Origin of the sequence: Tardiphaga sp. OK246, from assembly GCF_900188215.1 — a bacterium.
Classification (GTDB): Bacteria; Pseudomonadota; Alphaproteobacteria; order Rhizobiales; family Xanthobacteraceae; genus Tardiphaga; species Tardiphaga robiniae.
This window is the reverse complement of sequence record NZ_FZOX01000001.1, coordinates 1-57197: the sequence shown is the minus strand read 5'-3', so window position 1 is coordinate 57197 and position 57197 is coordinate 1. Positions and strand designations below refer to the sequence as shown.

The window sequence follows — 57197 nt, the reverse complement described above, 5'->3', positions numbered from 1 at the left end:
CCGTGCGAAGGTCCGGACTAGCGAAATTCGCGTACAGATTATTGCCGTCGATCAGAACGCCAGCACCGAGGCGCAACGTGATCTGAGATTAATTGATGCCCGAATATCTGAGTTGAACGAACGCAAGCTCGCCATTGAGGACCGACTATCACGTACCGAGATTCGTTCGCCGATCACAGGATACGTAAATGAGCTCTTCGTGTTCACCATTGGAGGGGTCATCACGCCTGCCGCGCGCATTGCCACCATCGTGCCTGAAGGTGTCGAGCTGAAGTTCGAGGTGAAGATCTCTCCTACCGATATTGATCAGGTCAGAGAAGGGCAGAGTGCCCGGGTGCGATTGACTTCGTTTAACCGTACAACCACGCCTGAACTTACAGCGCGCGTCGCTATGGTATCGCCGGCATCCGTGAAGGACCTGTCAAACGGGCAAGAGTATTACATGGCCTATCTTCAGCTCACGAATGACGCCATGTCGAAGATCAAGGATATGAGGCTCGTTCCCGGAATGCCTGCCGAGGTCTTCATCTCCACGAAAGAGCGAACAGCAGCGTCGTATTTGGTGAAGCCGTTTACTGACCAGATGAACCGGGCATTCCGAGAAAGGTAATTAGAAATTGGCGATCGCGGTCGCCCATGCGCGACCATTGTCAGCTCCTAAAGCGTGGCTTGATAAATGCCATCTGTCTGCGATGGTCCTGAGCAACGGTTATCTGTAATCTACCATTGAGTGGGGAAGCCAGGAAGCAATCGTATGAAGTCTCCGGTAGCCAAGAGATCCATTGTCATTGGCGGTCATAAGACGAGCGTCAGTTTGGAAGAAGCGTTTTGGAGCGGTATGAAGGAAATCGCCGGTGCGCGCAGTATCACGCTGTCGGATCTAGCAAGCGAGATCGATCGCAACAGGGATCAGGGAAACCTGTCGTCGGCTATTCGGCTTCAGGTTCTCGCGCATTATCGCGATCAGATGCCGCCATCTAATCTGCCCGGCAACTTCTGAATGAATTCGGACGGTACTCATGCGATTTACAGCGAAGAGTTCATGCGCCGGCTCTTCCGGAATGTCCTGCTCGCCGATCGATAGGCTTGCTGTTGGCGCAACTAAATCTCAAGATCCGAATTGTATGCGGTTATTGGGTGATGGGGTTGCGTTATGCGTACGGTCATTTTCGGTATCGCATTGCTGTTTGCCGGGCAGGCTTCGGCTCAACCTATCCTTGCCCGTGAGCCGCTCACCCTGAACCCCTTCGCCGTGGTCTACGTCCAGAGCGGCTCCTGTGGCTTCGGCAAGGTGATGAAGGTCGTTGGCTCCTTGAGGGGTGTGCAGCGGAAGCGAACCTGCGTTTCCGTGATCTCAGCCCATGCGGAATTCTAATAACCGCGTCCGGCGGATTGTACCGATTGCCGTGCTGGCTGCTGCCTTAACGCCGTCAACGGTCAAAGTTGCCCTCTGTGAGCCAAGAGGTGCCGGTGGTTCCAACTTTGAACTTCAGCTTCTTCTTAAGCCTCTGAGCAAGCTCCTTGCGAGACTTTGAATCGCTTGAAAGGCGTACAATGTGCATCCCGTCGATGTCGCTCAGCTTCCTGACCTCACCCACCTGCACGATGAGTGTTTTCTCGGGATGGGCCAGCGCCAAACCTGCCTCGAACAACACGTTGGGTCGTGATTGCGGTTCGACCTCGATAGCTCGACAATCGGGTTGAAAGGGCGGCTGTCCACGCGCAATCAGCCCAACCATCCTGTCGACGACTCCTGCGGCATCGCTGCATCGGCGCTCGACGGGCTGTTGATGGGATCCGGCGATGCCGTGATCGGGGTTAATCCGGCCACCGACACCGTGGACGACTATGTCCGCATCGTCGCGTTGCTGGACGAATTGCGTACGCGCCTGGCAATTCCGACACAGACCTGCTGCCTTGGCCACGTGACGACGGCAATGAAGGCAATGGCCGCGAAGGCGCCGGTGGATCTCGTGTTCCAATCGGTGGCCGGCTCGCAGAAGGCAAATGACGGCTTCGGCGTGAGTCTGTCACTGTTGCGCGAAGCCCATGAGGCGGTTCGCGCCCTCAAACGCGGTCCGGCGGACGCCAACCTGATGTATTTCGAGACGGGGCAGGGCGCGGCGCTGTCGGCCGACGCGCATTTCGGTGTCGATCAGCAAACGATGGAGGTACGTGCCTATGCGGTCGCGCGCGAGTTCGATCCACTGCTCGTCAACACGGTTGTCGGCTTCATCGGCCCGGAATATCTCTTCAATAGCAAGCAGATCATCCGCGCCGGGCTCGAGGATCATTTCTGCGGCAAGCTGCAGGGCCTGCCGATGGGCGTCGACGTCTGCTACACCAATCATGCGGATGCGGACCAGGAAGATATGGATGTGCTGCTCACACTGCTCTGCGCCGCAAATGTCAATTTCGTCATTACGGTGCCTGGTGCCGACGACGTGACGCTGAACTATCAATCGCTCGCGCATCACGACGCCGTTTACTGCCGGGAAACCTTGAATCGTCCGCCGGCGCCGGAGTTCGAGCGTGGCTCGTTGAGGTCGGCTTGACCGATGAGGCGGGTCGCCTGCTCGACGCGCCAACCCGGTTGACCGACTACATGGCGAACTCCAGGTTACTCGAGATCTGAAATGACGAAGGAGCCAGAACGTACATCCCCACTGCCACGCGATCTGCGGCAGATGACGGACGCACGGGTACTTCTCGGCAGATTCGGAGCGGGCATGCCGACGCGCGCGGCACAGTCGTTTCTGCTCGATCACGCGCGTGCACGGCAGGCCGTGTGGTCCAATGTCGATTGAGCTTCGGTCGAAGCCGACCTGAATGAGCTCGGGCTGGGTATCATCGAGGTCGCCAGCAAGGCGGGCGATCGTGCCACCTATCCGTCGCCCCGATCTCGGCCGAACTCTCTCCGCCGAGGTTGCAGAGCGGCTCGCAAGCATGACGTCGGGCTGCGATGTCGCGATCATCCTCGCCGACGGCCTTTCCGCCAGCGCGATCGACATCAACGCAGTGCCGCTGACGAGGGCGATCGTCGCACGGCTGTCGGCCCGGCAGCTTTCCATTGCGCCTATCGTTCTGGCATCGCAGGCGCGCGTCGCCATCGGAGATCCCATTGCGGCGATCATTGGCGCGAAGGTGTCAGTCATGGTCATAGGCGAACGTCCCGGCCTTTCGGGGGCCGACAGTCTCGGAATCTACCTGACCCGTGCGCCCAAAATCGGCATGCCGGATTCGAAGCGAAACTGCATCTCCAACGTCCGGGATGGCGGCCTTGCCATTGTGGATGCCGCCGATCTGGTCGTATCGTTGGTGGCCGACATGTTGAAAGTCGGTGTCAGCGGCGTCGGGCTGAAGGCGGCTCTTGACGCCCTGCCGTGTCTGGATGCGAACGCGCGGTAATGTCGGTCTGTTCCTTGAGAGCAATGTCCTGAGACTGAAATCAAGAGGATAAAAGCCGGTTGAATTTCTGAATTCAGCTCGACATGCCATGATCCGCGCCCGCATGGATAGCGTTGCTCCATCACGATGAGCGAAACGCTGAAACCCGATCGAATCCTGTCGTGGATTCGATCCTTCCTTCCCGGATCTATGCGATCCTTGCCTCGCGCATCAGTCGCTCCACGCGACGTTTTCAATTAAATTAGCTGTGCGAGTTCGCCCTGCGCATTCACGGTCACGTACCCGTTCGAGCTCGTTTGGACGAACGCACCGCATGGGACGTGCGACATGGCGACGAACGGTGCGCTGCCGTCCAACACGTCGCGTGTCGCGAGAGCATTTGATTAAAAGCTATGATGGCGATCTGCTTGATCGTACCAAACGTCCCGTAATTGCTAACGCAGATCGTGACGAAATACCTGGTTCAGCATCGGCGCGCCGTTACGCCCGACGATATATGTGGCGGAATATACTCCACCTAGCCAAGATTCGGTGGACCGCTTTTTTCCGATGAAGAGAATCGTCTGGGCCTGATTTTGCGTAACTGCAACTGGACCCTTCTCGGCGATGATCCTGCCGTCTGGATCGCGCAGCGTCAGTGACTGATCGTCGCCCGTCTTCAAGCCAATTGTCCGAACATAAACGACGAGGGCTTCAGATTTCGTAGTTGGCTTGCGCTGAGAGACAGCGTCAACCTCGATCATATCGTTCGTGACTGCTTCGGTGGCGAATCCGAAGTTCAAGACTGCACGCGGTGAATAGGCCAGACGAACCCGAGCATCATCCGTCCATTCACTTTCAGTATGATTGTCGCAAGCGCCAGGTATCGAGCTGATTCCAAAGGGATCGATGACCTTCCCTTCTCGCCGCACAATAAAGTGCAGATGCGGATACTCGGTTAGCCCTGACATGCCGACGGTACCGATAACCTGGCCAGCGCGGACTGTATCTCCGGGTTTTACCAAGATGCTGTCTTTGGCCATATGGCAGTATTGGGTTTCGCGATCGCCGGAATGTCTGACAACAACGCCATTGCCGCATTCATTTCCTTTGGCTGCATCGCGCCTGTCGCGTTTCACAGGGCTGTCCGCAAGGCCATCGCGAGTTCGCAGCACTGTGCCATCGGCGGCTACGACGACGTGAACCGGCTTCTGCCGTCCGCCATGTGACGTTAATCGAAAATCGACGCCGTTATGGCCGTCATAGGTCAATGTCCCGCACATGTAGTCCTTAGCCGAGGAACTATCGTCGATGTCTACATAATTCTGGATGAAGCACGTGCGACCAATGTCGCACGATAGCGGTATGATCAAATCTCCAGCAGCCGCCGCGTGCGATATTCCTACAGTGAGGGGTAGCACTAAAAATATCCCAATTTGTGGCCGATGCACCATCTGATCACGTCTGGATGCCGGGGGACCTACACGATCTCACGTGGATGAAGATGTGGTGATGTAGGGTGGCTCGGGCTGTCGCAACTTGAACGGTGAGAACGTTCGACTATGCAGGACGAACAATTCCGATTGGCGGTTGATTCCAACTTTCAGCATGACGCGCTTGATGTAAGTCCGTACGGTTTCTTCTGTGAAACCAAGTTCCAATCCAATGGCGCGTGGACAGCGCCCGCGGAGAATACAGCGAACAATCCGCGCCTCCACCCAACTCAAGCCAAACGCGAGAGCAATGCGCTGCGCACCGGTCTCCTCATTGAATTGAGGAACGTAGATGAAAGCAAGATTGGGGTCGGTATTTCCAGGGATGGAACCGATCACAGCAAACAAAAATCGCTGCTCCTCTTGCGAGATGAGTACGGTCGATCCGACGTTCTTTTGGTTTGGATCTGGAATGATAGCGGCTCGAACAGCGTCCCTGAGCTGGGTGGTGATGAGGGGGGTCGATCCCGAGAGTGTGCCACGATCGAGAATGATGACACCTTCGCCGGCAAGTCGCCGAAACCCGCTGTTCATGCTCCGAACGACCATATTTTCGTCAATGGTCAGGGCGGGCGACTCAATGTCATCCAGCCACATTTGATGAGACAGCAGAGTGGTCTTTGCCAGATCAGCGACCGCATCCCATAGGAGTTCGATCGCGCGCCTAGCGATAGCAAATTCTGCATCAGGAATCTGCATCTGCCGCCATCCCGCAATAAAGATGGCAGTATCCCCAGAGAGCGCACCTACGCGTCCAATGACCGAGTGGTACCCGTAGACCTTGCGCGTTTCGATCAGCGGGCGTGCAAACCCGTTTGGCGACGTAGACGACTGATATATGAAATTGCCGTCTCCGTTGAAAGTCTCCGAGATGGATCTCGCCAACGCTTCCGATGCGGGACTGGGCGCGGGTAATCCAACTGAAGTCTGATCAAGTAGCTCTCCTTCTGGAGACAAGAACGCAGCGTAGCAGCGTTTGCATTCGAGTAGTCGGGCTAAGGATCGCGCAAACCACAGGTTTTGCGGCGCACTGGAGTTGCGGCTGGGGCGGGGCAATGGATTCGCCGGAGTCGCTCGAAGCCTGAAGGCCAGTGAGCCGATGGTGTCAGAGCGGTTGTTTTCCTGTTGGTGTCCTTGCTGCATAAATGCCTCCCGAAGAATTTGTGTGTTTAATATTCCGCCAAGGCGTCAACTCTCCCGGAAGGCACGGTGGACGCGTAAGCGCAGCGGCTGAATTAAGTACTCCGCAAATGTTCTTATGCCTGTTTCAACAAAGACTTCGACCGGAAGGCCGGGCTTCAAAGTCGTGAGATGAGGTTCGACCTCCGGTGATCGCTGCAAATCAATTTCTGCCGTGTAGGATGTGACGCCGCTCTTCGTGTCAGTGAACGCATCCGCCGCGACAGCAATCACCTGGCCTTCCAGAATGGGTCGGCGGCGAACGTTGAGGGCAATGATGCGGATACGAGCGTTCTGCCCCGCCATGACTTCCTCGCGATCCTGCGGCCGCAGGGATGCCTCGATGACGAGGCGATCCTCGATGGGCACGATTTCCATGAGTGTCTCTCGAGGCGCTAACACAGTGTTCAATTCCCTGCTGTTGAGGCGAACAACCCGTCCCGACTCCGGTGCGCGTAAATCAGTCCGCGCCAGTTGTTCACGCAATGCGCCAATCCGATGTCTGAGATCGCCGATCGATTCTCGCGTTGCGTGACTCTGTTTTGCGATATCCTGACTTTGGTTGAGACCCAGCTGTTTTCCACGATCGACGAGTTCTGCGATTTTCCCGCGTGTTTCTGCTTGCTGGGTCAGATTGCGTGTGAGTTGGGCCTGCATGTCCGATTCCGCCCTCTTCAACGCAAGTACGCGTGGCTTTCGTGCGAGCCCTTTTTCCAATAGCGATGCTGTATCTCGTATTTCTTCCTGAAGAAACTGAAGTTGCTCTTGCAGGCTTGTCCTGCTGTTTTCGAGGCCACGGACCGTTTCCATGAGTTGTCGGGTCTGCTGATCGATCAATTGCCGCTCGCCGGTCAATGCACTTGATCGCGTCGCGAACTCCGTCTCCTGGGTCTGAATTGCCGTCTTTGCTTCGGGGCGAGGAGAATTCCGTAATTCGTCAGGAAATGAAATAGCAGCGGACTGCATTTGTTCAGCGAGTAACCGTGCATCCAACGAGAGATCAGCAAACAATTTTGTCTCTAATACGCCAAGGCTTCCCTCAATTTGAGTCGTATCGAGTTTTGCAACGACCTGACCGGCCTCGACTTGCTCATTCTCGCGGACATAGATGGTCTTCAATATCCCACCGTCGAAATGTTGCACCGCCTTCCGCTTGGATTGGACCTTTATGATACCGGGAGCGATGACGGCGCTGCGCAGCGGGACGAACGTAGCCCAAAGGCCGAATCCGCCGAATTGAATTGCTAAAAGGAAGGCTCCCCATTTTATGAGTCGTCGGGTATCGGACCTGGGTTTCTCCAGGATTTCGTGCCTGCTCGCTGGACCGAGTAAGAGTTCGTGGACTTGAGTTGTCACAATTCCTGCTCCTAGCCAGACAGCAGTTGCGGGCGGTCGGGCTGACGCGGACCCCGGCGTGAAGGGAGCCCCGCTGTGTTGCTCGGTAGAACTTCCGAAACGGGACCGAAGGCGACCTGCGTGCCGTCGCGGAGCAGCAATACGTGATCCGCAATCGTCAGGAGGCGTGGCCGGTGGGTCACGATCAGGAAGGTTGCGCCCTGTGATCGTGCGCTCAATATCGCAGTGCACAGCGCTGCCTCGCCATCGGGATCGAGATTTGCGTTGGGCTCGTCGAGCAGTATCAGTTTACGGTTGCCAAAGAAGGCGCGTGCCAGGCCGATGCGCTGTCGCTGGCCACCAGAGAGGCGATGACCGTCGCGACCGATCTGCGTTTGATACCCGGCCGGCAGTGCCAGAATCATCTGGTGCGCGCCAGCCAGAGTTGCCGCCTTGACGATATCTTCGTCGCGCGGACTCTCCTCAAATCCCGAGATCGCTTCAGCAACGGTACCGGCGAGCAATTCGACGTCCTGAGGAAGATAGCCGATGTAGCTTCCGAGCTGATCAGGGTGCCAGCTCTCCAGCAACGCGTTGTCGAGCCGAATTTCACCGACGCTGGGCTTCTCCAAGGCGGCCGCCATCCGCAAGAGAGTCGACTTTCCCGCGCCGGTCGGACCAACGATCACGACGATCTCGCTGGGCCTGCATCGGAAGGCAATACCTCTCAGGATCGAACGTCTCGCCTGCGGATTGGTGAAGCCGACACCATTAAGTTCCAGTAAGCCATTTGGGGCGGTGAGGTGGGTCCGATGAGGTTGTTTCAATACCCATGTCACCGCGGCGCTGACGCGCTTCCATGCCTCCTGCGCCGCGGTCACCCCGCGCCAGGCAGAGATAAGGCTCTCCATCGGTTGCAGGGTTCGGCTGACCATGATGGAGCTCGCGATCAGGCTGCCGGCCAGTACCTCGTTTTGCAGTACAAGCCAGGCACCACATCCGATAGATAGAATTTGCAGGGTAGATCTCACCATGCGTGCTGCCGATGCGATCGCGGCGACCCGTTCGCTGGCGCGAACGACAGGAGATAGTGCCTCATCATTGGCGCGCATGAAGGCGCGGATGGCGCCTCCGGTCCAGCCCATGGCCCTGATGAAGTTGCCGTGTCGTACGATGCCATCCATCAGCATCTGACAACGTGCAGCTGCTCCGCTCGCTTCATTGACCTCGGCCCGGGCAATACAGCTACTCACATATCCCATGATCGACAGTACGACCGCGCCAGTCAGCGCAATCGCGCCGTAGTAGGGATGGATGAGAAAGAGGATCAGTATGAAGACGGGAAGAAACGGGGCGTCGACCAACGTAATGACAGCGCCGCCCGAAAAGAAGTTCCGTAGCTCCCGAACTTTCACCAGGTCATGCGTCGAGCCTTCGCGGCGTCGCTCCGGATCGGCAATGGTTGCCTCCAGGATGAGCGGTGCGACGCGCTGTTCGAAGGTGACGGCGAACCGGCTGAGCAATCGAAATCGAATGACGTCGAAGAAGGCGCTGAAGATCAACGCCGCAATTCCGAGGGAGGTCAGGCCGATGAGAGTCTCGATGCTTCCGCTGCTGATGACCCGGTCGAAGACCTCGATGGAGTAGAAGGGTAACACAAGCAGAAGGATGTTGGCCGACACGCTGAAGACGACAACCCACACGAGCGTGGTTCGCCCGGGAACGGTGCTGACAACAGATTCTGCTCGGGCCGAGTGAGCCAGACGCATAGTGACTGCCTAACTGCGCAGAATGCGTAGGGCGGCAACGTGCCGCCCTACGTCGTCAATGATCAAACAACTTCGATGGCGGTGTAACCCGCTGCGTTGTTTATGTCTTCGATCGATGCATAGGGGGCTCCTCCCCCCGTAATGCCATCGAGGGTGATGGTTCCGAAGCCGAAATCCAGCGTGGTATTGGTACCATCGTCGTCGACGGTCACCGTTGTCGGGTCATAGCCAGGCGCCGCATCGATGCTGATGGTGTCACCGTCAGCGAAACTGAGATCGGTAACTTCGTCATCATCGAAGTCCGCGCCCGTACCATCGCCAGCGTTGATCGCGTCGGTTCCGGCGCCTCCTGTAAGCACGTCATCACCGATACCGCCGTTCATCGTGTCAGCGCCGTTACCGCCGCTCAGCTCATCATCGCCCGCTGCGCCGTTGAGCGTGTCATTTCCTGCACCGCCGGCCAGCGTATCGTCACCGTCGCCGCCTTCAAGCGCATCCGCTCCATTGCCGCCGGCAAGCGTATCGTCGCCTGCATCGCCGTTTAACGTATCGACGCCGGTGCCACCGGACAGTTCGTCTGCCCCGTCGCCACCATTAGCGACGTCATCGCCAGCGCCGCCTTCGATTGTGTCGTCACCGGCGTCACCTGCCAGCAGGTCGTTACCCGCACCACCATCCATGACGTCGTCGCCCGCTCCACCATTGAGTGTGTCGTTTCCGGCGTCGCCGTTCATGATATCGTTCCCGTCATCGCCATTGAGGGTGTCGATACCATCGCCTCCGTTCATGGTGTCGTTACCGGCACCGCCATTCAGTATGTCATCACCGAGGCCGCCATTCACCGTATCATCACCCAGGCCGCCACTGGCGGTATCATTGCCGTCGCCGCCTTCCAGCGTGTCATTGCCGAGCCCGCCGGTCAGGGTATCGTCGCCGGCATCGCCATTGATGGTATCATCGCCCACCCCGCCTGACAGAGCGTCAGCACCATCACCACCGTTCAATGTATCATCGCCAGCAGCGCCTGCGAGTGTATCATCACCTGCGCCCCCCGAGAGGACGTCATTTCCAGCACCGCCGTCGACGTTGTCATTTCCGTCGCCGCCATCGATCGTATCCGCCCCCGCGTTGCCGGAGAGATCATCATTCCCCGATCCTCCATTGATCGTGTCGTCCCCGGCGCCGCCACTAGCCGTATCATCTCCAGCGCCACCGTCGATCGTATCGATGCCAGCGCCGCCACTGATCTGGTCGTTTCCGTCTCCTCCGAGAATGGAGTCGTCTCCCGCGTTGCCGTTCAAGGTGTCGTTGTCGGCGCCACCATCGATCAAGTCGTTACCGGCTCCTCCGTTGATCGTGTCATCACCGCCGAGGCCCGAGAGAGTGTCATTACCCGGGAGCCCATTGATCGTATCCGCAACTGGGGTGCCGTCCAGAATGTCGTCACCTGGTGTACCATTGATCAGTGCCATGATTGCCACTCCATGATGATGTCGCGTTTCTAACGCGACTACGCTTTGCGCTGAACAGAGATGAATGATCCTTGCTACCCCCTCGACAACCGGAGATCGCTGACACCGAGCGTGTCGATCGAGCGAATTTTGCGCAATCCCCATGTGGGGACAAAATGCAGCGCGTGATATGGAAAGCTATAGCGTGAATATTCACTCGGGCTGTCATCTGAAGGACAGCCTTGCTGCCGTAATATTCAAGTTCGATAATAATGCTCTGAGGCCATGATTAAGCGCGCTGAGCGTGCAATCTGAAGATGAAGGGCAGAGCAGAACTCTAAATATACGGCATTCTTACGGATTGCTGTCCAGCAGTTCATCGCTCCGAGCGCGAATACTCGGACCGACGAGTACAGCGGATCGATCGAGAATCGTGCACGCTTCGCCATCGAGGTCGCCGGCGCTATCGCCGATCAGATTGGAGAGGACAAGACGGCGATCCGCCTCTCTCCCGGAATCAAGATGTGGGGCATCGACGAAGGCAAGGAAGGATCGGAGCTCTATCGCCATCTGGTCGCCGAACTTGACAAGCTTGGTCTCGCCTACTTGCACGTTATGCATCAGGGCGACGAATAGCTTCTAGCCGATCTGCGAAAGCTCTGGAGAAGCAGGCTGATCCTGAACAGGCCGGGACGCCCGCGCGATCGCATCGGTTCGGACCTCGCCGCGGACCTGGCGGATCTGGAGGCTTACGGTCAGGCGATCCTGGCAAATCCGGATTTCGTCGAACGCCTGAAACTGGACGCGCCGATGAATGAAGCGGACCGCAACACGTTCTTCGGTGGCGACGCCCGTGGCTACACGGACTATCCCGTTCTAGACGCCGCCGTCGCCTAAGGGCCGGCGGTCAGAACCTTCGTCGTTTCGGCACCGCCACCGCGGTGCCGAAGCGCGCTTCATCGGTGCTTCGAAATGCCAACCTTAAAGTGATGCGGAATCTCGCCGGCTTCATGGGCAGACGGCCGCTTATGGCGCAAAGCGGACGTTCTTTCTGTGGAAACTCTCGGGCCGACTGCTATCAGTGATCTGTGAGGACTGTGATGAACGCGGAGAAGGCCTTTCACATTCCAATCCGACCCAGCTTGCAGAGTAAGCCGCGAGTGTCCCCGCACTGATGCGTTGCTTGAGAAACCTTATCAGGAGTGATAGGGTGTTTCCTCGGGCCGTCGACAACCACCCGATGAGCCTTCGAGGCCAAGCGTTGTTTCTCTCCAGTTCGGAGTGGGAGCATGTCTTGCGCCAACGCGATCTCTGCATCGATAAATCATGCTAAACTCATAGCGACGTTGCTCCAACGCCCAGAGCGGCGTTGGCAATTTCTCTTTGGACTGTTGACGGCATTTTCTCGGTATTTCCCGCGACGGAGCTCGCCTCGAGAACTGCTCGACCTCAATGACCATCTGCTCGCTGACATCGGTCTGTCGAGGCAGGATGCCGGCAAAGATTCCCTCAGGTCCTCTCGCACGCGCCTAACAGTGTGGCACGTCCACCGATAACGGCATTCGTGATTTCGCGATACACCTGGACGTCTGGGAGTGTATCGCGAAAATCTCCAACGTAGCGTACCCGATGACGCCTGCGATCGCTGATCGGTTCGACGATTAAAACTGGCCGAGAAACCAGTACTTTCCTCGTATCGTTCTCACTCCCTTTTGAGACTGGTTATCGTTTTCGTGCCGTTCACGATCGCAAAGTGTGAAGAATTACAAGTTCAGCGCCGTCAGGAGAAATGGTCGACAAGGGGTGTTTTCGTCCAATCGATACTGCTTGATTGACGGCCCACCCGTCTTCGGTGGCCATGATGAGACCGTGAAGATGGCACACTTGGCAGCCCTGATGAGAACTAGGTGTCTGCGCGACTATTCCAGGATGTCCATTGGTCGTTCTCAGATGTGCTTCTTATAGATCGAATGCCGCCCATCGTGGCGACGCCAGACCTGCCATGAACCAAGCGGCCGGTAATCGAACGGCGAGGGATAGTGGCGAACCAAAAATGCCAGACGGCGGCCCACGCGGGGCGCTGGCGCAATCTCAGATGGCGATAGTGAACTTGTTTAACTGCTGCAATCATCTCGACCTCGCGAACTATACGAAGTCGCCGGGCGGAGTATGATCACCTGACAGCTTCGCCACGCTGGGTCCGGACTAAGGGCAATGTCCGGTGAGATGAAGCTATCCTTTAGGTCGAATCCTGCAACGAAAGTCGGTTGTTAAGCTTTAGGTTGGTGACGAGGTTAAATCTGGAACTCGCAATCGCCGTTTGTTCGGGCAAGAAAAAAGCCGCCCGAAGGCGGATCTCCATTCGATTGTATAGTTGATCAAGCCGCAAGCGTTGAGGTCTTCCGGCGGAGATAGGCAAGCGTGCCGATCCCTGCGAAGCTGAGGATCATCATTGCCGAGGTGGAAGGTTCTGGTACGGCAGCGGTGATTGTCAGGAATCCAGGAACGTTGGTCGTCCCACCGACTCCGACGTCAAGATCATTCAAGAGTAACGAAATGGTACCACCGCCAGCCAGTGTCGCTTCACCTGAGCTTGTCGGTTACAATGAAATCCGTGAATTGGGCGACGCGCCTTGCGAACGACGGCTTCTGGCGCAAAGCGGACGATACAGCATCTTGAGGCCAACGAGGTCGTGCGAGATCACCTGGAATTTATGATGCTGGCGAGTTATTTCGCGCTCCTTCTTCTCAGCCATCACGGCGTCTCAGGCACCACGATCGCCGTCACCGGCGGTAAGCCTCTCATCTGAGGCGGCGATTGAACGAGGGTCAATTCCGCGAAGAAGTATGACCGCGACTGAAAGAACAAGGTATCGGACGGGAAGGTCGTCGAGGGAACCGTGTTCGATCGCCGACGTTTCGTCTCCATCGAAATTGTGGGCGCACATGCTTAAAGGGCAAGATGGAAAGAAGGGTGGTCGTTCGCGCAGTTCGGACTCGCAGGCCGACGAGGGCTTCGTGCGGGTTCGAGGAGCCCGCGAGCATAATCTTAAAGACGTTTCGCTAGAGATCCCGCGTAACGCGCTCGTGGTGTTTACGGGCGTCTCTGGATCGGGAAAGTCGTCCCTGGCTTTCGGGACGCTGTACGCGGAAGCGCAGCGGCGGTATCTTGAGTCGGTCTCTCCGTACGCCCGCAGGCTCTTTCATCAGATGGCCGTGCCGGAGGTCGATTCGATCGAGGGACTGCCGCCTGCCGTAGCGCTGCAGCAGCAGCGTGGCTCGCCGACTACCAGGTCGTCGGTCGGCAGCGTAACGACGTTGTCCAACCTCCTGCGGATGCTCTACGCGCGAGCCGGGAACTATCCGCGAAATCAGGCGCTGCTGTCCGCGGAGGCATTTTCGCCGAACAGTCCGGAGGGCGCATGTCCTAATTGTCATGGCATCGGTCGCGTCCATGCGGTCGACGAGCGGTCGCTGGTTCCGGACGACACTTTGACGATCCGGGAACGTGCCGTCTCTGCATGGCCAAGTGCCTGGCAGGGGCAGAACCTCCGGGACATCTTGGTGACGCTCGGCTACGACGTGGACAGGCCCTGGCGTGAACTGCCGAAGAAGGATCGTGACTGGATCCTGTTCACTGATGAGCAGCCGACCGTCCCGGTTTACGCCGGATACACACCCGCCGAGACCAAACGTGCGCTGAAGCGGAAGGAGGAGCCAAGCTATCAAGGGACCTTTATCGGCGCGCGCAAATATGTACTGCAGACCTTCTCCACTACGCAGAGTGCGATGATGAAACGGCGGGTCGCCCAGTATCTGTCGAGCTCGGATTGCCCGGTATGCAAAGGCAAGCGACTGAAGCCCGAGCCTCTTTCTGTCACTTTCGCCGATATGGATATCGCGGAGATTGCGCGCTTGCCGCTTAAGCAACTGCACGCACTTCTAAGGGGGGATCTCAAGGGACGCGAAAAAGAGTTCGCGGGGCATCCCGAGAAGGCTCTGGTCGTGCAGCGGATCACCGAAGATATGGCCAACCGCCTGGAGGTGTTGTTGGATCTCGGCCTAGGCTATCTGACGCCCGAGCGCAGCACGCCGACGCTCTCGCCGGGAGAACTGCAGCGGCTTCGATTGGCGACGCAGGTGCGGTCCAATCTGTTTGGTGTGGTGTACGTCCTCGACGAGCCATCTGCCGGGCTGCATCCGGTGGACACCAAGGCATTGCTGCGCGCTCTGGACCGTTTGAAAAGCTCGGGCAATTCCTTGTTTGTCGTCGAGCATGAATTGGATGTCGTGCGGCATGGCGACTGGATCGTCGACGTCGGCCCCGAGGCCGGTGCTCAGGGTGGCAGGATCATGTACAGCGGCCCGTTGGCAGGTCTTGCGGACGTTCAGGAATCGAAAACGCGACCCTACCTCTTCGGTGGGGCCGAAAGAACACCGAAGGTTTCGCGGAAAGCTCGAGGATGGATCAACCTTCGTGGTGTCACGCGCAACAATCTGAATCGTGTGGACGCCGATATTCCGCTGGGCGTGTTCACTAGCGTTACCGGTATTTCTGGATCGGGAAAGTCCAGTCTCATCGGCCAATTCCTCGTCGAGGCCGTCGGCGACGAGTTGGGTCAACGCAAGGAAGCCACCGACGAAGACGACGGATTGGAGGCGCCGGTCGAAACATTGGGCGGTCAAATTACCGGGGGTCTCGACGCCATCAGGCGACTGGTCGTGGTGGATCAGAAGCCGATCGGCCGTACACCGCGGTCGAACCTCGCGACCTACATCGGTCTGCTCGACCATGTCCGGAAGCTCTTCGCCTCCACCAAGCAAGCTCGCGCCAGGCGCTACGATGCGGGTCGATTCTCTTTCAACGTCGCGAAAGGACGTTGCGAGACCTGTCAGGGGGAAGGCTTCGTCAGCGTCGAGCTGCTATTTCTGCCGAGCGTGTACGCACCTTGTCCGGCTTGCAAGGGCGCGCGCTACAATGCCAAGACATTGGAAATAAAAATCCGGGACAAATCCGTGGCGGACGTGCTTGCGATGACTGTCGATGAGGCGTTTGATTTCTTCGCCGATGACGATTCGCTTCGACGGTCACTGAGAGTCCTTCGTGAGGTGGGGCTCGGCTACATCCGGCTCGGCCAATCGGCCACGGAGCTCTCGGGAGGTGAGGCCCAGCGCGTCAAACTTGCAAGGGAGCTGCAGAGGACGCATCGAGGCGAGACGCTATACGTGCTCGACGAACCCACCACCGGCCTGCATCCGTCGGACGTGGCCAAGCTGATGACGCAGCTTCACGGTCTTGTCGAAGCCGGCAATACAGTCATTGTGGTGGAGCATGATATGACCGTCGCGGCCGCCAGCGACTGGATCATCGACATCGGGCCCGGCGCGGGCGACGAGGGGGGCCGGATAGTGACGGCTGGCACGCCTGCGCATGTCGCAAAGGAAGCGCGCAGCCGGACAGCGGAGTATCTTTCCGCCGCCCTTTGACAGTGCGTCATCGTCGATCCGCTGCATGCTCGGCAAGCCACCCATGGTATGGCACCTGGAGCTGATGACTGCGAATTCGGGCGAGGCGGTTTGCTGGACAAAGGGCGCTCCTCAGCTGATGGCCCATGCCATTGTAGAGGTTGACGGGCAACCACCGCCAAGCTGGATACGATGCTCGACGAGTCAGGCTTTGGGATCGCGGCGCCTCAGCGAATCTACGCTGAGCGAACTTGGCCCGGCTCCGAATTCTAGAGGAAAATTGCCGGGAGTTTTTCTTTATAGCAGGAACGTCCGAGACGGGCATGTCGCAAGTGTTAACGTTTTCTCAAGGCAGCTGCTTCCGAACGTCATTCAGGCGTCACTGAAGATGAGGAACGTCAATGTCGCTGCGCCTCAGTAGATAATCAAGACCGCCGATCCGGAACCAACGGTAGCCATAGCCCTCCAGCATAAGGTGGTGCTTGCCCTTATCGTCAGCACGGCTGTGGCTTTCGGACAGCAAGTTGATGAGATGCAGATCGCGTTCGTCGTTCAATCCAACCGCAAGACTAACCTCGCGGGGCTCCTCGTCGAAGTTGTGAACGAAAAGCACAGAATTGTTGCGCCAGTCGTAGCGGATTGCGAGCATAGACGGATCGCCCGTCGCAATGATCGTAAAGTCACCCCACCCGATTTCAGGTACTTCCTTGCGCATGCGTATCATACGCTCCGTCCAGTTCAGCATCGAATTCGGATCGCGTCGCTGCATTGCGACATTGACGTGATCGTAGCCGTAGGGCCCCTGGTCGATCACCGGGTTTCTCGGACGCTCGCTTTTTGTAAAGCCAGCGTGAGGCTCGGTTGACCATTGCATCGGTGTGCGCGCGCAATTGCGCTCCGGAAGTGTGAGATCGTCGCCCATCGCGATTTCGTCTCCATAGCGCAGCACTGGTGTGCCCGGCAGCGTGTACATTAGGCTGTAAGCGAGCTCGAGACGCCTGCGAACATCGCCCAGCATAGGTGCGAGACGACGACGGATGCCGCGGTCGTAAAGTTGCATCGACTTGTCTGGACCGAAGGCCTCGAACACGGTCCTGCGCTGTTTCTCGGAGAGACGGCCGAGGTCGAGTTCGTCGTGATTGCGCAGGAATAGTCCCCATTGTGCGGTGGCGGGGCGGGGCTTGGTAACTTTCATTGCTGCTGCAAGGGGACGCGTGTCGCCGGCAGCCAGCGCGTAAAAGAGATGCTGGTTGACGTGGAAGTTGAACATCATGTGCATCCGGTCGCCGTCGTTGCCGAAATACTCCATGTCGGTTTCGGGAAGCACATTGGCTTCCGCCAGCACGATTGCATCGCCCTTACGCCACTGCAGGAATTCACGGAACACGCGCAGCATATCGTACTGCTCGACCGGTTTGCTGACCTTAGGTCCTTTGGTGGCAATGATGAAGGGCACCGCGTCCATGCGAAAGCCAGATACCCCAAGCTGCAGCCAAAAGCCCATGATCTTGAGGATCTCGGCCTGGACGTGTGGATTGGACGTATTGAGATCGGGCTGGAAGTCGTAGAAGCGATGAAAGTACCACGACCTCGATGTCTTGTCGTAGGTCCAGGTCGTCTTCTGTACGCCTGGAAACACCATGCCCTTGTTCGCGTTGGCGGGTTTCTTGTCCGCCCAGACGTACCAGTCGCGATAGGGCGAGTCTTTCGAACCGCGTGAGTCCTTGAACCACGGGTGTTGATCGGACGTGTGATTCATGACGAGATCGATGATTACGCGGATGCCGCGCTGATGGCAGCCGTGCGTGAATTCGACGAAGTCGCCTAGCGTGCCGTAGTGCTTATCCACGCTGTAGTAATCCGAGATGTCGTAGCCGTCGTCCTTGCCAGGGGACGCCTGGAACGGCATCAGCCATATGGCGGTGATGCCCAGGCCATGCAGGTAGTCGAGGCGTCGGGTCAGCCCCCGGAAATCGCCGACTCCATCGCCGTCGGAGTCCATGAAGCTACCGATTGAAAGGCAGTAGAAGACGGCGTTCTTGTACCAAAGGTCGTCGATCATGGAGCACCTGTCAGGGATAAGGACGATCAACGTCTCTCCTACCCCAGATGTTCCACGACGGAATGGTGCGGTCGCTGCGGGCATGCGTTTGCGCAAAGAATCAGAGCTGCCGCGGTAATCATGCGGTGCGTTGACTGTTCTACTCTACTCGACCATATCGGGAACGATGGCGCCATGTGGGTGAGCAATATCGTTCATCGGAGGCGATCGGTGCTTCACGCAAGAGCCGTAACGTCAATCGATGAGCTTGCTGACACTCCCGAGGCATTTATTATCTCGATCATTTCATGGAGATGCTCGGCTTCGTCGGGAAGACCTATGTCTCGATACTGAAGAGCATCCATCGTTTCTCCCAATATTTTCGTCGCATTGTGCGAGACGCGCAGCGTTTTCTTGTGCGCATGATGAATCGACGCGGCGCGGTCTTCAATCGCGATCAGTTTAGATGGGCGGAGATTGGGGATACGCACGCCGTGGTTAAAGAAATGAAGGGTGTCTGTCGCCACTGCGTCGCTTATTGGATTGCTTTTCCCGCGCAAAATCATGATTGCTAGCAGGCTCGAGCGCAACGTCGGAACTCTCCTACGCGGCGCATATCGACGCCGAGTCCGGCGAGTCGTTCAAGGCAAGTATCTTGATTTGCTCGGACCTGTGGTCCCCAGGCGGCATACCAAGCTGATAGAAGCTGCTGCTCACGAGCTATCTGCTAACTTGCTATCAGATACGTCACCGCTCCAGCGTTCATCTTGTCAGAAAACAGCCGCCGCCGGTTTCAGATTCGCCCCTCAAGACGTCAATTTTCCTTCAAATTGTAACGTCCTCGCAGTTGTTTCTCGATGCGAGTGACATTTTTCGACAAATCGGGATAGTGCCGGCGTTCGGTGGCGTTCGTCAGCGCGGACCAATTGCCGCTGCCAATTGGAATAATCGCAATCCGTGCGTTGCGGAGGTGGGTGCCAGCAAGCTTCTCGTGAAAAAGCCAGATCAGTTCGTCGGCGGTAGCATTCTTTTTGGGCATGGAGGTCAGACGTCAGAGAGCAGTGATCTCATCTCCTGTAAGCGATCACTGAGGTGCGCGCAAATCGTATCGATGCCTAAGCTTTTCCTGCGTCGCTGCCAGAGCGCGCTGCACGGTCTCGGGATCGGCCGTGGCTTCAGTGAAGGCGTACAAGGCCCAGTTGGTGTCTGCCCGGCGGTCGCTCAACTGGACCTCCACGGCCTTAAGTTTTTCGCAACCGGCGTGACTTTGCATCTCTGCAAGTGCCTCGCAAAACAGCGTTTGTGGCGGATCGTTCCCGGCATCCGCCCGGAGATGTCCGCGGCGGGCGCCTTGTTTCTGAGCCACCATGATCGAGGGCCATTGTGACTGAACTCCTTATGAAGTCCGGCGTTGTGCCATTTCAAGGAGAAGTCATGTTTCGCATTTTTTACGTTAGCGCTGCCAATCAATCCTTTTCAACGCATGACCTCGGCCAGCTCCTGCAGAAGGCTAGGGATCAGAATGAGAGCGCCGTCGTTACGGGAATGCTGGTCTATTCGGACGGCGACTTTCTCCAGGTGCTTGAAGGCGAGCCAACAAATGTTGTCGGGATCTACGATCGCATCAGCATCGACCCGCGTCACAGAGACATCAGCGTCCTTCAGAGGGGCCTAGGATACGGGGACCGGTTATTCCCGAGTTGGTCTATGGGCTTCAAACGTGTTCCGGACGGAGAACTGATTGATGAAGCCGTAGGGGTGAACAGCCGTATCAAACTGCGCTATCTCGATGCAATGTCGGCTCTGGATTTCCTTCTGGCGTGCAGTCGAAGCCAAACATGAAAACAGGCTCAGTGCAGATGTCCGCACAATCGATTTCCGTGGAGCAAGATGGGCAGAGATACTTGGGCTCACGGAGTCTCCGTCCGCGCGGAATCCTTGCGCCGGGGATCGGCAGACTGCACGCGACGTAGCGATGCCGTCCGCAGGCATCGGCAACCGCCTTTCGGAGAGAGAGTAATGCCGCTCAAGGACCAGATCAAAAATTTCGGTAAGAAGCTCGTCGAGGATCGTCCGGACCCAGAAACGCTCTCCGGGTTGGTCCGGACCCGAAGGCCGGTCTCGATTATGTTCTCCGACGACGGCCTTGTGCCCAACAACCCACGCTTTCCGTTATTGCTTTATCGCGGCGCGGTGTGTGTCGCGTCCAAGAAATTCAAAGCTGCAACGATAATGGATGCAGTCTTTGCGGATAATGGATGGGGGCGGTCTTGGCGCGATACCGTCTACGATTTTGTGCATTACCACTCCCAGGTCCATGAGGTTTTGGGCGTGACGCAAGGCAGCGCCGTGCTCGAATTTGGCGGTCCTAAGGGGCGTGTAATAACGGTTGAGGCCGGTGACGCCGTGATCCTTCCTGCTGGCACCGGTCACCGCCTTATTAAAGCGAGTCGCGGCTTCCAAGTGGTAGGGGCATATCCCGAAGATGGAAAGTATGACGAATGCACGGACAGTCGGGATCGCCCAGTAGCAATGAAGCAGATTGCCAAGGTCCGCAGACCTGGCAAGGATCCTGTTTACGGAAGTCGTGGCCCGTTAGTAAAACTCTGGTCCGCCAAGAAGAAGCGGTTGGCGAAATGAATGGCGTCAGCATCCTCGGCCTCGTCGCTTCCGCACTCACCGCGAACGTCGTACTGGCCACAAGTGAAGAAGGCGAATAGCGAGGGACTCAACTTCAGATCTTTCGCTAAGAATGCTTATAGTTTTAATGGCTGGGCTCGTCTGTTGGATCGCGTATGGACTCGCGCAGTAGGAATGGATTGTCGCCGCTTCGAACGCAATCGGTGCATCGCTGTCTGCGACGACGCTCGCTTGCAAGTTACGTAACTTGCGCCATCGACAGTCCGCGTGGCCGAAATGAAAGACCTAGCCCGTCGCGTGAATAGGAGACGGTTCAGCAGCATCTGGCAGAATCGACTGGTTGCAGTCAACGTGATGGTTGCTAATCAAATCGAGCGCCCGATGCTTCCACATTTCAGCTTCAGCTAGAAATTTCCAACTTTCCTGAGGAAAGAACGAGGCGCGCTGTCGACACATGCTCTCCATTGCTCGCGCGTGTTGAAGCTCTTTCATGGCTTTCTCCCACTTCGAAACGGGCCCTTATTCTGGGCTCAACACCTCAGACGTAAAGAGCCTCAAAGAAATAAATCGGCCGAAATACCGCTCCGGTGGGGCGGGAAAAATAGCCCCATGCAGGAGCCTCGGCAGCTTTGAGTTGAGGGACATGGAGATCGCCGAGCCCGGCCGCCGGGGAAATGCCGACCGCGAAAAAATGACAATAACAAATTTCGTTCCAGCAAAGCCCGGCAACGAAACGGCCCGACGCTCAACCGAATCTATGAACGCCGGGCCAAGCCCTGGCGTGGCTTCTGGGGTCACGCCGGCCATCGACGTCTAGCATCACAACCAAAGGAAACTCAATGATCCGCCCGTTCTCGGCCTGCGTTTTGCTGTGCGTATTTTTCCGTTTCACCCGCATCAGCCCAGAATTGTCTCGACGGGTGGTCTCGATCAACGTCACCATGACCAAGGAGGCAATCTGCATCGCTAGCCAGTATGGCATTGGGGATGGTTACCACGGCCCCCGGGCGGTCTCCGGCGAACGGTTCAATACCTACGCCCTGACAGCGGCGCACCGCGCCAGGCGCTTCAGTAGCTATGTCACGGTGAGGAATAAGGCGAACAGCCGATCTGTGCAGTTCCGGATCACAGGCCGCGGCCCGTTCATCAAGGGGCTCTGCATCGACCAGTCTAGAGCTGCAGCCAATGCAATCGGCATGTGGGGCCGCGCGTCACCGTCCAGTAGCCACGACAGCCAGCTGAAGTCTTTGCGCAGCGTGTCACTGCAGGCTACCGCGCCAGTCCTCCATCGTTGGCGAGAAAGCTCCACGCCAACCGGCTGACAATCGGCATCATGGAAGGCAGCGGACGAAGATTCGAACGACCGCGCAAATGCCGCTCGATGCGATCTTGCCGCTGGACTTGACGGAGCGAGACTGCTTCTTATGCGGTCATGAGCACCATCAAATCAGTTTGTGTCTACTGCGGGTCATCACCCGGCAACGATCTTGCCTACGCGGAAGCCGGGGAGCGGCTGGGCGCGGCCATCGCTGCGGCGGGAATGAAGTTGATCTACGGCGGTGGCACTACCGGCATCATGGGCGCGGTCTCGCGCGGCGTGTTGGAGAATGGTGGCGAGGTGGGAGCGATCATCCCGAGCTTCCTCGTCGGTCGTGAGACCACCAAGGCTGCGTTGACTATGTTCACTGACGTGACGGTCACCGAAACGATGCACGAGCGCAAGCACCAGATGTTCGAGCGGTCAGACGCCTTCGTGGCACTCCCGGGCGGCATCGGCACCATTGAAGAGATCGTCGAGATCATGACGTGGAGCCAGCTTGGGCAGCACAGGAAGCCAATGGTCTTCGCCAACGTGAAGGGGTTCTGGAACCCGATGATCGCCATGCTCGACCACGTCGGCAACGCGGGGTTCATCCACACCGCGAGCCTCATGCGGCCTCTCATGGTTGATCGGGTCGATGACATCATCCCCACCATTGTCGGCGCAGCCGTCAAGGACGATGAAGGCAACCGCTCGGTGATCGCAAAGATGTAGCGGAGATCGCCTCCGCAGTGTCTCTCGTCCCCTGGTTGCGCCTCGCGTACCAGCTGTGCTTTAGCCAATAGCTTTCTGCCGACCTGACCGACGAAGATTGCCCACCCGTGAAGGGTACAACGGCAGCGCTATGTCGGCCGTGGATTTCCTGCTGGCAGGCAGCCGTAGCCAAACGTAGCAAGCCGCATTGGCGGCCCTCTCCAAGTCTATTCGACAGTGGCGGCAATACAAAAAAAGCGGCCCCGAAGGGACGCTAGCGTATCATTTTATATTTACCGACAAACGCGCCGGGTAGTCACAATACGACGACCGTAAGGCCCGCGCCGGACGATCCGCTCGGTGCGACAAACGTGGGGCCGCATGCGATGGCGATACTGCACTGCCTCGACATCGCTGACGGCTCCGACCTTAAGCCCGTGCGCCGCCGGCATCGCGATTGCTGGCGCGGTTACGGAGGCGAGGCCAAGCAGTAAGACGCTGGCGGCCGCGAGGATTAGCTTCTTCATATTTAGACTCCCGTCTGAAAGATTCAGTATCGGGACTGTTGGAAGTTTGGGATGAACCTTCGATGAATGATCGATGACGGATCTCGCCACAAATAGCATCGGCTCAGTTGTCCGGTGCACCGGTTCACCACCGCATACGTGGCGCAAAGATGCAGGGCACGCGGTCGGTCCGCATCGAGTGCGACCTCTCAGTTTATGAGGCCGGCATTTAGTTAGAGTTCCCCGCCTAGCTATCGGAACTCGGCGTCTGCAGCTCGGTTGGGAGTATAGGTCCGCATCCCCCAAGAGCGCGGTTATGCTGGCTTACCCAAGGGAGAGGCAAATGAAAGTGACACGCCAAGTTATGCTTATTTGTGCAGCCGCACTGGGTCTCGGCAACGTGGTGGCTTACGCTGGCCCGTGCAACACCGACAAAACGACAGAGATGCGCGACGCGGGTTCCGGCCCAACTGTAGGCAACAGCGGTTCGACTGTTGGTGCAAATTCGAAGACTGACCAGCACCCGCCGACGAGCGCCATGAACCAGCAGTCTGGGACTACTCCAGCCTCGGCTGAAGATGCGCAGAAGCAAATGCAGGGCAAGCCAACTGCGGCGCAACAGGCCGAGGGGGCGAAGGCTCAAGGTAACGACTGCTGACACTCACGGCAAACTACGCTTGAGCAAGGGATTCATCGCTTGGGCTGTCGAGCACGCTCTCGACGGCTGCGATCCGCTGCTTCTTGTTCTTGTCTGAGAATTTACGGTATTCCGCGAGATAGAGCATAGTCCACGGCATGATGGCTATGTCGCAAACGCTTATAACCATGCTCGGGGCATGGTTCGATCGCGCGCGCTTCCATCAGTAAATCTGCAGACGACGAGGCTGCTCTCTGCTTTCTTAGACCTGGTCACACCTTCTTAGCTCGCTTTGGGTTGGGAACGCGCTGCAGGCGTTGATCTAAATATCACGTCGCCAGTGACATGTCGCTCGGACGTATCCATGCTGTCGGCCACGAATAGATTGGTATCTCGCCAATTCCGCCCCATGGGATCTGCTGAGGTGGCTATGGCGCGAGCGTCACCCTCGGTCTAGAACCGAGGCTACGGTGTCGTGTTCCAAATCGCGTTTGTGTGCGCGCGTGATCCTGACCCGGTCTTGTTCATCTCTGTAAACTTGCGTGGCCGGGCTTTTCTATTTTTTAGGACGAGGGCGACGCTTTCCCCGCAACCTGAACGAAGGCCGTTCGTCAGGAGCGCCTCCATTTGAGTGCAATCCAGAGCGTTCCTCGACCCTCCGAGCTTGTTCTTGGTATTTCAGCCCCAGTGCATTTAGCCGATCGGACACTGATCGATATCCGCCGAATTTCGCAAACTCTTTGCACCTTCGAGATATCGCTCTCAGTCGGGCAGCCTTTGCGATCGCTTCTCGTTGGGGCTTCGTCGGAGCCATTGACGTCCTTGATCACTCGCGACTAACCGGTCCACCATTTAAGATAGCGGTTGCATTGAATTAACGACATGAAGTTGAGTATTGTTCCCTGAGACAAATTATCGCGCCCGGCGCCAGCGTTGGTGTCGGGCATTGTAGTTTGAAGCTACGTCACTGGTCTGCGCGTGGAGTTCATCATGTGAAGGCAGGTCCCTTGATCAGCTTGTGATGAACCCTTGGGCGCGCCGCCTCCACTAATGCAGGCGCGGTCATTCGTAACGGCGTCGGCGCTAAGCTTTCAACGGAACATGCTGCATGGCCCATCTTCGACATCAAACGGCAGGTGCGACCTTGCTGGCCGCAGCAATGATCGCGTTGGCGTATGCAACGGCGGCTTATGCTGCCGAGCAAAGCTGCGACGCATACTCGGCCTATCGGCGGCTACCGCAGCGCTTTGTTGAAATCGCTAGCGGCGAATTGAGCAGCGGGCGCGGCGACGGCCGAGCGATCGAGCTCTTCTATCTCTCTGACGGAGTCTGTATGTGTGCTAACACGCCCTCGCTGGATCGCCGTGCAGAGCCCACAAGGAAAAATCAGGTCTGGTCCTGTCGGGACGCGAAAGACGATGAGAGAGTGGTTCAGTAGGCCGATATTCCATCACCGATCCCTGGTGAGTTCTTGTCGGGCGCGCCACTTCGGATCCCTGTCGATCGAGTGATAGACAGGCGTTCCCTTTGGGAAGAGAGTGCCTGCAGCATACCGAGCCGGGCGAACTCGATCGGGCCGTCGTGCTCGGCAGCTTGGATCAAGACGTGCATCGCGTTTTGCCACGACGTGGCGTAGTGCGTCTGCTGCCATCAATCCGCCGCTGAAATGCCAGTTGGGTCGCCGCCAGCTGCGTACGAGCTTCAAGAGTTCGCCAACTGTAAAGAAGCATGAATTTCTTAGACAGTTCGCCGGCTGAGTTCGAATGGCAGCTTCTGGCGCAAAGCGGGCGTCGGGGTCATTCGCGATAGCGCCCAATATTCTTGTCGCCTGTGTGGACTGACTGGAGCGAGCTTATGCACGCTCAGATTAACAACCGTTCCAGCGGAATACTCAGCTTTAGCCTAAGACCATGTCTTCGCCAGTCGTGCTCGATCCGGCCTCCCAGTTCTCCGGTTACACTGCGGTCGGTGAGAGTGCTACCAAAGCCGCGTGCCTGCGGTTTCACATTAATTTCGGGACCGCCAGTTTCGTCCCAGTCCATACAGAAGTCGTCACCGATTGCGTCCCATGTGACACGGATCGAACCACCCGGCCGAGACAAAGCCCCATACTTGACCGCATTCGTCGCCGTCTCGTGCAACATTAAAGCAAGGCCTGTCACGGCCTTTGCTCCCACTGGCACATCGGGTCCGCTTAGGACGACGCGGTCAGGCGAGCCATCGTCATAGGGCTGCAACACTGTGCGCACCAGCGCGTCCACCGTTGTCTGCTCGCTCTCGTGCTCAGTACCCATGATACCTGGACGGACAAGATCCTTGGCCCGTAACAGCGCGTCCAATCGGCCACGAAGAGCTTGAGCCATCTCCTTTGGGCTTCCAGCACTCCGAGCACTCAGGCTAATCATTGCGTGGAAATTGGCGAAAATGTTCTTTACTCGGTGATCCGCTTCGCAAGCGAGCAGCCGTTGACGTTCTTGCGCATTCTTCTGATTGGTTACGTCAACCACTACGCCAACGAAGCGATCCGGCTCGCCATTCTCGCTATACAGGCACTCGCCGCGCACCTCGACCCAGCGGATGCTCCCGTCTTTTTGAACAAGCCGGTACTCCTGAGCATATTTTTCTTGAGTGAGGACAGTGTGGTTCACGGCATCGGCGATCCGCCGAACATCCTCGGGATGAATGCCAGCGAGATAATCCGACAACGGGGCGCCCTTATCTCCTTTGGCAGGATCGACCGAGAACATCTCAGCAAATCGCGCGTCGGAATAGAAGGTGTCGGACTGTACATGCCAACTGAACGTACCCACCATCCCAGAAGCGTTCAGAGCTTGACGTAGTCGCTCCTCCGTGATCGCCAAAGCTCGCTCGGCCAAAACCTGTTGGGTTGTTTCCACGACAACGGCGAGAACGCCTTCCGGACGACCATCCTCGCCCAACACTGGGCTGTAATCGAGGTTCATCCAGACCTGCTCGGGAACGCCAGAACGATGAAGGGTAAGTTCTTGGTTGCGGTACGAGAGCGTACCCCCACTCAAGCCCGTCTTCATGACGTTGTCGTTGAAGTCGGCCACCTCGGGCCAACCTTCGCGCACCTTTGACCCGAACAGGAGGGGATGGCGTCCTCCGGCAAAAATAGAATAGGCGTCATTGTAGATCATGATGCCATCCGGTCCCCAGAGAAGCACAATGGGAACCGGTGAGCGCAGCAGTACGCTAACCGTGGTCTTCAAACTTGCGGGCCACTCCGGAATAGGTCCCAAGCCGGTGTTCGACCAATCGAGAGCACGGATAAGAGCGCCATTTTCACCGCCGCCGAACGGGAAAGGTTCGTCAGGCACAGAGCCGCTCACTGCCATGTCCTCTTAATACTGCCGAGACCTTGTTCCAATTCGGCGGAACACAGCTATCCCTGGACCATTCTAGCCGCGTTCACAATAGTTGGGAAATGGCTAAAGCTAGTCTCATGGCTGCTTTGGGTCAAAAATTGACCTGGCCGGGCCGTCCGCTTCTGGGGCGAAGCCGAGCTCGATCGCTTAACAGTATGTGGAGTGGGGATTACATGCCCGCTATCGTCACGGCTTTCTACCCGCAGCAAAACTCTTTCGGTTAAATCACGCTGAACCGCCGGGGAACATGCATATCCTTGTGATTCGGAATATCGTTCCGCAGCGGTAGCTCCGCTAAGCTACTTACCGCTAAAGGGCTGTTCGCGATTGTGGCTCGTGGCTAAAATAGAAGCCTGCTACCGCAATATCTTGTTACCAGCGTGTGCCGTGAAACTTTTAAATGGGCGAGCCGAGGCCGATGAGCGAAACGACGACTTTCCGCGATCGCAAGAAGTCCGCAAACGTCAAGAAAAACGGGAAAGCGACGGTGTCTGTCGAAGACGCCGTGGCGCTCCGGTCGGGACAGCTTCTCAACGCCATTCTGGCCTTTCGAGACGGCGACTTTTCGGTTCGCCTGCCATCGAACTGGCCCGGCATGGATGGTCGGATCGCCGAGGCTTTTAATCATAGTGTCGCATATGAAGCGCGGATTTCCCGGGAAGTTGCGCGTCTGAGCGACACGGTAGGCAAGGAGGGCAGGCTCAAGCAACGCATGACACTGCCGGGCGCCACGGGAGGCTGGGCCGAAAAGGTCGACTCGATCAACACGCTGCTCGACGATCTGGTGCGCCCGACGACCGAGGTGGCGCGCACGATTGGCGCGGTGGCCAAGGGCGACCTCGGACAATCCATGGAACTGGAAGTCGACGGCAGGCCTCTCAAAGGTGAATTTCTGAGGTCGGCCAAGCTGGTCAATACGATGATCGAGCAGCTCTCGGTCTTTACGTCCGAAGTCACCCGCGTCGCGCGTGAAGTCGGCACCGAAGGCAAGCTTGGCGGCCAGGCCCAGGTGAGGGGCGTCTCCGGTGTCTGGAGGGAATTGACCGAGTCGGTGAACCAGATGGCCGGCAATCTGACGGCGCAGGTCCGCAACATCGCCGACGTGACCATCGCCGTCGCCAATGGCGATCTATCGAAGAAGATCACGGTCGACGTCCGCGGCGAGATACTGCAGCTCAAGGAGGCCATCAACACGATGGTCGACCAGCTGCGCTCCTTCGCCTCCGAAGTGACGCGCATGGCGCGCGACGTCGGCACCGACGGAAGCTTGGGCGGTCAGGCTGTCGTCCCCGGCGTGGCCGGCACGTGGAAGGACCTGACCGATTCCGTCAACGCGATGGCGACCAACCTCACGGAACAGGTCCGCAATATCGCGACCGTGACGACGGCGGTGGCGCGCGGCGACCTCTCGCGCAAGATCACCGTCGATGCCAAGGGTGAAATCCTGGAGCTGAAGAACACCATCAATACGATGGTGGACCAGCTCAACGGCTTTGCGGCCGAGGTAACGCGCGTGGCGCGCGAAGTCGGCACCGAAGGCAAGCTCGGCGGTCAGGCCGCTGTGCCCGGCGTCGCCGGCACGTGGAAGGATCTCACCGACAACGTGAACTTCATGGCCTCGAACCTGACGGGGCAGGTCCGCAATATTGCCGAGGTCACGACCGCGGTGGCGCGGGGCGATCTGTCCAAGAAGATTACGGCCGATGTGCGTGGCGAGATCCTCGAGGTGAAGGACACCATCAATACGATGGTGGATCAGCTCAACGGTTTCGCCTCCGAAGTGACGCGCGTGGCGCGCGAAGTCGGCACCGAAGGCAAGCTCGGCGGCCAAGCGGCAGTGCCTGGCGTCGCCGGCACCTGGAAGGATCTCACCGACAACGTCAACTCGATGGCGTCGAACTTGACCGATCAGGTCCGCAACATTGCAGACGTCGCCACGGCGGTGGCCAATGGCGACCTCTCGCGCAAGATCACGGTCGACGTGAAGGGCGAAATCCTCGCGCTAAAGAACACCATGAATACCATGGTGGATCAGCTCAACGGCTTCGCGGCCGAGGTAACGCGCGTGGCGCGCGAAGTCGGCACCGAAGGCAAGCTCGGCGGTCAGGCGGCGGTGCCCGGCGTCGCCGGCACCTGGAAGGATCTCACCGACAACGTGAACTTCATGGCGTCGAACCTCACGGGGCAGGTTCGCAACATCGCCGAGGTCACGACCGCGGTGGCGCGGGGCGATCTGTCCAAGAAGATTACGGCCGATGTGCGTGGCGAGATCCTCGAGGTGAAGGACACCATCAATACGATGGTGGATCAGCTCAACGGTTTCGCCTCCGAAGTGACGCGCGTGGCGCGCGAAGTCGGCACCGAAGGCAAGCTCGGCGGCCAGGCTCAGGTGCCGGGCGTCGCCGGTACCTGGAAGGATCTCACCGACAACGTCAACTCGATGGCCAACAACCTGACCGGTCAGGTGCGTAACATCGCGGAAGTCACCATCGCGGTCGCCAATGGCGATCTGTCCAAGAAGATCACGGCCGACGTGCGCGGCGAAATCCTCGAGGTGAAGCAGACCATCAACACCATGGTCGATCAGTTGCGCTCCTTCGCCGCGGAAGTCAGCCGCGTGGCGCGCGAGGTCGGCACCGACGGCAAGCTCGGCGGCCAGGCCCATGTGCCTGGCGTCGCCGGCACCTGGAAGGATCTCACCGACAACGTCAACTCGATGGCCAATAACCTGACCGGTCAGGTCCGTAACATCGCGGACGTCGCGACAGCGATCGCGCGCGGCGATCTCAGCCGCAAGATCACCGTGGACGTGAAGGGCGAAATCCTCGAGCTGAAGGAGACCATGAACACCATGGTCGATCAGCTCTCGGCCTTTGCCTCGGAAGTGACGCGCGTCGCGCGCGAAGTGGGCACCGAAGGCAAGCTCGGCGGTCAGGCGGCGGTGCCGGGCGTCGCCGGCACCTGGAAGGATCTTACCGACAACGTCAACTACATGGCCTCGAACTTGACCGACCAGGTCCGCAACATCGCCGAGGTTACCATCGCGGTGGCCAGCGGTGACCTGTCGAAAAAGATCACCGTCGACGTGCGCGGCGAAATTCTCCAGCTCAAGGAGACCATCAACACGATGGTCGAGCAGCTGCGTTCCTTTGCGTCGGAAGTGACGCGCGTGGCGCGCGAGGTCGGCACCGAGGGGCGGCTCGGCGGACAGGCCGCGGTGCCCGGCGTCGCCGGCACCTGGAAGGACCTGACGGATACGGTCAACGGGTTGGCGAACAACCTGACCACCCAGGTGCGCAACATCGCGGAAGTGACCACGGCGGTGGCCCGCGGCGACCTGAACCGTAAGATCACCGTGGACGTGCAGGGCGAAATCCTGGAGCTGAAGAACACCATCAATACCATGGTCGATCAGCTCAACTCCTTCGCCGGCGAAGTGACGCGCGTGGCGCGCGAAGTCGGCACCGAGGGTCGACTGGGCGGTCAGGCGGCGGTGCCCGGTGTCGCGGGCACGTGGAAGGATCTCACCGACAACGTCAACTTCATGGCGTCGAATCTGACCGATCAGGTCCGCGGCATCGTTAAGGTCGTGACCGCCGTGGCGAACGGCAATCTCACCCAGCGCCTGAACGTTCAGGCGAAGGGCGAAGTGGCAGCGCTGGGCGAGACCATCAATAACATGACGGATACGCTCGCGATCTTCGCCGATCAGGTGACTAACGTGGCGCGCGAAGTCGGCGTCGACGGGCGGCTCGGCGGCCAGGCCAACGTTCCCGGCGCCGCCGGCACATGGAAAGACCTCACCAGCAACGTGAACCTGCTGGCGGCGAATCTCACGACACAGGTGCGCGCGATCGCCGAAGTCGCGACGGCCGTGACCAAGGGTGACCTGACGCGGACGATCCAGGTCGACGCGCGCGGTGAAGTCTCGGAGTTGAAGGACAACCTCAACACGATGATCTCGAACCTGCGCGACACCACCGAGAGCAACAGGGAGCAGGACTGGCTCAAGACCAATCTCGCGAAATTCGGCAACATCCTGCAGGGCCAACGCGAACTGAGCACGGTGGGCAAGATTCTTCTGAGCGAATTGGGGCCGCTCATCCAAGCCTATCAGGGTACGATCTACCATCTGGACAGCGCCGATGAAGACACCAGGCTGACGCTTCTTTCCAGCTACGCGCATCGCGGCGACGGGCTGCCGGAAACCATCGCTTTGGGCGAGGGTCTTGCAGGCCAATGTGCCGTCGAGAAGAAGAGCATCGTGCTCAGCGATGTGGCGCCCGAATTCATCGGGATCTCGTCCAGTCTGGGCAAGGCGACGCGGGTGAGCATTGTCGTTCTCCCCGTTCTCTTTGAGGGGCAGACGAGGGCCGTGATCGAATTGGCGAAGCTGCAGCCCTTCAGCGCCGTCAATCTCGCCTTCCTGGAACAACTGACGCTCAATCTCGGCGCCGTCTTCAACACCATCGAAGCCACGATGCGCACCGAAGGACTGCTGACGCAATCGCAACAGCTCACGGCCGAACTGCAGTCGCGGCAGGCGGAACTGCAGCAGACCAATGAAGAACTCGGCACCAAGGCGAAGCTGCTTGCCGATCAGAATGCCGAGGTGGAGCGCAAGAATACGGAAGTCGAGCAGGCACGACACGCGCTCGAGGAAAAGGCAATCGAACTCGCGCTGACCTCGAAATACAAGTCCGAGTTCCTCGCCAATATGTCCCACGAGCTGCGGACGCCGCTCAATTCGATTCTCATTCTCAGTCAGCAACTGGCCGAGAATGTGCCCGGCAACCTGTCCGATCGGCAGATCGAGTTCTCCCGCAACATCAATTCGTCCGGCTCCGATCTCCTCAACCTCATCAACGATATTCTCGATCTGTCGAAGATCGAGTCTGGCACCGTGACGGTGGAGGTCGAGGAAATTCCGTTCGGCCGACTGCGCGAAAATGTCGAGCGCAACTTCCGCCACGTCGCGGAGGCCAAGAGCCTGCCGTTTGCCGTGGAATTTGCGTCCAATTTGCCGCGCTTCATGGAGAGCGACGACAAGCGGCTGCAGCAGATCCTCAAGAACCTGCTGTCGAATGCCGTCAAGTTCACCGCGCATGGTCACGTTCAGATGAGCGTTTTGCTTGCGGAGCAGGGCTGGACTGCCGATCATCCGGTCCTCAGCAAGGCGGATCAGGTCGTCGCTTTTGCGGTCGAGGACACCGGCATCGGCATTTCGCCCGACAAGCAGCGGCTGATCTTCGAGGCGTTCCAGCAAGCGGACGCGGGGACGTCGCGTCGCTATGGTGGTACGGGTCTGGGACTCGCCATCAGCCGCGAATTGGCGGCGCTGCTCGGCGGCGAAATCAAGCTCGCAAGCGTGTTCGATCAGGGCAGCACTTTTACGCTCTATCTACCTGTCAAATTCATCAAGCGCGATATTCCGCAGACCGAACTGACTGAGACGACTGTGTCTGCCCAGTCCTTGACGCGCGAACTCAAGATACTGCCGATCGCGCGGGAAGAATATGTCGAGGATGATCGCGACATCGTGCAGGAGGGAGATCCCGTTCTCCTGATTGTCGAGGACGACGTTCACTACGCGCGCATCCTGCTGGGCCTTGCGCGCGACAAGGGTTTCAAGGGTGTCATCGGCAATCGGGGCAGCGTCGCGCTGGCGCTTGCCCGTCGCTACAGGCCGATGGCGATCTCGCTCGATATCTTCCTGCCGGATATGCTGGGCTGGACGGTGCTCAATCAGCTGAAACTCGATCCGGTCACGCGCCATATTCCGGTGCAGATCATCACGCTCGATGAGGAGCGCCAGCACGGGCTGTCACATGGCGCCTTCGCCTATCTGGTCAAGGAGCCGACCACAGACGGCCTTGAAATGGCCTTCGACCGGCTGAAGAAATTCACAGCGCCGCGCACCAAGCGGTTACTGGTCGTCGAGGATGACGACATCGAGCGGAAGTCGATCGTGGAGCTTCTGAACGACAAGGACATCGAACTGGTGACGGCCGCGACCGGTGTGGATGCACTGCGCGCGATGCAGGATCATCCGTTTGACTGCGTGGTGCTCGATCTGCGGCTGCCGGACATGACGGGTTTCGAACTCCTGGAGAAGCTGCACGCAGATGCGGCTCTGTCGAAGGTGCCCGTGGTGGTTTTCACCGGTAAGGATCTGAGCGCGAAGGAACAGGCGCAGCTACGGGCTATGGCCAAGAGCATCGTGCTGAAGGACGTTCAATCGCCCGAGCGGCTACTGGATGAAACGGCGCTGTTTCTCCATCGCGTGATCACCGATCTGCCCAAAGAGAAGCAGGCCATGCTCGAACGGCTGCACGGTTCGATGGAGATTCTCCGTGGCCGCAAGGTGTTGGTTGTCGACGACGATGCGCGCAATATTTTCGCGCTCACGTCGCTGCTGGAAAATCACGACGTCGACGTGCTCAGCACCACCAAAGGCCGGGACGCCATCGAGCTCATTCGCACCACACCGGATATTAGCCTGGTTCTGATGGACATCATGATGCCGGAAATGGACGGATACGAGACGATCCGGAATATACGGAGCCTTCCAGAGTTTCGAACCCTGCCTATTTTGGCGCTCACCGCCAAGGCGATGAAGGGCGACCGGGAGAAATGTCTCGAGGCCGGTGCGAGCGATTACATCTCCAAACCTGTCAACACCGACCAGCTTCTGTCCTTCATGCGCGTGTGGCTTTACCGATGAGTGCGGTCGGCCTTGCAGGTGAACGAGTCTTGGTCTGCGGAACCTCTGTCGGAGCAAAAGGATGAGCGTTCCGGAGCTTTCTGGCGATCGTCAATCCGTGAGCCAAGTGGGTGCGCCACGGCCGGTGGCTGCCGCCCTCGACGTCGTCAATATCCTGATCGTCGATGACGAGCCCAAGAATCTGACCGTCCTCGAAACCGTCCTAACCGATCCGAGATATCGTCTGGTCAAGGGAGGATCCGCCCAGGATGCGCTTCTGGCGTTGCTGCGGGAAGAGTTTGCGGTGCTGATCCTTGATGTGCAGATGCCCGGCGTCACCGGTTTTGAACTCGCCCAGATGATCAAGGAGCGCAAGAAGACCGCCGAGATCCCGATCATCTTCCTCACCGCGTTCTACAACGAAGACGAACACGTCATTGAAGGCTATGACAACGGTGCCGTCGACTATCTGCTCAAGCCCATCAATCCCTCGATCTTGCGTTCAAAAGTGAGCGTCCTTGTTGAATTGCATCTCAAACAGCGCCAGCTGGAGAGCGCGAACCGTGCGTTGTCTGGCGAAGTCGCTGAACGGCGTCTCATCCAGGCGCAATTGAGCGAATTGAACGACACGCTGGAACAACGCGTCGCCGAACGGACGGAAGCGATCATGCAGGCGGAACGTCTGAATCGCCTTCTGATGAACGAAGTCAATCATCGCTCGAAGAATCTTCTGAGCGTCGTATTGGCCGTTGCGCAACAGACGGCCTATTCGAGTGGCCCGGATTTTGTTCGAAATTTTTCGAACAGAGTGCAGGCGCTGGCCGTCAACCAGGATCTGCTCGTCGAGAACCAATGGCGGAGCATCGGGGTTCTGGAGCTTGTTCGCGGCCAGCTCGCTCATTTTGGCGACCTCGTTCAAAGCCGTATCGCCGTCGAAGGACCGTCATTGCAACTGTCGCCTTCCGCTGCACAGTCAATCGGGATGGCCGTTCATGAGTTGTCGACCAACGCGGTCAAGTATGGCGCGCTTTCGACGGATCATGGCGCGATCGAGATCACATGGGGGGCCGACTATGAAAAGACCGATCAAGGCTTTCATATTCGATGGGAGGAGCGAGGCGGCCCTGAGGTGAAGGCGCCCGCGCATCGCGGCTTCGGCACCACCGTCGTGACGAGAATGATTGAGATGGGGCTCGGCGGCCGGACAACCCTCGACTATGCGTCCAGCGGACTGATCTGGAGCTATGTAAGTTCGCTCAGGAAGGTTTTGGAAGAGAGAGATGATTAAGGGTTAATTGCATCTATATCGTAATGAATGCAGACATCGACCAAACGGCTATTTCGCGGTTGGTGACGAGGCCGGCGCCGAAAGCTCGCACCGTTTCTATTCCACGAGCGCCTAATCACTCGTCTTCGGTTGATCCGATCGAAGGCCTTCACTAAATCCTCCCGGTCCAGGACTGCCAACCAGCGTTCAAGCGTCCCCTCCGGATCTTGCGGGCCGGGATCGATGTATTGTCCAAGAATGCGCCTCGCATCTTCAAGCGCGCGCAATGCGGTGTCGACATCGGGCGTGTTCATCAATCCCTCACCAATTTGCCGCTGTTGTGCACTTTGGGTCCTGTGGACCGAGTGATAAATCAATGCTCCTTTCAGGAAAAGCGCCTTCATCATGGCAACGCGGGGTAAGTCGACCGGACCGCCATACCCAGTGCCTACGACGAAAACGTGCATCGCGTTCTGCCACGGCAGCGTCACATGTGCTTGCTTCGGCAAGCACATGATATAGGTTCCGGCCTCCAGCAGCGTGGCTAGCTTGTTACCGTTGGGTAGCACGATCGGTTCCAAGAATTTCTTTGACCACGACATCACGTCCGCCTCTCCGAAAGTTGGCAGCGGGGTGCGACGCGGACCGCCGGACCAGGCTTTCAATGCGCGGAAATGATCGCGGACCGGGAACAACTCTCTTCGTGAGTGCTTGTGCAACCACCTGACGAGGATGCGCCATGGCCGATCAAGACACGCCATCTGTAATTGACCAATTGTCTGATCTGAAAGCCACTGTGGCAGATGGTGTCAAAACCGCCGCATCGACAATTGGAGAAGTAATCGAGGAAGGCAAAAAGCCCGGCAAGCCGCTCGATATACTGAGCAAGCTTACGCGCGAAGCTCCGCTCGGCATGTTGTTGGCAGCATTTCTTATTGGCCGGGCACTGGCGCAGCGACGATGATTAGGCCGGCTGCCCTTGAGATCGCCGAGAACGACGCTTTTGGCAGACATGAATTTAGCAGTGGCTTGTGACCGACAGTTATTCCGGAGGACACTATGGGTTTAGCAACTTATGCGGTCATCGAATCTAACGATGGCTGGGGCGTTCTGCACGATGGAGACGTGGAAGGGAAATTTTTGACCAAGGAGTCTGCTTTCGAAGCGGCCGTCGCCGCAGCATCCCTTGCGATCCGTCAGGGACACGAGGTGCATGTCAGCGCCCCGAGCAGCGAAGCCGGAAACAAGACGGCGCTTGGCGGCGCAACAAATTAAGGGGATGTCTCAACTTCGTGAAAGGATCTGAATTGGGACAAGATGAAGATGGCGCCGAAGTAAAGTCGGCGCGTAAAGCACGCGGCGCCGAGCCAGGGCCGTCCGTTCGCAACGTTTTGGTTTGGAGCGTCGGCTTGGTTGTGACCGCCTTTGCCGTGGTATATTTCCTGTTTTTCAAAACCTAGCCGTCGGTCAGATGGTGGTTGCGTACCCGTTTGGAGACGCCGATCGGGTGCCGCCTGTCAGCAACGACTTGCATTCCTTCCTGTTTTGAGTGTTGAGCATCCTGTTCGCATGATGGCCGTTCCGATGGACCTGCCATGGCTCCAAACGTGGCGGAGATTTTGCTGTCATAGCCGTTGGTATGTAGTAGCCGGAAGAACTCGTCCATCGAGGCATCAGGCTGCTTCGCGCGCTCGACAGCTTCAGGTGTGAGGGGCGGCCAAAAAAGCTGGCTGATGGATGCGCGAAAAGCCATGCGAGTCCCCTTTTTTGGTGAACAGCGCTTTGTCGCGCGAACAAGGTTCATTCGGAAGCAATTGTCCTAGCGGAAATATTCTTGGGCGGGGAACTGGTCACTAAGTGGCGTCTTGAGCGCAAAGGCAACTATAGCGATCGATACTATCGCCGTCACGGCTGTTCCGCTGCCGCAGTTTTCCATTTTTGAGGAGAGGCCGATGCCCCGATACTCTGAAGAAGAGATCCGAGAGTACGCTCACAAGCTTTGGGAAAGGGAAGGTCGCCCGGAAGGTAAGGCCGATGACTTCTGGCACCAGGCCAAAAGCGAGCTCGAAAGCGATGCGCCTGGCGACGAAGACCCGAAACCGATGCCAGAGTAGAAAGAGCGCTGCCCAAGCGCCCCTTCGTTGTTGGGGCAGAGCGATGTCGCCACGGGCGGAACGCTGCATCAAATCAAGCGTTTTCGGTTTAGTACTTATGTAGGAGTCGGTTCATGCGCCATTCTTATCCCGCGCCTCCGTTTGCTTCCCAGAAACAACCAATGCCGGGCCGAACGGAGGCCATGCAGCCTCGTCCCGATCATGGCGAGAGCAGTTACAAGGGGGCCGGTCGATTGCAGGGCATGAGAGCGGTAATCACCGGTGGCGACAGCGGGATCGGCCGCGCTGTTGCGTTGGCGTACGCACGCGAAGGTGCCGACGTTTTGATTTCTTATCTTGATGAGACCGAGGATGCGCTCGAGGCGAAAGCTTTGATCGAGCACGAAGGCCGCAAGGCCATAATGGTCGCAGGCGACATCCAGCATCGGCGCCATTGCGACGTAATTATCGATACGGCGGTAACGGAGTTAGGCGGGATCGACGTTCTCGTGAACAATGCGGCGCATCAAGCGACCTTCAAGGACATCGGCGACATTTCCGATGACGAGTGGGACCTGACGTTCAGGACGAACATCTATGCAATGTTCTACCTGACAAGGGCCGCCGTGCCTCACATGAAGCCCGGAAGTGCGATCATCAATACGGCGTCGGTCAATTCGGACACGCCGAACCCAACCTTACTGGCCTATGCAACGACGAAGGGGGCCATTCAGAATTTCACCGGCGGGTTGGCGCAAATGCTGGCTGATAAGGGGATCCGCGCCAACGCGGTGGCGCCGGGACCAATTTGGACGCCGCTCATTCCATCTACCATGCCGGACGAAGCGGTGAGAAATTTCGGCAAGCAGACGCCGATGCAACGTCCCGGGCAACCCGCAGAGCTTGCAACCGCCTACGTGATGCTCGCCGATCCACTCTCAAGCTACGTTTCCGGGGCCACGATCGCCGTTACAGGCGGTAAACCGTTCATCTAAGCGGATCGGGCGTTTCGCTACCAAGCAGTGGGGTCTCATCGTTGTCCAGCATTTTGCCGTGGGTGGGAGGCCTCTCCGCTGTTCTGACTTCGCTTTCGTACCTTCCACAGGTCCGGAAAGCATTACCGCGGGGCTCGACCAACGATCTGTCGCTCAAGATGCTTGTGGTGCTGACATCGGGCCTCGGTCTCTGGATCGCATACGGTCTGCTCAAGGGCGACTGGATCATCGTTCTGGCGAATAGCATCGGCTGCGCTTTAACAGCGACCGTGCTCGGCTGTAAAATACGAGACATTCGCGGAGAGGGGTCTGCATAAGGAGCGGAACCTGGCTGCATGATCAGGGTTTAGAGTGCCTGTTATCTAGGTGTCATATGGAGATGCCATGCGGCCAATAATGGTACCACCCACTCTCCTTGATCGCGAGGTGGCAGCAACCGCCGTTCGGCATGCGCATGCCGCAAGCGAACAAGTGGCCGGAGCTCTCACGTGGGGCGCAGACGAGCATATTCTTATTATTGCTGCGGCGGCCTTCTGGCTCCTATCGCGTAAACGTTCCCCTCAGATACGAACCGTCGGTACACATTTTCTAGCGGCCTCGGTGGTTACGACCATAGTGCCACATGCGCTGAAGCATGTTTTCAATCAACGTCGGCCGGACAGACTCACCGTTGTTGGCCATCTACACGGAGTGCCGGTCTCGGGCCGCCCGAATGATGCGTTCCCCTCGGGGCATGCGATGCATATGGGGGCTCTCGCAAGCGCAGCTTCTTCATTCGATCAGCCGTATCGCGAGCTCACCTGGACGGCTGCGGTCGGTATCTCGCTGACGAGGATCTATGTCCTCGCGCATTGGACGAGCGATGTGGTCGCGGGTTTCGCGGGCGGTTATCTGATCGACCGGCTGTTGAGGCGCTGGACCGGCTACGGCAGGGGGGCGACGCCGTCATGACGGACTACGTCGTCCGGTTTTTCGTCGGAGGAGCGGCTGTGTCGATTTTCGCGTTAATCGGAGACCTGTTGCGGCCCAAATCCTTCGCGGGGCTTTTCGGCGCCGCGCCGTCGGTGGCCCTGGTTTCGCTCGCGCTTGCGATCTCCAGGCACGGAGTGGATTACGTCACCACGCAGGCCGCTTCGATGGTAGCCGGTGCTATGGCGCTTCTCGTGTTCAGCTTCGTGACGTGCCATCTACTCAAACGCACCGGGTTGTCAGTTCTATCTGTTACTCTGCTCGGATTTCCCCTGTGGCTGGTAGTCGCGTTTGGCCTCTATGGGATGGTGGGCTGAATGCTTGTTCGAGTCTCATTCTCGTCGTTGAGCGATGGTCGCTGGTACGAATACATCGTCCGGTTCCTGCTGGGCGGAGCAGTGACTGCAATAACGGGCCTGATCGGCACACGTTGGGGTCCGGGCGTCGGAGGTCTATTCCTGGCATTTCCGGCCATGCTTTGCGCCAGTGCCACGCTGGTCGAGTCGCACGAAAGGCGCCGCAAAACGGAAATTGGCCTGCAGGGCAAGAGGCGTGGTGAAGATGCCGCTGCGCTCGACGCTGCTGGAGCGGCTCTGGGAAGCATGGGCCTGGTTGCGTTCGCTCTCACGGTCTTCCTGGTAAATGCCGCGGCTCCCTGGAGCAGCCTGGCGCTGGCATCTCTTGCGTGGGCGGCGACCGCAGGTTCTTGCTGGTGGACTTACAAGAGACTTCGCAGGACGTGGACTTGAGATGGGCGAGCTCCGGTCAAGAATAGACACCAATCGGGCAGTGCACCTGTGTCTGGACATGCAGAAGCTGTTCGGTCCCGAAGGGCCTTGGCCGACACCTTGGCTCGAACGTGTCATGTCGGCGGTGGAAAGCCTCGTCGAACGTGACCCCACACGGACTGTCTTTACCCGCTTTATTCCCCCGGTGTCGCCCGAGCATGCAAATGGGATGTGGCAGAGCTACTTCCGAAAGTGGCGGTTGGTCACCCGTGACCATCTGGACCCCAATCTCCTTGAGCTTATGCCGCCTTTGCAGCGACATGTCCCACCGGCGATTGTCTGCGACAAGCCTGCCTATTCTGCGTTCTCGAACGGAAGGCTTCACGATATTCTGCAAGACGGTAACGTCAATACCTTGATTGTGAGCGGCGCGGAGACGGACGTCTGCGTTCTCTCAACCGTCCTGAGTGCTGTTGATCTGGGCTACCGCATCATCGTTGCCCAAGATGCGATATGCAGTTCAGCCGACGAAACCCACGATGCATTGCTTGGCTTATACGCCCGGCGTTTCGACCTACAGATCGAACTGGCAGATTGTGCCGAGATCCTTGAAAGATGGTCGCAGGCTTGAATGCCATAGGGCTAGCGCTGGGCAGGCAAAGTGCTTGGCGCGCGCCAACGGCGTGGGCGACCAAGACCCATAAGAGGAGACCCCGATGATCGTCGGGGTCTCCTTCTGGCTGGCATCACGCGCTAGTTACCGCCGCCGGCACCACCACCACCAGCACCGCCGCCCGAAGTGCGACCTTCGGCAGAGCTGTTAGACCCGGTCGTTCCGGTCGCTGCGTTCGATCCACTAAGGGAGCTCGCATTGTTGCCAGTCTGCGATCCCGCAGCGTGCGGCGCTGCGTGTGGAGTGCTCGATGTCGGACGATCGACTGCCGTGCCTGTGCTGGTAGTTCCGGGCTGTGTAACACCATTGCCTGCGGAATTGACTTGAGGCGCGCTCGGATTTGCACCGCTCTGTGCGAATGCAGCAGGAGCAATCATCAGTGCTGCTGCCGTAACTGCTATCAACCTCTTCTTCATATTGTCCTCGTTCGTTTTCATGCCCCGAGCTGGATGAATTAACTTGCTCGTTTGTTGTTCCTGGCGACAAAAAAGCGTAACGGCGGAACTGCAATGGCGCCTCCTACTCCCTTGCCCCAGTCGGTTCCCGGGCAAAATCGTTGGCGGCGCCCGATGGCATGCCGGAGACGCCAAAATCGGGAACGCTTCAATCTCCGATATGGGCAAGCCCATCCTGAAGGTCGAAGATAGCGGAACATCCTACGATTAGAATGGTTCTGGTGGCGAACGTATAGCGAGGCGCCCGTGAACCAGATCCCACATCACCCACAGATCCCGATTTCCCTCACGATCAACGGAACGTTGCACGAACTGAAAGTGGGGCCATGGGTGACGCTTCTAGACCTGCTGCGTGAGCACCTCTCGCTCACCGGAACTAAGAAGGGATGCGATCAGGGACAATGCGGCGCCTGTACCGTGCTCGTCGATGGCAAACGCATCAATTCGTGCCTGGCGCTCGCGGTGTCGCGCGACGGTGCCGAGATCACCACTGTCGAAGGGCTGGCTGAAAACGGCGAACTGCATCCGCTGCAGGTGGCCTTCATCGAGCGCGACGCGTTTCAATGCGGCTACTGCACGCCTGGCCAGATCTGCTCAGCGGCGGGTCTGCTGGCGGAAGGCCACACCCATAGCCGGGCCGAGATACGCGAGCATATGAGCGGTAACCTGTGCCGCTGCGGCGCTTATACCAATATCGCCGCCGCGGTCGAGGACGTGCTGATGCCGCGCATCGCGGCGAAGGAGGCTGCCGAATGAACCGGTTCGAGTATATCCGCCCGGCCACAGTTGCGGATGCCATTGCGGCGCTGAATGAACCTGCCGCGCGCGCGCTGGCGGGTGGCACCAATCTCGTTGACCTGATGAAATACGATGTGGCGCAGCCGTCGCGGCTGGTCGACATCAACCGGCTTCCGCTCAAATCGATCGAAATCACTTCCGACAGAGCGCTGCGCATCGGCGCGCTGGTCACCAATACCGATCTGGCGTGGCATCCAGACGTTCGGGAAAAGTGGCCAATGCTATCGAGCGCCATTCTTGCCGGTGCGTCGCCCCAGTTGCGGAACGCGGCCACAACCGGAGGAAATCTAATGCAGCGAACGCGCTGCTATTATTTTTATGATCCGTCGACAGCTTGCAACAAGCGACAGCCCGGAAATGGCTGCTCCGCCATTGGAGGCGTCAATCGTATTCACGCCATTCTCGGTGCCAGCGACAGCTGCATTGCGGTCCATCCGTCGGACATGTGCGTCGCGATGGCTGCACTCGATGCATCCGTCGAAGTCGCGGGGCCGGAAGGCAAGCGATCGATTCCGATGTCTGGTTTCCACCGCCTCCCCGGCGGGGAGCCGGAACTCGATAACACGCTGAAGGTCGGCGAGCTCATTACGTCGATCACCATCCCCGAGCCCGACTTCGGTGCCCATCACACCTATCTCAAGATCCGGGACCGGCTGTCCTATGCCTTCGCACTGATCTCCGTCGCCGCCGCGCTGCGCGTGGAGGAGGGCATCATCCAGGATGTCCGGATCGCGCTCGGCGGCGTCGCGCATAAGCCATGGCGGGATTTTGACGCAGAAAGATCGCTGAAAGGCGAGCGGGTCGAGACCCAGAGCTTTGCGCAAGTCGCCGATTTCATCCTTCGTGATGCGAAAGGGCAGGGCGACAACGACTTCAAAATCAAGCTTGCTCGCCGCGCCATCGTTCGCGCGCTGGAGCAGGCGGCTGCGGGCACGCCGCAGGACCAGGCCGACAAATCGATTCACTAGAAAGTTAACGGGAACATCGCATGTCAGTTGGTGAAATCGCGCATATCGGACGTTCGACCAGCCGGGTCGACGGTAGGCTGAAGGTGACCGGCCAAGCGCATTACGCGGCAGAGTATCCTGCTGACGATCTGCTTTATGGCTACATCGTCGGCAGCACGATCGCTACCGGGCGAATTGCGTCAATGGACCTCGATGCAGCCAGGCGGTTTCCAGGCGTCGTCGAAATCTTCACGCACGAAAATCGCGGCAAGGCGGCATGGCTTGATCGTAGCTGGCGGGACGAAGTCGCGCCTCCTGGCCATCCGTTCCGGCCGTTGCATTCGGACCGCATCCTGTTCGACGGTCAGCCGGTCGCGCTGATTGTCGCCGAAACGTTCGAGGCCGCGCGCGATGCGGCCTCCCTGGTTCGCATTGCCTATGATGTCGATGCGCATTGTACCGAGCTTGATGCGAAGCGGGCAGAGGCCTATGTGCCTCCGAAGAAGCGTAGTGGTATTCCGCCGCCGCCGGACCCGCGCGGCGACGCCGAGCAGGCGTTTCAAGATGCACCCGTCAAGATCAGCCGCGATTACCGGGTCAATGCCGAGCACCACAATCCGATGGAGTTGTTCGCCACCACCTGCGTGTTCGAGGGCGACGGCAAGCTGACGATCTATGACAAAACGCAAGGCTCGCAGAATGCGCAGGGCTATGTCACCTCAGTGTTCGGCCTGCGCAGCAAGGATGTCCGCCTGATCAATCATTATGTGGGCGGCGCCTTCGGCGCCGGCTTGCGGCCGCAGCACCAATTGTTCTTCGCCGTCATGGCCAGTCTCGAACTCGAACGCTCGGTGCGGGTGTCGCTGACGCGTGCGCAGATGTTTCATATCGGCTATCGGCCGGACAATTACCACACTGTATCGCTCGCCGCGGACCGCGATGGGCGGCTGCAGTCGATCATGCACGATGCCGTTGCCTCGACCTCCCATTACGAGGATTATCAGGAGGCCGTCGTCAATTGGTCGGGCATGATGTATCACTGCGACAACGTCAAGCTGACCTATCAGCTTGCCAAGCTCGATACGGCCACGCCGTGTGACATGCGCGCACCCGGCGCAGCCATCGGCGTGACAGCGCTCGAATGCGCGCTCGATGAACTTTCATACGAACTTGGTATCGATCCGCTCGAAATTCGTCGGATCAATTTCGCCTCGAAGGACGAAAACACCAACAAGCAGTTCACATCCAAGGCACTTCTGGAATGCTACAGCGAGGGTGCAGCGGCATTTGGATGGGAAAATCGATACCCCAAGCCGCGTGCCATGAAGGAGGGTCGCGAGCTGATTGGATGGGGCGTCTCAACGGGAATGTGGGACGCCTTCCTGCAAAAGGCCCAGGCCACTGCGACTCTCAAGGTGGATGGGACGCTCGAGGTGGCAACGGCGGCGTCCGATATTGGCACAGGGACTTGGACAATCCTGACGCAGATCGGCGCCGAAGCGTTCGGATTACCGCTCGAAGACGTTCAGGCCAGGATCGGCGATTCTACCCTGCCGATGTCGCCGGTCGAAGGAGGTTCGTGGACCGCAGCGTCAAACGGCTCGGCGGTTCAGGCCGCATGTGATGCGGTCAAGCATTCTCTGTTCAAGCAAGCCAGGAAGATGGCCAACTCGCCGCTTGCGGATGCAAGTTTCGAAGACGTCGAGGTTCGGGATCGACGCATCTTCCGGAAGGATGATCCGGCGCGCGGGCTTTCCGTGTTCGAAGTCATGCACGCCGCCGAGCTCACGGAAATCACCGAGCAGGGCAAAGTCAGCCCGAACTTACGGCAGATGCTGAAATATATAAGCTACACGCATTCCGCCGTGTTCGCGGAAGTGCGTGTAGATGAAGATCTGGGTGTCGTTCGCGTGACGCGTGTCGTCTGCGCGGCGGCGGCGGGTAAAATCCTCAATCCGAAGACGGCCCGCAGCCAGATCCTAGGCGGCGTGGTGATGGGAATCGGTATGGCGCTTCATGAGGAAGCCATGAGAGATCATCGCCTCGGCAAGATTATGAATGCCAATCTCGGCGAATATCACTTTCCGGCCCATGCCGACATCGAGGATATTGAAGTGATCTTCGTCGATGAAAAGGACGACAAGGTTAGCCCGCTTGGCGTCAAGGGCCTGGGCGAGATCGGCATCGTGGGAACCGCGTCTGCCGTCGCCAATGCGATCTTTCACGCAACTGGTGTGCGGGTGCGTGATTTCCCCATCACGATAGACAAGATTTTGAACTCGCCACGACCCTCCTGAGTTCATCTCGTACAGACCCAACGGTGGTTTACGCCGATGGAGTTCCACTGGAGCCCGGGGCCGCCGCATACTGAGCTAAATGTCCGTAGACCTCGGATCAGGAGAGCGCGTGAAGATTGCGACCTTCAACGTGAACAACATTAACAAGCGGCTGCCCAATCTGCTGGCGTGGTTGAAGTCGTCGAAGCCGGACGTGGCATGTATTCAGGAGTTGAAGGCTGCCAAGTCCGAATTCCCGGAACGTGCGCTGCGTAAGGCCGGCTATTCTGCCGAGTGGGTTGGGCAGAAGACTTGGAATGGCGTCGCAATCCTCGCTAGAAAATCCGAGATCGTGGTAACGCGCAGGCGGTTGCCTGGTGACGAGAGCGACGTCCAAAGCCGATACATCGAGGCTGCCGTCGACGGCGTCCTCGTTGGCTGCGTCTACGCACCCAATGGCAATCCGCAGCCGGGACCGAAGTTCGATTACAAGCTCGCTTGGCTGAAGCGTCTGAACGCGCACGCCGGCAAGCTGGTCAAGTCCGGTGCTCCAACCGTTATCGCCGGCGACTTCAACATCGTGCCAACGTCCTTCGACATCTACCCGACCAAGTCGTGGGACAAGGATGCGCTCGTGCAGCCCGAAAGCAGGGCGGCGTTCGGCAATCTCCTCAAGAAGGGTTGGATCGATGCGCTGCGCAAGCAGCATCCGGATGAGCCAATGTATACGTTCTGGTCGTATTGGCGGAACCGCTACGAGCGCGACGCTGGCCTTCGCATTGACCATCTGCTTCTCAGTCCTGCGCTGAGTCCGCGGCTTGAGCAGGCCGGCGTCGACCGAAAGGTGCGCGGCAAGCCAGATCCAAGCGACCATGCTCCGGCGTGGATAGTGCTGAAGTAGCGCTACTCCTTGCTTTTTGGCTTTCCGATCGACCCGGACGTCGCGGAATTCCTCGGGTCCTTTGAGCAGGCGCCGCTTACGACTAGCCTGATCGTCCGCACTTGCATCCTTGTCCGTCATCTTGTCGATCGTGCCGGCAGCTATCTCGCTGGCACGTGCTTCGTGAGCGACGTTGTTTCTGCGAGACGTTTGACGGTAAGGCCCAGTTCGGAGTGGTCCCATAGCACAAAAGGCACTCGCTTTGGGAGAGCTTGGTCCGGAGGGGGCAATCCCAATATTTCTCCACCACAATACTCGCTATCAGAATAGCGAAACACACAGATAGAACACTGCCAGCCAAGGCTCGCCCCTAGCCCAAGTCCCAGAAGGACATTTCGCGAAACATGCTTTGCGCAAAGGCGATCGTGGCAGGCAGCATTATTTTCGAGTCTTGCTTTGACCGAACTCGCTGAAGAGATGCGAATTCGCCTTCGTGGGCGGAACCATACTATTGAATGCACATTGTGTGGGCATCGGTATCTATTCCGGAGCCGCTCCAATGGGAATTTCAAAATGATTGATACTGTTGTCGTACAGCCGGCTGCCACTGGCCTGGACGAGCCTTCGGTTGCGGGTGTCTCGTGGGCTGCAGTCGCGGCCGGCGCCGTCGTGTCGCTCGCGTTGACACTCGTCCTTATCGCGTTCGGGACGGGGCTTGGTTTGTCAGTCGTGTCACCGTGGTCATCCAGCGTATCCGCTACGACTTTCAAAATCACGACGGGAATTTATCTGATCGTCATTGCCATGATCTCGTCGTCGATCGGCGGATATCTCGCCGGCCGCCTGCGGTCGCGCTGGATTGGCGTTCATTCAGATGAAGTCTATTTCCGCGACACCGCGCATGGGTTTCTGGCATGGGCGTTTGCAACGGTGCTCGGTGCAGTACTGCTCGCTTCACCGGCGACGACCGTTTTGAGCGGCGCGACGTCGGGAGTTGCTGCCGGTGCGACCGCGTCTGCGGCGCAGGCGGGGCCGGCCGAAGGCTACATCGACGCGCTATTGCGTCCATCGACACCCTCTAGCGATGGCAACAGTGCTGACGCGCGCGGTGAACTGTCCCGCATAATGGCCTCTAGCCTCCGAACCGGTGAGTTGAAGCCTGCTGATCGCGCTTACGTCCATAAAGTCGTGGCCGCTCGCACCGGTTTGAGCGAACCCGACGCGGATAAGCGCGTTACCGAAGTCATCAATGATGCCAAGGCTGCAGCCGATAATGCTCGCAAGGCTGCAATGCAGCTCGCCTTTTGGCTCACGGCTTCACTACTGATCGGCGCTTTCTCTGCCAGCTTGGCGGCGACCGAGGGTGGTGGGCTTCGAGACGGAACTTGGAAAACGCGTCGCACGCGATAAGGAGAGAACAATGCCTATTCTGCTATGGCTACTTGGAATTCCGCTTCCACTGATCATTCTGGTTCTGCTGCTTCGATGAAATCAAAGGCCCCAGCAATCGGGGCCTTTGTTCATTGCCCCTCTTGCTTAAGCACCGCCGTTATTCTTTTGGAATGGACGTGGATCATTGGGTCAGGACCGGGAGCGTCTAAAGGATCGAAAAGTGCACTCATCCAGATGATGCAGTGGTGTTTCGCACCAGCGGCGCGTGGCGATCCACTAGCACGGCGCTCGCCTGGTTCAGGCCGATTACCTCGACCGCTATACCGTGCCGCCGCATCTTGCCGACGACTTCATCGAGCGCGGCGATGGAGGTGATGTCCCAAAGGTGAGCCGCGGTCAGGTCGATGCGGACGGTGCCGACAGTGTCGCGCAGATCGAAGCGATCGGCAAAGATGTCGGCGCTAGCGAAGAAGATCTGGCCTGATACGGTGTAGATTCGGGTGTCCCCCTTAGCGTCATGGCTGACCTGCACTTCCATCAACCGTGTCACCTTGAAGGCGAAGAACACGCCGCTGAGCAGCACGCCAACGCCCACGCCTATCGCCAGATCGTGGGTCGCCACCGTCACCGCTACGGTGGCCAGCATGACGATGCCCGAGACCTTCGGATGGCGGGCAAGGTCTCGGATCGAGCCCCAGGAGAAGGTGCTGATCGAGACCATGATCATGATCGCCACGAGTGCGGCGACGGGTACCTGCGCAACCCAAGGCCGCAGTGGCACCATGACGATCAGCAGGAAGACACCGGCCACCAGCGTCGACAGCCGGCCGCGGCCGCCATAGCGCACATTGCCGACGGTCTGGCCGATCATGCCGCAGCCGGCGATGCCGCCGAACAGGCCGGCAGCCATGTTGGCGAGGCCAAGCCCGGTGCACTCGCGGGCCTTGGAGCTGGTGGTCTCCGTCAGGTCGTCGACGACGCTGGCGGTCATCATGGACTCCAGCAGCCCGACCGCTGCCATCGCCAGAGCATAGGGCGCGATGATGCTGAGCGTTGCCCATGTCAGCGGTACGCCCGGGAAGCTGAAGGTGGGCAGCGCATTCGGCAGGCGGCCGAGATCGGCGACGCTGTGGATTGGCATCGGGAAGGCGACGGCAACCACCGTCAGCAGGACGATGCAGATCAGCGGCGAGGGAATGGCGGTGGTCAGGCGTGGCACCAGATAGATGATGGCGAGGCCGAGCCCGATCATCGCATAGGTGTGCCAGGTGACGCCGAGCATCTGCGGCACCTGCGCCGAGAAAATCAGGATCGCCAGAGCATTGACGAAGCCGGTGCGCACCGAGCGCGACACGAAGCGCATTAACACGTCGAGCTTGAGCAGGCCGAACACGATCTGAAGCAGCCCGGCGAGCAGCGTGGCCGCCAGCAGGTATTTTAAGCCATGGCTGCCCACCAACGCCGCGGCGACAAGCGCAACTGATCCTGCGGCACCGGAGATCATCGCCGGGCGCCCCCCGGCGAAGGCGATGACGATGCCAATAACGAAGGACGCAAACAGTCCGACTTCGGGATCGACGCCGGCGACGAAGGAAAATGCGATGACTTCGGGGATCAAAGCAAAGGTGCCGACCATGCCGGCGAGAACATCGCGGCCAATGTTGATGGCGCCGCCAACCCACTCGAAGTGGTAGCGGGGAAAGGACGAGGATTTCATGGATAGTTTCCGCAGTGGCGCCTAACAGTGCACCGCAGGATGCGATGGACGACTGTCGGGCCGGCGTGCGTGGTCCGGCGGATCGGCGGCCGGAAGAGCCACCCGGGGTTTCACCGGGTCCAGAGCGATGACAAATTACTAGCGACATACAATAATTAAGGCAAGCGAGCGAAGATCGCGATCACACGGCGGCAACGCTTGCCTTTGGCGCTACGGGCTAAGTGTACTCTGATCAACTGCGCTGAAGCTATGCCCGATAATGTCGGGTCGATTCCTTCGTGGGCGAAACCCACGCCATCAGTTCTCCGACCGGGTCAGGCACCATAAACCGACAATGGCTGACGGCGATCAGCCTGTCCATCTCGTCGGCAACCGCTCGATAGCGTAATTTCAGCGTGCGCCAGGTTTAATCTTCATCCTTGAAAGTCGGGGGCTCATCGTACCCGCGCCGGCTACTGAAGAAGAGCAGGGCCATCAAGCCGGCGCCGACGATAATGGAAAGAACTACGCCGATCGTCAGGGCGATATAGCCGTCGCGAGGCATGGGCTCGCCGGGTACAATGAGACCCTGGTATGCGTACCAGCCAGCGGCACCGAGTATGGCCACCAATGCTCCGATTAAAGCTGTCGTGCCCGTGCGCATGCCTACCTCTAGCACGATTGAAACAACATCAGTGGCTTTGTTCTGGCAGAAGTGCTTGGCCGGTCAATTCGGGGATCCCCGATGCGGAACGAGTCAGCCAGCGCCACGTTCGACTGACAAGGGCTTCATGAACAGATTGGCTTTGGTTCAATGCAAAAGATTATAACGATCAGCGCTACGGCGCTTCTCCTCGTCGGTGCAACGATGTCGCCGGCGTCCGCCGAAAAGTCCCGCCGGCACCACACTCAGCAGGGCGTCACCTCCGGTCAAGGCATGACCACCGGTACCGGCCGCACATATACTGGCGGCAATGTCGCTCTGAAGGGGAACAGCGGCAATTCGGGGCAAGGGGACAACTCGCTGGGCAACATCAAGGGCGGCAACATCGGCGCCGGCAAGTAACATTTCGGAGGGACCATGAGCAAAGAAACTCCCAAAGATGATCCCCGTACGGAGTCAGATTGGGCTCCGACGAAACAGACCGACAAGCCCTGGCAAGGCGTGCCGGAAAAGGAACAGTTTGTTCAGGACCGAGAAAAGCCGGACCTTGAAAAGTGGAAAAGGACCGACACTCATTGACGATTGCGGCGGACTTGCATCGATCTTTTCGATGGGTCGACGATTGAGCCGTCCGAGCAATATGCTCGGGCGGCTTCTTTGCGAAAATGGTTGCGCGCCTTATGGATGGATGTCCGCTAAACGGCGGCGTCGATCCTCTCCTGTGGTCTGGCCCACGGCTCGGACACGTATCGGTGCTTCCGGCAACGGCATTCGCGACGTCTTCGGTGGGGGACCGTCATCCTCATCAAGGGATCGGAGAGCTGCGAGAATATAACCGATCCTAACAGTCTCATGGGAGCCTGGAATTTGGCGTAGCCACGGCTTCCCTTCGACAGTAAACGCATCCGATGCCCAAGCGGCTAGGATGCATCGCTTTTGCAGGGTGTCTAAGAAGGGATTCGCAAGAACCTCCGGCGGGTGCGTGAAGGTACTGGCGAGGAGAGAATTTGCGTGGATTTCATTCATCGACATGGCAGCGCTTGTCATGCTGGGCCTCCTAACTCCTTTCGTTTAAAGGCGATTATCGATGTAGATTTTCGCTGCTTTCGGTCAAGGGGTGACGCTAAAAATTTTCGGGGCGCTTCTTAGACTGCCGGGCGCGGTCTTAGTGTCGCACGGGAAACAAAGACCCGATCACGACGTTCATCCCACTAACAAGGGAGAGAAAAAATGGATTGGAACAGGGTCGAAGGAAATTGGAAACAGATGAAGGGCAAGGTCAAGGAGCAGTGGGGCAAGCTCACTGACGATGACCTCGACGTCATCAACGGAAAACGGGAGCAACTCGAGGGTCGTCTTCAAGAGCGTTATGGCTACGCCAAGGACCAGACCACGAAGGAAGTCGACGACTGGTATGGACGTCAGAGTTGGTAATCAGCACGTCTAAATGACGAAAGCCGTCCGGTGGAATGCCCGGGCGGCTCATTGTGTTGGCCGGTGGCGGCAGGCTCGTTCGAGCAGTCGGTAAAAGCCCACCGGGAGAGGCGGGCTTTTGTTCTTGATGACGATGATTGTTACCTCTTCTTACTTAGATTCTGCGCCATTTCGAGATGGTGCTGCAAGTGCGGGAGCGTTTTACCCGCCCAGTCCTTCAGCTTCGGATTCTCGCCGCCCTTGGCATAGCGCTCGAAGAGTGAGACCGCATTCTTATGTGCGTTAACCTGCATAGAATCGAAGTCGGACGAGAAATCTTCCGCCTTCACACTCTTCAGCTTATCGACCTTTTTCTGCGAAGCCTCATCCAGTCCGGCCGGAACGTCGGCCTTTATCCCACCTGCGACAAGCGCCTTGAGCTCGGTGGACGTCTTTGTATGGTCAGCGATCATCTGTGCGGAAAACGTTTTCTCCGCCGCGTTTCCACGTTCTTGGCCGATCTTGCTAGCGGCAATTTCGGTCATGTCGCTGATAGCGGCCTGTCTGACGAAATCTGCCGTGGTCGGAGCGACACCCAGGACTGAGTTAACGCCGGTCTTCTCGCCCACCGATTGAGCGAATGCGGCGGCCCCGAAAGCTATCGTCATGGCGGTGGCTACCATTGCAATTCTGATCATGTCGATTCCTAACATTATCTGGCGCGGGATCGCGCTCGCTGGAACGTGCAATGCCGAATTGAGGAACGAGTTCCACGTCCATATTGTTATGGGAGTTCTTGCGCTATTGGAGATCACCGCAAAGGCGACCTCGCTCGTTCCAATCAGCTCACATGACGCCACTTCTGAGCGCCAACTCTCGCGCGTCCTTCTACGACTTTGATTGACGAGACTGACCGCGTCGCATCGAGAGCGGAGGTGGGAACTCCGCTCCGCAATTGCGATCTTGAAGGTGCCAAACTAACCCATCTTAACCTTAGCTTCGCGCTCCCAAAATCTAAGTTCAGTCAATCGCCCCACGAACGTTGCGATGTCCTTCTTGGTAGCCAACGGGATCACGCCATCGTCAAGCGCGTCCGCAATCCCAGCTTTGGCGAACAGGGGTATTGCGGCTTCGACATAGGCGATGAACTTGCAGTGCGAGAAAGCATCGGCAAGGAAATCGCGCGCCGTCGACTCCTGGAGCAGATCCGCCATTCCCGCAGCGCCCGGCAGCAGCGCGACTGCATCGTAAAGCACCGATGGGCCGCCATCTATCATCTCATCCGCTTCGACGAGGCTGCCGTCGTTAGCCTTCGCGCCCGTTACCTTTGGGGCCACAACTTCGCACACGGCCCCTTCCTTCACGATCGCCGCTTTCAGAGCGGCCAGCAGGTTGGCATCGACGCCGTCGGTGACCAGGATGCCGAGCTTGCGCCCCTCGAACCGCTGCGGCCCGTTTCTGACGATGCTGAGGGCAGGCGATACATCGAGGTCCTGCCTTGTCGGTGCGGCCGCGTCGGCCGGCTTCGGCATCTTCGCTAGACCGAGTTTTTGTCCAACTTTGCCGGCCAGGTCGGTGTCGATGTTGAGGAGATGTGCCACTACGCGCTCGCGGATCTCCGGGAGCTTCACCTTACTGAGTTCGAATGTGAGCGCGGCAGCGATATGCTGCTGTTCGCCAACTGTCTGACTGACGAAGAACTGCCGTGCCTGGCTATAGTGATCGGCGAAGCTTTCTGGCCGCAATCTAGCCTTCTGACCTTCCTCCGCTTCGGCGAAGCTCCTAAAGCCCTTTGCAATCGATTCCCGCGGCCCGATCCCGTGGGAATTGGGTTGATAGTTCGCCCGGCCGACCGGATTGCGCATCGCCATGTGGCCGTCTTGCTGGAAATGGGCGAAGGGGCACTTCGGCGCGTTGATCGGAATATGGGTAAAGTTCGGGCTTCCGAGGCGCTTTAGTTGGGTATCAAGGTAAGAGAAATTGCGGCCTTGCAGGAGGGGATCATTGGAGAAGTCGATGCCCGGCGGGACATTTTGCGTCATGAAGGCGACTTGCTCGGTCTCCGCGAAGAAATTGTCGGGCATGCGGTCCAGAACGAGGCGCCCGACTGGGATCGGCGCCAAGATCTCCTCCGGAATAATCTTCGATGTGGAGGAAGATGTTTGCGTCGCGGGCAATTTGAGCGCGCTTGTTATTCTAGCGCCCTCAATCTCCCGACGTCGGTCGGGACGGGAACAGCTGGGCAAAAAAACAGTACTGCCGAAAATGGCACTGTGAAGGGCGGCATCAACTATCACTTCAATTGGGACGGCCAAAACTTGTAAATCCGAACACTGAATTCAGAAGACCGGGGCCCGGCGAACGCCGGGCCTTTTCCCTGCCTACGCATAATCTCCGCCAGCGCCGGGAAGGCGTTACCGGGATTCGGTCAGAGACTAGAGTCGGCCAGGCCGCGACGACCGCCGAGATGCTAAGAACCGTGATTGAGTTGTGCAGCCTCTCTGCAAACTCGACAGCGGTCTTGAGATTGGCATAGGTGCCGCCATTGTGCTGTTCGTTGACATTGCCGATGTCAGAACGGCTGTCGGCGCAGATGCAAGTAGCGAGGATTGAACTCACCGCAGTCCGCCAGACCCGCCCAATTTTTGATGGTGAGAGATCCGCTCTTGAAGTCAGCAAGGTCGCTGTCTCGGAGGTTCGCCAATGCGCGGTTCACGGTAGCTAGCGATAGCCCAAGCGCCTCTCCAAGCTGATTGAGACCTATCGGCAGAACACAAGTATCCCCGCGGGCCAGGCCGGAAGCCCGCGACCTGTAGAAGAGTTCGCAGAAAAGGTGGGCCATGCGGGCAGGGGCGGACCGGGCGCTACTGTTCGTGATCGCTTCACGGAAGATGGCTGCGTCGACCAGGGTTTCACGCCAGATTGCAGCGCCAACCTTTGGTCTACTATCGAATAATTTAATCAAGTCCCGATGCGGGACCGAGGCGACGACGGCCTTGCCGATCGCGCAGACGGCATGATCCATCACGTCGATGAAAAGACACTGTGAATCCGGCATGTCGCCAGCGAGATGAAAGGACAAATACTGTCGCGCGCCATTCGGCAGGAGATGATAGCGAGCCAGCATCCCTTCGACGACGATTGCGGACACTTTGGGTCGATCGCCCTGCCGAATGAAGTCCTCATGACTATCCAATTCGCGGACAGAGCACGGCAGCCGGCGGATCTCCAAAAGGTCCTCTTGGCTCAGGGACGAATGTTCCTTCAGTTTTTTTATAAGGACGGCTAGAGGGTCGATTGTAGCCTCCCACGTCGCCGAACCTGTTCGGCTGCGCTCAGCATCTTAGTTATCTTGACGGTGGCTTCAACTCGCTCGAAATCCAACCCTTGCTGCGCTCCATCGGATCGACCTCGCACTTTGTGCATCTGAGCTCGGAATCTCCCTTTTCAAATGAAGTTATCTTGCGATTGCACTTCGGGCACTTCGGCGCTGCGGACCCAATAACTGTCATTGGGTTTGCTCGCGAGCGCTGATCTCGCGCCGAACCTCTCGAACACTTGCGAAATGCAGGCCAAGCTCACGAGCACGCTTTTTGACGGAAGCCATTGGTCGCTTCATAGCCGCGCATGCTCGTAGAAGCGTAGCCCCCTCTGCATGCAACTGTTTGAGCTTCTCCAAGTCCGCATCTTGCCATGCGCGGGTTATCAGCTGACGCTCATTCATGTCGGTTCCTCCAACGGTTCCTCGGGAGGGAACCACAAGCCAGGAGGCGACGTCGTCTCATTTGAGACGAATTACTGGAGAGCGGATCTCGATGTTGGTGCACCTTTCGCCCGTTTTGCCACCCGGATCCTTGACACCCGCGGCGTCGTCTCCACGATGCTGGCGATGTAATTGCGCCTGGTGCCTTCCGTGTCAGACTTCTGCATGTGATCGGTGGCGTCTTCGACCGAGGCTCAAGTTGAGGCTGCGTTGTCCAGAACCATAGACTATCAGCAGAAGCTTGCGATCGAAGAGTGACGTCCTTGGGAGCTAGGCAGGGCGCGTCGGGCCTGACCGGCTCATCGACACTGGAGGATGCTGTCCGGTTGCTCGAACAGCAACGTTAAGGAACATCGTTATTTAAAGGCCCGGCGAGTGGGTCGCTCCACCGCCGTGCCGACCGAAGCGAGGCTTCTGGGGTCAAGATTCGGTCGCTGTCATCCTGCGTTAACTCCGACCGTAAATCCATCAGCCGTTTGAGGCAACTCGCTCAATCCTGTTCTCGAAAAGTGAACGTGGAACAACTTTGGAGCGAAGTGCCGTCGCCAACATCTTGCAGACGCACATCGGTTCGCCTTTGACGGTAGTGCACCTGCATGTGTCGCCGTATGCAAATTTTATCAATCTGTCGATGTCCTGATCTGCAATCGCTGTTTCGATCTGATCGTCATAAGTCAAAAACGTGCTCCTCGCGGTATGATCAATCCGGATACGGCACGGGCGCAAGAAAGTTTCAGTTCTTTTCTGGATCGGGCTTGGTCTTGTTGCGCGGCAGATCAGTTTTCGGCGAAGCCTCGCCATCGAGCCAGTCCTCTTCTTCGGCCAATGCGAGCCATGCCGTTTCCATGCGCTTGAACCGATTCCTGGCCGGCTCGTTGTCGGCTGCCGCAGCCATCTCGGCGCAGTTGTGTGCGTTCGCGCGGTAAGTGTCGGACTGTTTCATCCCGGAAGCCTACGCTGTCCGGAGGGCGTGCGATAGGACCGCCCAGCAGGTGGAACTACTTCCCGGCTTGCGGCATAACTTCCGTATGAAACCAACCAAGTCGCTCAGGAAGCAGGCTGGGAAAGCCGAGGCCGCCGCTCATCGCACGGAAGACACCGAGCATGCTGAGCGGATGCACAACCTGGCTGAGGCATTCCGCGCGCAAGCCGAGGCTCTGAAAGCTGAAAAGAAAAAAGGGAAGGTGAGGAAGTAGCTCCCCTTCACCGCAGACCGCGAAGGCTAGTCATCAAGCTTCTCAGAGACGATCACGCCAGTCTTCGGATCTGCGTGAAAGTCCATCCTTCGACCATTCTTGATGCCCTCACCTTCCCATCGGCCATCATCAGCCTCGAGCTTGGTAACCTGCGAGTAGCCGGACTGCAGGACTTTCGCCTTTACTTGCTCCATGGGCATCCAATCCGGTCCAGGCTGATCAGCTCGCGCCATAGTCGATGCGCCGATTAGTATGACTCCACAGAGAACAACTGCAGCAAGCCTGTTCATCGCAACCTCCCTTGTTCTGTGTGAGCCAAATCAGAACACCGGAAGATCGTCCTTCGGTAGGAAGGCTTCACTGGATCTTCCGATTTCCGGCCTCCGTCAGTTTGACCTGGTCGTCCACGATTTCGACGAGGCCCATCTCCAGGAGTTCGCTGAGTTGGTCTTCCGTGATCGGGGACAGCTTCAGCCGGCCGCCACCGATATCGCGGAGCGTCCAGTGGAGCTCGAAATCATCTCTCCAGTATTTCATCTAGTTGAGCCGTTGCCGGCAGAGGTTGAAAAACTAAAAGGCCGACGGATCGTCCGCGGGGGCTTTCACTATCTAATGTCGAAAGCCAACGTAGAGACCAATCATGGTAATGGCCGATACTAAGATGAAGCAAAAAAGCCCCCACGCAATAATAGTGGCTTCATCTGGGGTATTCCGATTCGTCTTCTGAAGAACGTTCAATGGTCTCTCCCTGTGATCTCTATCGTCGGCGCTCGCATCTCGAGGCGAACTTGTGCAAAGCGTAGCGACGGTAGATCGCAGGGTCCAGAATGAATTGATGGTGCGCTGCAGCGTGGCGCGTAATCAATGGGCTGCCAGGTCGGTAGGTGCCGCAAGCACCGCAGGCTCCATTGAAGGAACCAAAACACCGAACACGCGATATAGGAGAAAACAAGGGAGGTCGTCATGTTGATGGAAGATGGAA

The 57197-nt window shown here is 58.2% G+C and carries 54 protein-coding genes, 4 pseudogenes and 1 other annotated feature (1 of these 59 running past the window's edge); of the genes and pseudogenes, 34 read left to right on the top strand and 24 right to left on the bottom strand.

All coding sequences use genetic code 11. From position 1 onward, the window contains the following. From CHC01_RS00290 to CHC01_RS00280, 3 genes are all read left to right on the top strand, one after another. Positions 1-610: the final stretch of an HlyD family type I secretion periplasmic adaptor subunit gene (locus CHC01_RS00290; protein ID WP_089261463.1), read on the top strand. Its footprint begins 734 nt before the window's first position; 610 of the gene's 1344 nt are visible here — the last part of the coding sequence; its start codon lies beyond the left edge, outside the window; the stop codon is at positions 608-610. A 144-nt stretch (positions 611-754) separates the two neighbouring features. After that, complete coding sequence (locus tag CHC01_RS00285; RefSeq protein ID WP_089261461.1) at positions 755-1000, top strand: ribbon-helix-helix domain-containing protein; 246 nt, start codon at positions 755-757, stop codon at positions 998-1000. 153 nt (positions 1001-1153) lie between these two features. Beyond that, entirely contained in the window at positions 1154-1375 is a 222-nt protein-coding gene (locus CHC01_RS00280; protein WP_089261459.1) for a DUF6719 family protein, read from the top strand. 55 nt (positions 1376-1430) lie between these two features. Here the strand turns inward: CHC01_RS00280 and CHC01_RS00275 are convergent, their stop codons facing one another. Then, complete coding sequence (locus CHC01_RS00275) at positions 1431-1655, bottom strand: hypothetical protein (RefSeq protein WP_244558173.1); 225 nt, start codon at positions 1653-1655, stop codon at positions 1431-1433. 33 nt (positions 1656-1688) lie between these two features. Here CHC01_RS00275 and eutB point away from each other — a divergent pair. The 3 genes and pseudogenes from eutB to CHC01_RS00265 all read left to right on the top strand — a co-directional run. Beyond that, positions 1689-2635: pseudogene (gene eutB / locus CHC01_RS00270) on the top strand (ethanolamine ammonia-lyase subunit EutB); the annotation flags it as partial. A gap of 1 nt (position 2636) precedes the next feature. Beyond that, positions 2637-2807, top strand: coding sequence for an ethanolamine ammonia-lyase light chain EutC (locus tag CHC01_RS33375; RefSeq protein WP_349636602.1), 171 nt, complete (start codon positions 2637-2639; stop codon positions 2805-2807). Positions 2808-2877: 70 nt separating this feature from the next. Next, positions 2878-3408, top strand: coding sequence for an ethanolamine ammonia-lyase light chain EutC (locus CHC01_RS00265; protein WP_349636601.1), 531 nt, complete (start codon positions 2878-2880; stop codon positions 3406-3408). Positions 3409-3842: 434 nt separating this feature from the next. Here CHC01_RS00265 and CHC01_RS00260 read toward each other — a convergent pair whose 3' ends face one another. The 5 genes from CHC01_RS00260 to CHC01_RS00240 all read right to left on the bottom strand — a co-directional run bounded on the left by CHC01_RS00260 (position 3843) and on the right by CHC01_RS00240 (position 10779). Beyond that, the gene (locus tag CHC01_RS00260) at positions 3843-4808 is read right to left on the bottom strand and encodes a M23 family metallopeptidase (protein WP_176454456.1); all 966 of its coding nucleotides are present in this window, start codon (positions 4806-4808) and stop codon (positions 3843-3845) included. Positions 4809-4877: 69 nt separating this feature from the next. Then, complete coding sequence (locus CHC01_RS00255) at positions 4878-6023, bottom strand: helix-turn-helix transcriptional regulator (protein WP_141137011.1); 1146 nt, start codon at positions 6021-6023, stop codon at positions 4878-4880. Between the two features lie 45 nt (positions 6024-6068). Continuing rightward, entirely contained in the window at positions 6069-7415 is a 1347-nt protein-coding gene (locus CHC01_RS00250; RefSeq protein WP_244558172.1) for an HlyD family type I secretion periplasmic adaptor subunit, read from the bottom strand. 11 nt (positions 7416-7426) lie between these two features. Further along, complete coding sequence (locus CHC01_RS00245) at positions 7427-9163, bottom strand: type I secretion system permease/ATPase (RefSeq protein ID WP_089261453.1); 1737 nt, start codon at positions 9161-9163, stop codon at positions 7427-7429. Positions 9164-9225: 62 nt separating this feature from the next. Continuing rightward, complete coding sequence (locus CHC01_RS00240) at positions 9226-10779, bottom strand: calcium-binding protein (RefSeq protein WP_244558171.1); 1554 nt, start codon at positions 10777-10779, stop codon at positions 9226-9228. Between the two features lie 201 nt (positions 10780-10980). On the opposite strand from CHC01_RS00240, the pseudogene CHC01_RS00235 reads away from it, so the two are divergent. Continuing rightward, positions 10981-11511, top strand: a pseudogene (locus CHC01_RS00235) (oxidoreductase); the annotation flags it as partial. Positions 11512-11903: 392 nt separating this feature from the next. Continuing rightward, positions 11904-12170, top strand: coding sequence for a DUF1127 domain-containing protein (locus tag CHC01_RS33265; RefSeq protein ID WP_089261449.1), 267 nt, complete (start codon positions 11904-11906; stop codon positions 12168-12170). Positions 12171-12992: 822 nt separating this feature from the next. Here the strand turns inward: CHC01_RS33265 and CHC01_RS33420 are convergent. Together CHC01_RS33420 and CHC01_RS32820 are read right to left on the bottom strand one after the other, a co-directional pair. Continuing rightward, positions 12993-13094, bottom strand: a pseudogene (locus tag CHC01_RS33420) (PEP-CTERM sorting domain-containing protein); the annotation flags it as partial. A 120-nt stretch (positions 13095-13214) separates the two neighbouring features. Further along, positions 13215-13370, bottom strand: coding sequence for a hypothetical protein (locus CHC01_RS32820; RefSeq protein WP_210421646.1), 156 nt, complete (start codon positions 13368-13370; stop codon positions 13215-13217). A gap of 190 nt (positions 13371-13560) precedes the next feature. Between CHC01_RS32820 and CHC01_RS00220 the strand changes: the two genes are divergently transcribed. Then, a complete protein-coding gene (locus CHC01_RS00220; protein ID WP_089261445.1) occupies positions 13561-16101 on the top strand; it encodes an excinuclease ABC subunit UvrA in 2541 nt (846 codons plus the stop codon). Positions 16102-16459: 358 nt separating this feature from the next. Here the strand turns inward: CHC01_RS00220 and CHC01_RS00215 are convergent, their stop codons facing one another. The 3 genes from CHC01_RS00215 to CHC01_RS00205 all read right to left on the bottom strand — a co-directional run bounded on the left by CHC01_RS00215 (position 16460) and on the right by CHC01_RS00205 (position 19160). Further along, on the bottom strand, positions 16460-18142 hold the full coding sequence (locus CHC01_RS00215) for an alpha-amylase family protein (protein ID WP_089261443.1): 1683 nt from the start codon (positions 18140-18142) through the stop codon (positions 16460-16462). Positions 18143-18357: 215 nt separating this feature from the next. Continuing rightward, the gene (locus CHC01_RS31745) at positions 18358-18711 is read right to left on the bottom strand and encodes a hypothetical protein (RefSeq protein ID WP_141137010.1); all 354 of its coding nucleotides are present in this window, start codon (positions 18709-18711) and stop codon (positions 18358-18360) included. Positions 18712-18935: 224 nt separating this feature from the next. Continuing rightward, positions 18936-19160 (bottom strand): hypothetical protein, encoded by a 225-nt coding sequence (locus CHC01_RS00205; RefSeq protein ID WP_089261439.1) that lies wholly within the window; start codon positions 19158-19160, stop codon positions 18936-18938. A gap of 395 nt (positions 19161-19555) precedes the next feature. On the opposite strand from CHC01_RS00205, the gene CHC01_RS00195 reads away from it, so the two are divergent. Further along, positions 19556-19963 (top strand): BLUF domain-containing protein, encoded by a 408-nt coding sequence (locus tag CHC01_RS00195; protein WP_176454455.1) that lies wholly within the window; start codon positions 19556-19558, stop codon positions 19961-19963. A 177-nt stretch (positions 19964-20140) separates the two neighbouring features. Then, positions 20141-20761 (top strand): cupin domain-containing protein, encoded by a 621-nt coding sequence (locus CHC01_RS00190; RefSeq protein ID WP_089261433.1) that lies wholly within the window; start codon positions 20141-20143, stop codon positions 20759-20761. 285 nt (positions 20762-21046) lie between these two features. Here CHC01_RS00190 and CHC01_RS31740 read toward each other — a convergent pair whose 3' ends face one another. Continuing rightward, positions 21047-21253: a hypothetical protein gene (locus CHC01_RS31740; RefSeq protein ID WP_141137008.1), complete on the bottom strand. Its 207-nt coding sequence runs from the start codon at positions 21251-21253 to the stop codon at positions 21047-21049. A 347-nt stretch (positions 21254-21600) separates the two neighbouring features. Between CHC01_RS31740 and CHC01_RS00185 the strand changes: the two genes are divergently transcribed. From CHC01_RS00185 to CHC01_RS00170, 3 genes are all read left to right on the top strand, one after another. Continuing rightward, the gene (locus tag CHC01_RS00185) at positions 21601-22083 is read left to right on the top strand and encodes a septal ring lytic transglycosylase RlpA family protein (RefSeq protein ID WP_089261431.1); all 483 of its coding nucleotides are present in this window, start codon (positions 21601-21603) and stop codon (positions 22081-22083) included. A 110-nt stretch (positions 22084-22193) separates the two neighbouring features. Continuing rightward, a complete protein-coding gene (locus tag CHC01_RS00180; protein ID WP_089261429.1) occupies positions 22194-22796 on the top strand; it encodes an LOG family protein in 603 nt (200 codons plus the stop codon). 828 nt (positions 22797-23624) lie between these two features. After that, complete coding sequence (locus tag CHC01_RS00170) at positions 23625-23939, top strand: hypothetical protein (protein ID WP_244558170.1); 315 nt, start codon at positions 23625-23627, stop codon at positions 23937-23939. Between the two features lie 13 nt (positions 23940-23952). Here the strand turns inward: CHC01_RS00170 and CHC01_RS33260 are convergent, their stop codons facing one another. Both CHC01_RS33260 and CHC01_RS00160 read right to left on the bottom strand, forming a co-directional pair. Continuing rightward, positions 23953-24078: a hypothetical protein gene (locus CHC01_RS33260; RefSeq protein WP_283805437.1), complete on the bottom strand. Its 126-nt coding sequence runs from the start codon at positions 24076-24078 to the stop codon at positions 23953-23955. Between the two features lie 1702 nt (positions 24079-25780). Next, on the bottom strand, positions 25781-27271 hold the full coding sequence (locus CHC01_RS00160) for a PAS domain-containing HWE histidine kinase family protein (RefSeq protein ID WP_176454454.1): 1491 nt from the start codon (positions 27269-27271) through the stop codon (positions 25781-25783). A gap of 454 nt (positions 27272-27725) precedes the next feature. Between CHC01_RS00160 and CHC01_RS00155 the strand changes: the two genes are divergently transcribed. Next, on the top strand, positions 27726-34031 hold the full coding sequence (locus CHC01_RS00155) for a HAMP domain-containing protein (RefSeq protein WP_089263562.1): 6306 nt from the start codon (positions 27726-27728) through the stop codon (positions 34029-34031). 61 nt (positions 34032-34092) lie between these two features. Further along, the gene (locus CHC01_RS00150) at positions 34093-35298 is read left to right on the top strand and encodes a response regulator (RefSeq protein WP_089261422.1); all 1206 of its coding nucleotides are present in this window, start codon (positions 34093-34095) and stop codon (positions 35296-35298) included. Here the strand turns inward: CHC01_RS00150 and CHC01_RS00145 are convergent. Beyond that, a complete protein-coding gene (locus tag CHC01_RS00145; RefSeq protein ID WP_141137007.1) occupies positions 35295-35972 on the bottom strand; it encodes a hypothetical protein in 678 nt (225 codons plus the stop codon). The two genes, CHC01_RS00150 and CHC01_RS00145, sit on opposite strands and share 4 nt — an antisense overlap. A 44-nt stretch (positions 35973-36016) precedes the next feature. On the opposite strand from CHC01_RS00145, the gene CHC01_RS00140 reads away from it, so the two are divergent. The 3 genes from CHC01_RS00140 to CHC01_RS32175 all read left to right on the top strand — a co-directional run bounded on the left by CHC01_RS00140 (position 36017) and on the right by CHC01_RS32175 (position 36737). Further along, positions 36017-36241 carry a hypothetical protein gene (locus CHC01_RS00140; protein ID WP_089261418.1) on the top strand — a complete coding sequence of 75 codons (225 nt, stop codon included), beginning with the start codon at positions 36017-36019 and terminating at the stop codon, positions 36239-36241. 95 nt (positions 36242-36336) lie between these two features. Next, on the top strand, positions 36337-36552 hold the full coding sequence (locus CHC01_RS00135) for a hypothetical protein (RefSeq protein WP_089261416.1): 216 nt from the start codon (positions 36337-36339) through the stop codon (positions 36550-36552). Between the two features lie 17 nt (positions 36553-36569). Beyond that, positions 36570-36737, top strand: a complete 168-nt coding sequence (locus CHC01_RS32175) for a hypothetical protein (protein WP_176454450.1) — start codon at positions 36570-36572, stop codon at positions 36735-36737. Here the strand turns inward: CHC01_RS32175 and CHC01_RS00130 are convergent. After that, a complete protein-coding gene (locus CHC01_RS00130) occupies positions 36734-37030 on the bottom strand; it encodes a hypothetical protein (protein ID WP_089261414.1) in 297 nt (98 codons plus the stop codon). The two genes, CHC01_RS32175 and CHC01_RS00130, sit on opposite strands and share 4 nt — an antisense overlap. 112 nt (positions 37031-37142) lie before the next feature. Between CHC01_RS00130 and CHC01_RS00125 the strand changes: the two genes are divergently transcribed. The 11 genes from CHC01_RS00125 (at position 37143) to CHC01_RS00070 (ending at position 47501) form a co-directional block, all read left to right on the top strand. Beyond that, complete coding sequence (locus CHC01_RS00125; RefSeq protein ID WP_244558169.1) at positions 37143-37391, top strand: DUF2934 domain-containing protein; 249 nt, start codon at positions 37143-37145, stop codon at positions 37389-37391. Positions 37392-37504: 113 nt separating this feature from the next. Next, a complete protein-coding gene (locus CHC01_RS00120; protein WP_089261412.1) occupies positions 37505-38365 on the top strand; it encodes an SDR family oxidoreductase in 861 nt (286 codons plus the stop codon). A 62-nt stretch (positions 38366-38427) separates the two neighbouring features. Next, positions 38428-38682, top strand: a complete 255-nt coding sequence (locus tag CHC01_RS00115; protein ID WP_244558237.1) for a SemiSWEET family sugar transporter — start codon at positions 38428-38430, stop codon at positions 38680-38682. Between the two features lie 67 nt (positions 38683-38749). Then, a complete protein-coding gene (locus CHC01_RS00110) occupies positions 38750-39316 on the top strand; it encodes a phosphatase PAP2 family protein (protein ID WP_089261408.1) in 567 nt (188 codons plus the stop codon). Beyond that, the gene (locus CHC01_RS00105) at positions 39313-39651 is read left to right on the top strand and encodes a DUF3147 family protein (RefSeq protein WP_089261406.1); all 339 of its coding nucleotides are present in this window, start codon (positions 39313-39315) and stop codon (positions 39649-39651) included. The genes CHC01_RS00110 and CHC01_RS00105 overlap by 4 nt, the downstream gene beginning before the upstream one ends. 433 nt (positions 39652-40084) lie before the next feature. Next, a complete protein-coding gene (locus CHC01_RS00095; RefSeq protein ID WP_089261402.1) occupies positions 40085-40693 on the top strand; it encodes a cysteine hydrolase family protein in 609 nt (202 codons plus the stop codon). Between the two features lie 743 nt (positions 40694-41436). After that, a complete protein-coding gene (locus CHC01_RS00090) occupies positions 41437-41946 on the top strand; it encodes a (2Fe-2S)-binding protein (protein WP_244558167.1) in 510 nt (169 codons plus the stop codon). Next, positions 41943-42956 (top strand): FAD binding domain-containing protein, encoded by a 1014-nt coding sequence (locus CHC01_RS00085; RefSeq protein ID WP_089261400.1) that lies wholly within the window; start codon positions 41943-41945, stop codon positions 42954-42956. Before CHC01_RS00090 ends, CHC01_RS00085 begins: the two co-directional genes overlap by 4 nt. 20 nt (positions 42957-42976) lie before the next feature. Continuing rightward, positions 42977-45232, top strand: a complete 2256-nt coding sequence (locus tag CHC01_RS00080; RefSeq protein ID WP_089261398.1) for a xanthine dehydrogenase family protein molybdopterin-binding subunit — start codon at positions 42977-42979, stop codon at positions 45230-45232. Positions 45233-45341: 109 nt separating this feature from the next. Next, the gene (gene xth / locus CHC01_RS00075) at positions 45342-46112 is read left to right on the top strand and encodes an exodeoxyribonuclease III (RefSeq protein WP_089261396.1); all 771 of its coding nucleotides are present in this window, start codon (positions 45342-45344) and stop codon (positions 46110-46112) included. A gap of 435 nt (positions 46113-46547) precedes the next feature. Beyond that, complete coding sequence (locus tag CHC01_RS00070) at positions 46548-47501, top strand: hypothetical protein (protein WP_349636600.1); 954 nt, start codon at positions 46548-46550, stop codon at positions 47499-47501. Positions 47502-47709: 208 nt separating this feature from the next. On the opposite strand, the gene CHC01_RS00065 is transcribed toward CHC01_RS00070, so the two are convergent. Continuing rightward, complete coding sequence (locus CHC01_RS00065) at positions 47710-49200, bottom strand: SulP family inorganic anion transporter (RefSeq protein ID WP_089261392.1); 1491 nt, start codon at positions 49198-49200, stop codon at positions 47710-47712. Positions 49201-49268: 68 nt separating this feature from the next. After that, positions 49269-49324, bottom strand: a sequence feature (sul1 is cis-regulatory element that is thought to sense ions involved in sulfur or methionine metabolism; They are found in Alphaproteobacteria). Positions 49325-49606: 282 nt separating this feature from the next. After that, positions 49607-49843: a YidH family protein gene (locus CHC01_RS00060; protein WP_089261390.1), complete on the bottom strand. Its 237-nt coding sequence runs from the start codon at positions 49841-49843 to the stop codon at positions 49607-49609. 150 nt (positions 49844-49993) lie between these two features. Between CHC01_RS00060 and CHC01_RS00055 the strand changes: the two genes are divergently transcribed. The 3 genes from CHC01_RS00055 to CHC01_RS00050 all read left to right on the top strand — a co-directional run bounded on the left by CHC01_RS00055 (position 49994) and on the right by CHC01_RS00050 (position 51277). Continuing rightward, positions 49994-50245, top strand: coding sequence for a hypothetical protein (locus CHC01_RS00055; protein ID WP_089261388.1), 252 nt, complete (start codon positions 49994-49996; stop codon positions 50243-50245). A gap of 15 nt (positions 50246-50260) precedes the next feature. Further along, positions 50261-50422, top strand: a complete 162-nt coding sequence (locus CHC01_RS32170; RefSeq protein WP_176454453.1) for a hypothetical protein — start codon at positions 50261-50263, stop codon at positions 50420-50422. 651 nt (positions 50423-51073) lie between these two features. Then, positions 51074-51277: a CsbD family protein gene (locus CHC01_RS00050; protein WP_068738686.1), complete on the top strand. Its 204-nt coding sequence runs from the start codon at positions 51074-51076 to the stop codon at positions 51275-51277. A gap of 140 nt (positions 51278-51417) precedes the next feature. Here the strand turns inward: CHC01_RS00050 and CHC01_RS00045 are convergent, their stop codons facing one another. The 4 genes and pseudogenes from CHC01_RS00045 to CHC01_RS00020 all read right to left on the bottom strand — a co-directional run bounded on the left by CHC01_RS00045 (position 51418) and on the right by CHC01_RS00020 (position 55962). Next, positions 51418-51954: a DUF4142 domain-containing protein gene (locus CHC01_RS00045; protein WP_089261386.1), complete on the bottom strand. Its 537-nt coding sequence runs from the start codon at positions 51952-51954 to the stop codon at positions 51418-51420. Positions 51955-52233: 279 nt separating this feature from the next. Continuing rightward, positions 52234-53403, bottom strand: a pseudogene (gene katE, locus CHC01_RS00035) (catalase); the annotation flags it as partial. A gap of 425 nt (positions 53404-53828) precedes the next feature. After that, the gene (locus CHC01_RS00030; RefSeq protein WP_089261382.1) at positions 53829-54554 is read right to left on the bottom strand and encodes a Crp/Fnr family transcriptional regulator; all 726 of its coding nucleotides are present in this window, start codon (positions 54552-54554) and stop codon (positions 53829-53831) included. Positions 54555-55752: 1198 nt separating this feature from the next. After that, on the bottom strand, positions 55753-55962 hold the full coding sequence (locus CHC01_RS00020; protein ID WP_089261378.1) for a hypothetical protein: 210 nt from the start codon (positions 55960-55962) through the stop codon (positions 55753-55755). Between the two features lie 85 nt (positions 55963-56047). On the opposite strand from CHC01_RS00020, the gene CHC01_RS32165 reads away from it, so the two are divergent. Then, complete coding sequence (locus CHC01_RS32165; protein WP_210421645.1) at positions 56048-56215, top strand: hypothetical protein; 168 nt, start codon at positions 56048-56050, stop codon at positions 56213-56215. 26 nt (positions 56216-56241) lie between these two features. Here the strand turns inward: CHC01_RS32165 and CHC01_RS00010 are convergent, their stop codons facing one another. Continuing rightward, positions 56242-56505 (bottom strand): PepSY domain-containing protein, encoded by a 264-nt coding sequence (locus tag CHC01_RS00010; RefSeq protein WP_068738676.1) that lies wholly within the window; start codon positions 56503-56505, stop codon positions 56242-56244. A 67-nt stretch (positions 56506-56572) separates the two neighbouring features. Beyond that, positions 56573-56752, bottom strand: coding sequence for a hypothetical protein (locus tag CHC01_RS00005; protein ID WP_068738675.1), 180 nt, complete (start codon positions 56750-56752; stop codon positions 56573-56575). Between the last annotated feature and the right edge of the window lie 445 nt (positions 56753-57197).

What these genes read in the sequence shown, in the direction of transcription:
- CHC01_RS00005 (WP_068738675.1), bottom strand. Translation starts at nt 56,752, where the DNA reads ATGAAATACTGGAGAGATGATTTCGAGCTCCACTGGACGCTCCGCGAT.
- CHC01_RS00220 (WP_089261445.1), top strand. Translation starts at nt 13,561, where the DNA reads ATGCTTAAAGGGCAAGATGGAAAGAAGGGTGGTCGTTCGCGCAGTTCG.
- CHC01_RS00190 (WP_089261433.1), top strand. Translation starts at nt 20,141, where the DNA reads ATGCCGCTCAAGGACCAGATCAAAAATTTCGGTAAGAAGCTCGTCGAG.
- CHC01_RS00195 (WP_176454455.1), top strand. Translation starts at nt 19,556, where the DNA reads ATGTTTCGCATTTTTTACGTTAGCGCTGCCAATCAATCCTTTTCAACG.
- CHC01_RS00150 (WP_089261422.1), top strand. Translation starts at nt 34,093, where the DNA reads ATGAGCGTTCCGGAGCTTTCTGGCGATCGTCAATCCGTGAGCCAAGTG.
- CHC01_RS00105 (WP_089261406.1), top strand. Translation starts at nt 39,313, where the DNA reads ATGACGGACTACGTCGTCCGGTTTTTCGTCGGAGGAGCGGCTGTGTCG.
- CHC01_RS00240 (WP_244558171.1), bottom strand. Translation starts at nt 10,779, where the DNA reads ATGGGGATTGCGCAAAATTCGCTCGATCGACACGCTCGGTGTCAGCGA.
- CHC01_RS00215 (WP_089261443.1), bottom strand. Translation starts at nt 18,142, where the DNA reads ATGATCGACGACCTTTGGTACAAGAACGCCGTCTTCTACTGCCTTTCA.
- CHC01_RS00140 (WP_089261418.1), top strand. Translation starts at nt 36,017, where the DNA reads ATGGCCGATCAAGACACGCCATCTGTAATTGACCAATTGTCTGATCTG.
- CHC01_RS00065 (WP_089261392.1), bottom strand. Translation starts at nt 49,200, where the DNA reads ATGAAATCCTCGTCCTTTCCCCGCTACCACTTCGAGTGGGTTGGCGGC.
- CHC01_RS00255 (WP_141137011.1), bottom strand. Translation starts at nt 6,023, where the DNA reads ATGCAGCAAGGACACCAACAGGAAAACAACCGCTCTGACACCATCGGC.
- CHC01_RS00045 (WP_089261386.1), bottom strand. Translation starts at nt 51,954, where the DNA reads ATGATCAGAATTGCAATGGTAGCCACCGCCATGACGATAGCTTTCGGG.
- CHC01_RS32170 (WP_176454453.1), top strand. Translation starts at nt 50,261, where the DNA reads ATGAGCAAAGAAACTCCCAAAGATGATCCCCGTACGGAGTCAGATTGG.
- CHC01_RS00135 (WP_089261416.1), top strand. Translation starts at nt 36,337, where the DNA reads ATGGGTTTAGCAACTTATGCGGTCATCGAATCTAACGATGGCTGGGGC.
- CHC01_RS00010 (WP_068738676.1), bottom strand. Translation starts at nt 56,505, where the DNA reads ATGAACAGGCTTGCTGCAGTTGTTCTCTGTGGAGTCATACTAATCGGC.
- CHC01_RS33375 (WP_349636602.1), top strand. Translation starts at nt 2,637, where the DNA reads ATGACGAAGGAGCCAGAACGTACATCCCCACTGCCACGCGATCTGCGG.
- CHC01_RS00120 (WP_089261412.1), top strand. Translation starts at nt 37,505, where the DNA reads ATGCGCCATTCTTATCCCGCGCCTCCGTTTGCTTCCCAGAAACAACCA.
- CHC01_RS00185 (WP_089261431.1), top strand. Translation starts at nt 21,601, where the DNA reads ATGATCCGCCCGTTCTCGGCCTGCGTTTTGCTGTGCGTATTTTTCCGT.
- CHC01_RS00180 (WP_089261429.1), top strand. Translation starts at nt 22,194, where the DNA reads ATGAGCACCATCAAATCAGTTTGTGTCTACTGCGGGTCATCACCCGGC.
- CHC01_RS00285 (WP_089261461.1), top strand. Translation starts at nt 755, where the DNA reads ATGAAGTCTCCGGTAGCCAAGAGATCCATTGTCATTGGCGGTCATAAG.
- CHC01_RS00130 (WP_089261414.1), bottom strand. Translation starts at nt 37,030, where the DNA reads ATGGCTTTTCGCGCATCCATCAGCCAGCTTTTTTGGCCGCCCCTCACA.
- CHC01_RS00170 (WP_244558170.1), top strand. Translation starts at nt 23,625, where the DNA reads ATGAAAGTGACACGCCAAGTTATGCTTATTTGTGCAGCCGCACTGGGT.
- CHC01_RS00020 (WP_089261378.1), bottom strand. Translation starts at nt 55,962, where the DNA reads ATGAAACAGTCCGACACTTACCGCGCGAACGCACACAACTGCGCCGAG.
- CHC01_RS00155 (WP_089263562.1), top strand. Translation starts at nt 27,726, where the DNA reads ATGAGCGAAACGACGACTTTCCGCGATCGCAAGAAGTCCGCAAACGTC.
- CHC01_RS31740 (WP_141137008.1), bottom strand. Translation starts at nt 21,253, where the DNA reads ATGAAAGAGCTTCAACACGCGCGAGCAATGGAGAGCATGTGTCGACAG.
- CHC01_RS00080 (WP_089261398.1), top strand. Translation starts at nt 42,977, where the DNA reads ATGTCAGTTGGTGAAATCGCGCATATCGGACGTTCGACCAGCCGGGTC.
- CHC01_RS00055 (WP_089261388.1), top strand. Translation starts at nt 49,994, where the DNA reads ATGCAAAAGATTATAACGATCAGCGCTACGGCGCTTCTCCTCGTCGGT.
- CHC01_RS00280 (WP_089261459.1), top strand. Translation starts at nt 1,154, where the DNA reads ATGCGTACGGTCATTTTCGGTATCGCATTGCTGTTTGCCGGGCAGGCT.
- CHC01_RS00060 (WP_089261390.1), bottom strand. Translation starts at nt 49,843, where the DNA reads ATGCGCACGGGCACGACAGCTTTAATCGGAGCATTGGTGGCCATACTC.
- CHC01_RS33260 (WP_283805437.1), bottom strand. Translation starts at nt 24,078, where the DNA reads ATGCCGTGGACTATGCTCTATCTCGCGGAATACCGTAAATTCTCAGAC.
- CHC01_RS32165 (WP_210421645.1), top strand. Translation starts at nt 56,048, where the DNA reads ATGAAACCAACCAAGTCGCTCAGGAAGCAGGCTGGGAAAGCCGAGGCC.
- CHC01_RS33265 (WP_089261449.1), top strand. Translation starts at nt 11,904, where the DNA reads ATGTCTTGCGCCAACGCGATCTCTGCATCGATAAATCATGCTAAACTC.
- CHC01_RS00095 (WP_089261402.1), top strand. Translation starts at nt 40,085, where the DNA reads ATGGGCGAGCTCCGGTCAAGAATAGACACCAATCGGGCAGTGCACCTG.
- CHC01_RS00205 (WP_089261439.1), bottom strand. Translation starts at nt 19,160, where the DNA reads ATGCCCAAAAAGAATGCTACCGCCGACGAACTGATCTGGCTTTTTCAC.
- CHC01_RS00245 (WP_089261453.1), bottom strand. Translation starts at nt 9,163, where the DNA reads ATGCGTCTGGCTCACTCGGCCCGAGCAGAATCTGTTGTCAGCACCGTT.
- CHC01_RS32820 (WP_210421646.1), bottom strand. Translation starts at nt 13,370, where the DNA reads ATGGCTGAGAAGAAGGAGCGCGAAATAACTCGCCAGCATCATAAATTC.
- CHC01_RS00110 (WP_089261408.1), top strand. Translation starts at nt 38,750, where the DNA reads ATGCGGCCAATAATGGTACCACCCACTCTCCTTGATCGCGAGGTGGCA.
- CHC01_RS00050 (WP_068738686.1), top strand. Translation starts at nt 51,074, where the DNA reads ATGGATTGGAACAGGGTCGAAGGAAATTGGAAACAGATGAAGGGCAAG.
- CHC01_RS00085 (WP_089261400.1), top strand. Translation starts at nt 41,943, where the DNA reads ATGAACCGGTTCGAGTATATCCGCCCGGCCACAGTTGCGGATGCCATT.